Here is a 55961-nt window from a genome sequence, read left to right on the forward strand (position 1 = left end):
TCAAACTCTCCGATAAAAGTTTGAATAGCTCTTTTTTGTAACGATATTCGTTACGGTAAATCTAGAATTAACGTTGACGTATTGTCTTGTTTTGTTCAGTTTTCAAGGTTCAATTTGTTGAGCGCTCCGTCCGAAGCGACTTTATTAATTTATCACATCTCATTGTGTGAAGTCAACTGTTTTTTTGAAATTATTTTTCAGTGCGTTTTCGAGAAACTCGATAGCGCAACAGCGACGTTTAATAATATATCAAGATTCTTTTACGGGGTCAATACATTTTTGAAAAAATTATTACAAAATAATAAGTCCACTACATTTGAAAGCGGCTTTAGAGGGAACCGGCTTCTACAATGACAAGCCTGTCCGTCTAAAGACCGCTAAGGATCATTCATACTTTTCTTTTTTATCATTGCTGTTCTTCATATACTTGAGGCATTCTTTATGACTCGCAAATCTTCGGAATAAAGAAAAAAGGATTTTATAACGCTCATTCATGGCCCGCTTTACAATCTGATCGATCCGGGCATCCTTCAGGTCGAAAAGGATTTCATCCATTTCCCTTTTCAACAGATATTCTAATTCTTCTCTTTCTCTGTCATCAATCAATAACCCCAGCAAGTAAGTCACCCCTTTATGTTGTTACTTGTAGTTTTTTCCATACGAGGGTTTTTATAATCACTTTTTTTCTAAAGTTAGATATTTTTTCTGGGGACATGCATATCTTTAACAGAGATAACTCTTTACGGAGGGATTGTGTAATGAATGGTTTTTATACCGTAAATGCGAAAAGTTTGAAGCAGATCAGCCTGGTTATCGTCATCTCGTTCTTCACTGCTCTATTCGTCTACAGCAGTACACTCTCTTCCGTTCCGGCATTCGGGACGAAGGACGGCCCCAAAGCGATTTATAAAGGTGAAAAAGGAATCGCCTTGACCTTCAATATCGGATGGGGGGATGAAAAAGCAGAGCCGATCATAGATGAGTTGGAGAAGCTCAACGTTCAAGCCGCTACCTTCTTCATTTCAGGTTCCTGGGCAGAGCGCCATCCTGATCTGGTTGATAAAATCGTGAAGGCAGGCTTTGAGATCGGGAATCTTGGCTATGCCTATTCAGACTACACAGATATGGAGCCAGAAAAAATCAGACAGGATATCCTGAAAGCCGATACGGTTTTCAAAAAGCTTAACGTTAAGGACGTCAAGTTACTCCGCGTCCCGACAGGCCACTTTAACAAAGAAACGATCAAGGTGGCAGATAAACTTGGATTGACTGTTGTGCACTGGAGCGTTGATTCAAAGGATTGGACAAATCCCGGTACCGATCAGATCCTCATGAATGTGAAAGATGCGAAAAAAGGGGATATCATCCTCCTTCATGCATCCGATTCTGCCAAGCAGACAAAGAAAGCCTTGCCTGGAATCATCAAAAGCCTGCAGGGCAAAGGCAATTTCGTCTCGGTGTCGGATATGATATCAAATGGAGATGCCAAGTCAACGTTAATACAATGATCCCCGAAACGACAAAGCAATCGGATTCCCAACCAGGAAATTCAGTCAACAACAAGAGCGACATATAAGAAAAGAGCCCTGCAGGCATCAGCTTCTGCAGGGCTCTTTCTATTACTGCTGTTTAGTTTGTCTTTCTGCTTGAGATTGCTCGATGTATTTTGGAAGCCTCAATAGCTGGTACGCATTACATACTAATAAAGCAATCAGCATCAGATAAAGCCATTTAATCGAGTTGACCAACAGGACCGGCAGCCACTCCAATGTAGTGACAACGACCATGAAGAACAACGCCGAAATGAATGTGTTGACCCTCGAGTCCGATTGCTTGTTCTTAACGTACGCAACGAGCATCCCTACCAAAAGGATGCCGATTCCGAGAAGAATGTAAGGTGTGTACGAAGCATCTTCTTCAGCGAAAGCACGGAAACGGAAATAAATAAGGTCGAATAGTACAAATCCGATCAACACGATCTGTACTGAGTTCCAAAAAGTCTTGAACATCCCGAGACCGAATTGATGGATCGTCAAATAGGCAAAGTACCCCATTTGACTGATGACACTGAATGTAAAACCGACGAATAGAAACCATAAAAGGCTTGATAAGATGCCAATGACATTTCCATCTTGAATATATGGGCTGTATTGATCCCATCTTATGAAAAGTGAGGCGATCGCCGTAATAACCCCACCAATAGTTAACGTATGTACAAAAAAACGAATCCAATTCCGGATGGTCACTTCAATTTTCCTCCATATAGAAAAAATATGCACTCTTTTGATTGTACCAACGCTACTTTAAAAAATCTAGGTACCAGTTCCCGATGTGCATAATTTTTTCACAATTTCTCATATTAAAGGTAAGGGAATTTGTATGGAAGGAGCCTACCCATGAAAAAATATTCCTTTGTTCTTTTACTGTCCATTCTCCTGTTAACCGCTTGTGGCGGAGGCGGGGACACTGGCAGCAGTAAAATGGATTATGAAGAAACCAAGAAAATGGTTGTCGATATATTAAAAACCGATGATGGAAAAAAAGCCATTCAAGAAGTGATGTCTGATGAAAAAATGAAGGCAGAACTTATTATGGATCAAAAGGTAGTAACGGATACCATCTCCAAAACACTTACGTCCGATAAAGGGACCGAGTTCTGGAAAAAGTCATTCGAAGATCCGAAATTTGCCGAATCCATGGCCAAAAGCATGAAGGAAGGCAATGAAAAATTACTGAAGGATTTAATGAAAGACCCAGAATATCAAGGAATGATGATGGATATCATGAAAGATCCGGAATTCAAAAAGGAACTTACCGAGGCACTTAAGAGCAAAGAGTACCGTGAACACCTTCAGAAAGTCATCCTCGAGACAGTCGATAGCCCATTATTCAAAACCAAGATCCAGGACATCCTCCTTAAAGCAGCCGAAGAAGCTGGCAGCGGAAAAGGCGGAGAGGGCGGAGAACAAGGTGGGGAAAGCGGACAAACCGGCGGGGGCCCTAATCAATCCTCTGGTGATGGCGGGGGCGGAAGCTGATCCATTGAAGTCGAAGCAAGTAAAAAAGGACAAAAGGCGGGAATATCTCCCAGACCTTTTGTCCTTTATCTTTATGACAATTTCTCAATCACCTTATGTGCGATTTCCCCGTAAATGCCACCGAGTCTGTGGTCCTCCGCATAGATGGAAGGAGCGAAATCCTCTTCATTCCAATCCGGCTGCTGAAGTGGAAGTTTGCCAAGAAGATCTGTACGCAGCTCTTCAGTCAACTTCTCCCCGCCTCCTTGTCCGAATACGAATTCCTTCTCACCCGTCAATTTACTTTCAAAGTAAGACATATTCTCTACGACACCGAGGATATCATGATCAGTCTGAAGTGCCATCGCTCCAGCGCGCGCCGCAACAAACGCCGCTGTCGGATGAGGCGTCGTCACGATGATTTCCTTACAGTGCGGAAGCATCGTGTGCACGTCAAGGGCAACATCCCCTGTACCCGGAGGCAGATCAAGAAGAAGATAATCCAAGTCTCCCCATTCCACTTCCGAGAAGAAGTTATTCAGCATTTTGCCGAGCATCGGCCCTCTCCAAATGACTGGTGCATTATCTTCCACAAAGAAGCCCATTGAAATGACCTTCACGCCAAAACGTTCTACTGGGATAATTCTTTCGCCTCTGACAACCGGACGTTTGACGATGCCCATCATGTCAGGGACACTGAATCCATAAATATCCGCATCAATCAGCCCGACCTTCTTCCCTTGACGGGCAAGCGCGACGGCCAGGTTGACGGATACCGTCGATTTGCCGACACCGCCTTTTCCGCTGGCAATGGCGATGAAAGTCGTTTTACTTGCAGGTGATAAAAGGTCCGTCCCTTCGCCACCGGATCCCCTATGCTTTTCAAGCTCTTCCTGGGGAAGTTCCGTGAACCGGATCCCAACAGATTCCGCTCCATTGTCCTTCAATAATTGGACAACCTGCTGCTGGAATTGCAATTGTTCGCCAGATCCTGTTTTAGCGAGTGCGATTTTCACACTGACATGCTGCTTTTCTTCTTTCACACTAACTTCGACAACACCATTGGTTTCTTTTAATGTCTTATGTAAAAAAGGATCCTTTAAATCAGATAAAAGATCGCGAGTCTGTTGTTCTGTTAACATGAATCATCACCCTTTTTTATGTATTCGTTTACAACTATCTTCAGTATAACATATCGTTGTCTGAAATAACTGTAAAAAGGGCTGGATTACTTTTCTTGAATATTATTCCTTTTGAACTGGGATGGAATAAAGGTGGATCGCCATAGGAAAGTAGTCGCCGATGGCATCCCCCTAATGAGGGCTGACTTCCATATAGAGGGGATTTCTGGTCGGCTAGGATTCATGCGTAAATCTACTGCAAGTCACATTCCCTCTTCTACAAAGAAAAAAGCCGCCCCCTTAAAGTCGGGAGTAGCTTTTTGATCAATCTTTTTCGGTAAGATAGTTCAGCACACCTTGATAAACGGAGGCAGCGACTTTCTCCTGATAATCCTTCTTCAACAGATTGGCACGCTCTCCTGGGTTTGAGAGGAAGCCAATCTCTACCAGGGCACCCGTCTTTTTCGCATGCTTCAGGATATACACACTTTGAAGCCCCTTGGCTTCCCTGCTTGTATTCTCGAGATTTCGCGTAATTTCCTTTTGGATGGCTTTTGAAAGAGCCTTGTTTTCCTCAAACTTCGGATTATAGAAGGTTTGTGCCCCGCTCCACTTTTGTGAAGGGATGGAATTCAAGTGGATACTCAAGTAAAGATCGGCCTCTGAGTCATTGATCAGCTTCAGCCTCTTGTGCAGATCCTCCACTTTTCGCCGGCTGTATCCTTTCGTACTCTCATCCGCAAGATCCTTATCCTCTTCACGGGTCATTAAAACAAGCGCACCCTGCTCCTGGAGATAGTCCCTGATCATCAAGGAAACATTCAGGGCAATATCCTTTTCCAATGCTTCTTCATCACCAGCTCCCCCATCCGGTCCTCCGTGGCCGGGATCGAGATAGATGATTTTACCCGACAAAGGAAGATTCCATGAATCCCACGTGTCCTTATCGATGATTTTATATTGGATGATAAAAAATAAGATCCCGAGGGCAGCGATAATCCCTGCAAGTTTCAACTTCTGCTTCATGTCTCTCCCCCTATTTTCAGCAGGCTCACTCCGCACGTTGTAGAGAATGGACCCTCGACACCTGCGAATTAACGAACCTTATAGAAAACAGCTTCTCAGTCAACCTGAACCGTTGCTGCTCTTTACTAAAAAATATGGGACAAGAAACATTTTTAGAACAGAAAAAATTAATGTAAACGGAGCTTCAACCGCTTGATCCCTTTCTCATATCCCTCCGACCACCATGTTTCCACGAAGTGTTCGCAGCTGAAATAGATGGATTCATCTATTTGGTTGGAAACCCCCATCTTGGACCAATACAGCCAAAAGTTATAAAGTGTATCAATGAAATGCTTCATTTCTTCCTTACATCGCTTCTTCACCGATTCAATGTCTTCCCCTGAGTGTCCAAATTTACTTACTTTCCCCCCAAGAAGATAGGCTTCAATGGCAACGTCGAAACAGGCTTCGTCGAATCCTTGCTGCATGAATACCCCACCCTGGATTTTTATATATCCGAAATGCTTCCTTACGCTTTCCTGGAGCATTTTGATCGAAATTTCTTTAAGCAGTCTTCGTTCGGTTTTAATTTGCTTTTCTCTTCTCTTTGTATTGAAGGTTGTAATAACGTTCAATGTAGATCCACCCCTTTGAACGTATTTTCCTTCTTAAGAGATGTCTTCATTCGAGTAACTGTTACCAATTTTCATGGCTGGGGAGGATCCGGATTTTTTTCTCGTACGTTTATGTTGGTGCTGTTATGAATGTCTGGTGTAATCGTTGACGGTAATCATCCGTAGGTTTCGTTAAATGGAATGATGAACGACGAATGGATCTATTCTAAGTCACTGGGAGGTGCGAATTGTACCGAAATGAAGGAATCTTTCGGTTTTGGTGAATAATCTTCGAGTTTGATTCAATAATCTTTTACTTTTACCCAATAATCTTTTAATTTGCCGCTTTTATCTTTCGTTTTCGCAGATCATTCCACCACTTGGAAAAATAAGGGTGGAAGTCGGACTGTTTCTCCTTTTTGATTGGCTGAAGCCAGTTCGATGAGGGGATCTCCCGGTCTCAAGCCCGGACCTGTCTGGTCATGGATCTTGAGTCCACCATCTGAACTTTCTTCTCAACATCATTTCGTAAAATACCACTTTCACAGCGAAATTCCGATGATGGTGAGGAATGTTATGAAACCGTAGAGCCAGATGGAGAGCATTTCGTTTACGAACATCTACTGTCATCCTTTCCCTTGATTTAGGTTGTATACTTTTTGAAGATGTGGTTGCTTTTCTTTTAAGATCGGCGCAAACACTGTAATCACTGCTATGCCGATGAAGGTTGAAACGGCACCCGCTGCCATGGTGCTCGGCACGATTCCTCCAAAATAAAGGATGAGATAGGAAAGGAGCCCAACCACCATGGAAAGTTCCGCTGCCCGGGCGGATGCTTTTCTCCGGCCATACACTGCGTGTAAAATCGGCCCCATCGTTCCAGCCGCGATTCCGGAAATGCCGATCCACATGATATCCCCCATATACGCCGGTGGCTTCAAGACAATCAAGTACGCAAAGAGCCCGATGACCGGCACGGATAGACGGCTGATCTGCAACGCTATCTTCTCTGCCTTCGAGTCGTTCACCTTCACGATCCCTCTTTTCACGAATACTTTCAGAAAGATATCATTGGCAAACACGGTCGAGATCGAAACGAACAAACCATCCGTAGTCGACATCGCTGCAGCAAGGACCACAACCCCCAGAAGTGCAACGATGACCGCGGGAAATGCATAGACGGCATATTCCATCAGTGCCAGATCAGGAGCAGCGATGTTATCTCCCAGCGCTGCCCTGCTATAGATCCCTCCGAATAACACCAGTACTGACAACGCAGCAGTAATCACATAGGTCAAAATCATTTTCCCCAAATCTTTTTCACTCTTGAGTCCCAGCACTTTGTTGAACAAATGAGGTGCAGAGGCAAATGCCCACTGAATCACAATCGCCCCTGTCACTAAGCTCAAAGAAGAAAAATGAGCGGAATCCGGATTGAATGCAGAAATCAGATTTCCATCCTGGGCCGCCAATTTTCCACTAATATCGTTGAAGGTCGATGAGATGCTCCCCTTCCAGAAGACGACGATTCCTGAAATAAAAATAAATACACCGGCCGCAGCCATCATCACTGCCTGGACAGCATCGGTATAAATATCCGCGAACGCCCCACCGCCAAAGACGTAAAGCACAACGATCACCGCGATAAAAATCAACCCGCCTTGATAAGACATGCCAAGGAGATATTCAAAGATACGGGCACCCGCCACAAACTGGGCGGCAATATAGAAGATGTTGAACAAAAGAATCAACCCTGTACCGACCCGGAGAAGATCGCTGTTATAAAAATCCCCAAGCCAGTCGGGAAGGGACAGCGACTTTTGTCCATTATTGAGGCTCCGGACTTTCTTGGCTACCATCAATACGCCGATCGGTCCTCCACCAATCATCGCCAGGAACAGCCAAAGATTCGAAAGTCCCCAATCGTGCGACCAGCCTGGATAACCGAGGAATGTGGCTGCACTTAAATATGTCGCGGCGAAGGAAAGCCCCAGGACGTACGGCCCAAGATTCCCCCCGCCTATCGCAAAATCACTGACACTTTTGGTCTTTTTCATACTGATGAAACCCAAGGCAAACATCGCTGCAAGAAATACGGCAAATCCGATCCAAGTGTATACCGCTATTTGGTTCATTTTCTTCTCCCTTCTTTACCAAACGTTTTATGAATGAACGGGTGTAAGCTTTTTGGCAGGATGAGTATCATCCAAGTGTTTCCGACCTCTGCCAAACATGTTTTCACGGAGGGTCGACCCTTCATATTCCGTCCGGTAAATCCCCCGCTTCTGCAGTTCAGGGACAACATGGTCGACAAACTCGGTGAATGTACCCGGTGAATACGTCTGGGCGATATTGAATCCGTCGGCGTCCCCTTCCTCAGCCCACCTCTCGATTTCATCCGCAATCTGCTCCGGAGTACCGATGAATTTGACCGTCCCATTTCCAAGGCCATGGTTCTTGATCGCTTCGCGGAGCGTCCACTGTTTATTCGGATCTTTGCCGTACATATCGAGATTCCCCTGCATGGCATCCGTTTCGATGTCCTCGATATACTGATCGGGGTCGAATTGTGAAAAGTCTATCCCTGTGTGACCAGATAAAAGGGAAGCGGTGCCTTCGTAGCTGACGTGGTTCGTAAGTTCATCATACTTTGCGTAGGCTTCTTCCTCCGTTGAACCGATGATTGGCAGGATCATTGGGAAGATCAGCAGCTCCGCCGGATTTCTTCCCTGATCTTCAGCACGTTTTCGGATATCCGATGTATACAGCTTCAATCCGTCGAGCGAGTGATTTTTTGTAAAGACTGCTTCTGCATGTTTAGCCGCGAAATCCCTTCCTTTCGGGGAAGATCCCGCCTGGAACAAAACAGGTGTACGCTGCGGGCTCGGCTCGACCAGATGGGGACCCGGCACACTGAAGAATTCACCTTCATGGTTGATGGAATGCACTTTGTTAGGTTCCGCGAAGGTATCCTTCTCTTTGTCATAAACAACCGCATCACTTTCCCAGCTGTGTTCCCATAATTTATACACCACTTGGAGAAACTCATCCGCACGGTCATATCGCAGTTCCTTCGGTAGCCTGCCCGCCAGTCCCAGATTGACAGCCTCGCTTTCGAGGTATGAAGTCACGACATTCCATGCAATCCTGCCATCGGTTAAATGGTCCAGGGTCGACAGCTGACGCGCCAGCGAATAAGGTTGTGCGTATGTCGTAGAAATGGTAGGCGCAAAACCGAGATGCTTCGTGACAGCCGCCATCGCAGAGATCGGGATGAGCGGATCGTGAGCAGGAAGCTGGACCGCTCCCCTGACCGCCGCATCATGACTGTTTTCATAAACACTGTACGTTCCAAGCACATCCGCAATGAACATCGCATCAAATAGCCCTCGCTCCAGCGTCTGTGCCGTTTCAATCCAGTATGATAAGCGATTGTGCGAAGTACCTTGGTCTTTTTCATGCTTCCACAAACCAGTTGAATGAGGGGAAGGCGAGTGTTGAATGAAACCGTTGAGATGAATTTGTTTTTTCATGGGACAGGACTCCTTTTTTAAACAGTTTGGTTGGCCGTGACTTGGAGTGATTGAGCGATTGTGTGATGGGAGTAGGTTTGGGTTGCTGTCAGTACGTATGATGTGATGGGAGTATTCTTATCGTTATACTCGGTTTAGTAGCAACAACTACCCAATCTTCATTAAAAAAACCTCTCCCGATGAGGAAGAGGTTCATTTTCTATACCATCCTCTCATCTTTCAAGCATCTGCTTGCTGGAATTAGCACCTTGTTACAAGTAACGGTTGCTGCGGGATCACGGGACCAGGTTCCTCCCCCGACTCTTGATAAGGAATTATTCGATTTTGTTTGTGTGAATTTTCACTATCATAACGGAGTCGGAATAGTCTGTCAAATCATTATGTGAGTTGGAAGTGTGAGGATGGTCACGGAATTGGTTTAGAAGCGTTTTCCTTTATTCCGAGAGTTTTATTGTCAAATACCGGGGCTTCAATCTTAACTAAGAGATTCTCCTTTACTTATAAGGAATAATGACCTATATTGGCTGGGAAAATCTAGTCATATATGATCTTTTTACTTTTTTACGGGGGATGAGCATTAGTGGAGTGTATCCACACTTAATCGAGCTGCAGAAAACAAATGATTGTAAAGAACGACGGCTGCATTCGAGATTTCGGGTCAGAATCACGATCTGACCAACTGCAGATGGTGGAATGGGCCGCCGAATGCTCATTTTTACGTGTAATGCCATAGTAAATTAAGAAGGAGTTGAGGGAATCTTTTAGTTTTGCTGTAAAATCTTCGAGTTTTAAACGATAATCTTTTACTTTTGACCAATAATCTTTTAGTTTCACACTTTTATCTTTCGATTTTCAGGATTATTCCGTCACTTGGGAAAATAAGGATATAACCCACGCTATCAGCCACTCAAAATGCCATCCCTTGCAGTAACAAGGCCCCATTCTTAAAGAAACGAAAGTGCGGACCACACGACCTAAGTGGGGAACTCTGAATTTAAGTGCGAAACCCCAAATATAAGTGCGCACTACCGCATCCTCATCAAATGCCCAATCCCCTATACACTCACCCAAATAAAAAAGACCCCCAACCAAAATGGTTGAGAGTCTTTGTAAGCAGTAATTAACGCTTAGAGAATTGTGGTGCACGACGAGCGCCTTTAAGACCGTATTTTTTACGTTCTTTCATACGAGCGTCACGAGTTAACAATCCAGCGCGTTTTAGAGTACCGCGGTACTCAGGATCAGCTTGAAGTAAAGCACGAGCGATACCGTGACGGATCGCACCAGCTTGACCAGCGTAACCTCCACCGTGTACGTTTACTAAAACGTCATAGTTACCAAGAGTTTCAGTTGCAACTAGTGGTTGCTTGATTACTTCTCTTAGTGCTGCGAATGGGATATATACTTCTACTTCACGATCATTGATAACAATGTTACCGTTACCTGGTACTAAACGTACGCGAGCTACTGAGCTCTTACGACGACCAGTTCCGTAATATTGAACTTGAGCCAAGATAATAACCTCCTCTTTTTAATTATCCACGAAGTTCGTAAACTTCTGGTTGTTGTGCTTGGTGTGGATGCTCAGATCCAGAGTATACATGTAGTTTCTTGATCATTTGACGACCTAGAGAACCTTTTGGAAGCATACCTTTAATAGTAAGCTCTAACATTTTCTCTGAATAGTTTGTACGCATTTCTAATGCAGTACGTTGCTTCAAACCACCAGGGTGGTTACTGTGACGGTAGTAGATCTTATCAGTAAGCTTTTTACCAGTCAATTCGATTTTTGAAGCATTAAGAATGATTACGTGATCACCAGTGTCAACATGTGGTGTGAAAGTTGGTTTGTGTTTACCGCGTAGAACTGAAGCTACTTCACTAGCCAGACGACCAAGAGTCTTGCCTTCAGCATCTACAACGTACCATTTACGATCGATTTCGTTGGCTTTTGCCATATACGTAGTACGCATGAGTTTACCTCCTATTAAATGAATCCGTAGTATTTATTTTCTAATCACAATAAGTTTCCGGGGCTTATCGTGGGGTTAATAACATACCATATGCTATATTATCTTGTTCCCAGATGATTGTCAAGGGGATGTTACACCTGGATTAGTTGTTTTAGCAGAAAAATAATTTTCCATCTTAAAATCTCTCGTTAACACTTGTGCCGGATTCCGTGCAAAACATCATGTTCCGGAGGCGAGGGCAGCGTGCATTTCTCGCAGATACCTTCGTCGTACACTTCAATCCATCAAGCCACGGCAACTTCCTATCGATCCCCATACTCCACCTTCCAAAGATACAACCCATGCGGCGGAGCGGTCTTCCCTGCCCGGTTTCGATCCTTTGCCTGAAGGATCTCCTTCATGTCCTCACTTCGTAGATTCCCCGAACCTACCTCGAGAAGGGTGCCGACAAGGATCCTCACCATGTTGTAGAGAAATCCATTCCCGATAAAGGAGAAGATGATCTCGCCTTCTTGTTCGGTAATGGTGATACGGTCTAAATTCCTTACTTTGTCTTCCACTTCCGTTTTGGCAGAGCAAAAGCTGGTAAAATCATGCTCCCCCATTAAATCCTGCGCCGCCTTTTTCATCTCGTCTACCGAGATCGCAAATGGATAGTGGAGGGCAAAGTCACGTTGGAAGGGGCTGCGGGAAGGAGCCGTATAGACCCTGTACCGGTATTCCTTCCTCTCCACTGAAAATCTGGCATGAAAGTCATCTGATACATATTCAGCATTCTTGATGACCACTTCGTCTGGGAGACGCGTGTTCAGGACGACTGGCCACTTTTCCTCAGGAATGGAAAGCGGGGTGTCAAAGTGGAACACTTGCCCTTCTGCATGGACGCCTGCATCGGTCCGGCCCGAAGCGGTGACACGTATGCGCTCTCCCTTGTGGATGCTACCGAGCGTCTCCTCAAGGAGTCCCTGGACCGTCCGTTGCCCCGGCTGTACCTGATACCCGCTGAAATGGGTGCCATCATAGGAAATCGTACATTTTACACGTTTCATCGGTTCACTCCCCTTATCCTCTGAAGAATAGCAATAAAGCGGTCAGGATGCACAGTACAGCCAGTGCGCCTGTATCTCTCTTATGCCAGGAAAGAAGCCTGTACTTCGTTCTTCCTTCGCCGCCTCTGTAGCCCCGTGCTTCCATGGCGGTGGCCAGGTCCTCCGCACGCTTGAATGCTGATACAAACAATGGGATAAGCAAAGGAATGATCGCTTTGATCCGGTCTTTGATCGGACCCGAGGAGAACTCGGCTCCCCTTGCGACCTGTGCTTTCATGATCTTATCCGTTTCCTCCATCAATGTCGGGATGAACCTGAGGGAGATCGACATCATCAAGGCAAGCTCATGGACGGGGAATTTTACCTTCCGCAACGGATTCAATAATGTTTCCAGCCCATCAGTGATCGTGATCGGAGACGTCGTGAGCGTCAATAATGAAGTGATCAAGATCAGGTAAAAGAAGCGAAGGGAGATGAAGATCCCTTGACGCAATCCTTCTTCATGGACTTTCAGGAATCCAAGATCAAGGATGACCCCGCCTTCCTTCGTAAAGAACACATGAAGGAAAAATGTAAACAGGATCAGCCATAGAATCGGCTTTAGTCCTCCGATGATAAAACGGATGGACAGATTCGAGAATATGAGTGCAGTAAGCGTGAATGCCCCTAATATGGCATAAGTGATCGCATTATTGGCTAAGAATACGACGCAAATGAAACCGAAAATAAAAAGAAGCTTCGACCTTGGATCCATGCTGTGAAGGATGGAATTTGACGGTACGTACCGGCCGAATATCATTTTTTCCATCATCGGGAAGCACCTCCCTCTTCAAAGGAGTGGATGGCTTCTACGAGTTCTTCAATCGTCAAACAGGTGACACCAAGCTTCCTTCCGATTCTCTCTTCAAGCATGAATTGGAAGCGGACCACATCCGGTACGTCGAGACCCATTTCGAATAATTCCTCGGGGTTTGAGAAAATGGCTTGTGGTGACCCTTTTCTCTTCAGGCGCCCCTTCTGCATGATGACGATCTCATCAGCATAATGGGCGGCATCCTCCATGCTGTGTGTAACAAGGATCGTCGTGAGCCCTTTCTCTTTATGAAGATCGTAAAACATATCCATGATTTCACGCTGTCCGCGTGGATCAAGACCTGCTGTCGGCTCGTCCAATACGATGACTTCAGGATCCATGGCAAGGACACCCGCGATGGCGACCCTTCTCATTTGACCACCAGAGAGATCGAATGGGGATTTGTCGAGGATTTCCTCCGATAACCCAACCTTCACAATCAGTTCCTTCGCTCGTTCCTTCGCTACTTCTTCCGGTACCCCGAAATTCATCGGTCCATAGCAAATATCCTTCAGGACGGTTTCCTCGAACAGCTGATGTTCAGGGAATTGAAAGACAATGCCGACTTTTTGCCTGATCGGCTTTAGGCTCTTCAGCTTTTTATCGGGCGTGATTTCAACGTCCCCTACATTCACCTGACCGGAAGTCGGCTTGAGTAAGGCATTAAGATGCTGAAGCAGCGTCGACTTTCCGGATCCTGTATGTCCGATCACGGCCAGGAATTGACCGGACGGGATGCGGAGATTGATATCATCAAGGGCCAATTTTTCAAATGGGGTTTTATAAGAATAACGATATTCTACTTGTTGAAATGAGATTTGCATAACTCGTCCACCAACTCTTCTTCTGTAAAATATGTTCCGGGTAACGATATACCCGCATTCTTCAATGCACCTGAAACCTTGACGGTAAAAGGTGAATCGAGCCCCAATCGCTTCAATTCGTCCTCGAGGAGAAAGATCTCTTCCGGTGTTCCCTCTTTATAGACCTGTCCTCTGTTCAGCACAATGATTCGGTCAGCCTTAGCTGCTTCTTCAAGATCATGGGTAATCGATATTACCGTCAGATTCTCTTTCTCTTTAAGATCCCTGACCGTTTCCAGAACCTCTTTCTTTCCTTTCGGATCAAGCATCGATGTGGACTCATCCAGGATGATGATATCCGGCTGCAATGCCACCACCCCTGCAATGGCCACGCGCTGCTTCTGTCCACCTGACAAATGGTGTGGCTCTTGATCAAGAAAATCTTCCATATGGACTCGCTTTAGAGCGTCAGTCACTCGTTGTACCATTGCATCATGAGGGACTCCATGGTTTTCTAACCCAAAAGCCACATCATCTTCGACTGTAGCGCCGACGAACTGATTATCGGGATTCTGAAAAACCATCCCTATTTTCGACCTGATCTCCCAGATTGTTTCTTCCTTCAGTGGAACCCCGTCCACTGTGACGTCTCCCTTTTCCGGAAAATGAAGCCCATTCAGCATCTTCGCAAGCGTCGATTTACCGGAACCATTATGTCCGACAATCGCAAGCCACTCACCCTGCTCAACATGAAGACTGATCCCTTCAAGGGCGTATCGACCCTGATCCGGATAACGGAAATATACATCTTTGACACGAATCATCTCTCGCACAACACAAACCTCCTCTATGCTCATCAATACTCAGCTGAACATCTCTCAACTCTTATGCTAGACCTTCAAATGATAAAATTCTGTGTATGTTGATCGTTCCTTTTCACTGTAGACATTTGGTTTCCGCTTCAATCCACTCTTGAACTATTATAATTCCAATGCTCTTATTGAAACAGAAAGTGTGATTAATTTTTCAGTGTAGTAAAGCGAAAAGTAAGTCATTTAACATGTTGGTCAATAACAACTTGTTTATCGAATGATGAATTTACTTCTTCATTCGATTCGTTACAGCTATTGATTGGAGTGGAAGGCGAAGACTCCTGCGGGAAAAGTAGCGTATTCGAAAAGCGGAAGGGCTTTGAAGAGAAGCGTGTGGCATTAGACGAATCGGCCTGGAAGATGTTCTTTGCCTTCTTCTTGGTCGGTTTGGCTTATGACATGTGCTTCTAAGCCCTGCAGCTAGACAGCTCCACTCCACGTCAAGGGGGGTCATCGGCCGCATGCGGAAAGCGAAGCCTTCCACGGAAATCAATAGCGGTATTCAAAATGTATAATAGCCCTATATCATAAATAAATAATAGCAAAAATCCATATAAATAAAAAAAAGCCTGCACCCCGACCAAAGAAAAGAGAGTCTTTTCTTGTTCATCCATTGAACAGCTTCTATTGAAATAGAAGTTGGAAGGGGCGCACGAGCTAGACGAGACAGCTGCGCTGCTCATCGTAACGCTCTGCTTTTCATCACATGCACTTATACAAAAAGGGCAAAGAAGCAGTTAAGGAATAACTGTCCCGCCCTTAATGTTAGTAGTCACGAATTATTAAACTAATTCGATGATTGCCATTGGAGCACCGTCACCACGGCGAGGACCAACCTTCATAATGCGAGTATATCCGCCTTGACGCTCGTTGTAACGAGGAGCGATGTCAGAGAATAACTTTTGAAGAGCATCTTGGTTGTTTTCAGCGTTTGCAACTTCTTTACGAATGAATGCAGCAGCTTGACGACGTGCGTGAACATCACCACGTTTACCTAATGTGATCATCTTTTCCACAACTGAACGAAGTTCTTTCGCACGAGTTTCAGTTGTTTCAATACGCTCATTAATGATTAGGTCAGTAGCTAAATCACGTAGCATTGCTTTACGTTGAGCACTAGTACGTCCTAACTTTCTGTAAGCCATTAAGGGTTCCCTCCTTTGTTGAAACTATCTATCTAAAATGATTATCAATCGTCTTTACGCAATCCTAGTCCAAGGTCTTCAAGTTTAACTTTAACCTCTTCAAGTGATTTACGTCCTAGGTTACGCACTTTCATCATATCTTCTTCAGTCTTGTTGGCAAGTTCCTGAACAGTGTTGATTCCAGCACGCTTCAGGCAGTTGTAAGAACGAACAGAAAGATCCAATTCTTCGATGGTCATCTCAAGAACTTTTTCTTTTTGATCTTCTTCTTTTTCTACCATGATTTCAGCATTCTGCGCTTCATCTGTAAGGCCGACGAAAATATTCAAGTGTTCTGTCAGAATCTTGGCACCTAGAGAAATCGCTTCTTTCGGTCCAATACTTCCATCAGTCCAAACATCAAGTGAAAGTTTATCATAGTTAGTCATTTGACCAACACGAGTGTTTTCAACTTGATAATTAACGCGTGAAACTGGAGTGTAAATAGAATCGATTGGGATCACACCGATTGGAAGATCCTCACGTTTGTTTTGGTCAGCAGGTCTGTATCCACGTCCGCGGGATGCGCTTAAACGCACACGGAAGTGACCACTTTTAGATAATGTGGCGATGTGCAAATCAGGATTTAACACTTCCACATCACTATCATGAGTAATATCAGCAGCTGTTACGACTCCTTCACCCTGTACATCAATTTCAAGCGTCTTCTCTTCATCAGAGTAAATCTTCAACGCTAGTTTTTTGATATTCAAAATGATGGATGTGACATCCTCTACGACGCCTTCAATTGTTGAAAACTCATGCAGTACTCCATCTATTTGAATAGATGTGACAGCGGCACCTGGGAGTGACGATAGTAGGATACGACGTAAGGAGTTACCCAAAGTTGTACCATATCCACGCTCAAGTGGTTCTACGACGAACTTTCCATATGTGGCATCATCGCTGATCTCAACCGTTTCAATTTTTGGTTTTTCAATTTCGATCATTAATATTTACCCTCCTTCAAAACGTCGAAACTCCGGGCTAAATATGAAGTCCGAAATTCCCCATGTTTACGTTCCCTATTGTGCACCAACAACTGGTTACCTTTTCTGAACGTATTCCGTATCATATCCCATTATAGACAACGATACGAAATTTATACAGAAAAATTAAACGCGGCGACGTTTTGGCGGACGGCATCCATTATGAGGAACTGGAGTAACGTCTCTGATTGCAGTAACTTCAAGGCCAGCAGCTTGAAGAGCACGGATGGCAGCTTCACGTCCTGCACCTGGTCCTTTAACTGTTACTTCAAGAGTTTTTAAACCGTGTTCCTGAGAAGCTTTTGCTGCAGTTTCAGCAGCCATTTGAGCTGCGAATGGAGTTGATTTACGAGAACCTTTGAACCCAAGAGAACCCGCACTTGACCATGCAACAGCGTTTCCGTGAACATCAGTGATAGTTACGATTGTGTTATTGAATGTAGAACGAATGTGTGCAATACCGGATTCGATATTCTTTTTCACACGACGTTTACGAGTGTTTGTTTTACGTGCCATGTTAAGAAGTAACCTCCTTTACCTATTATTTTTTCTTGTTTGCTACAGTCTTACGAGGACCTTTACGTGTACGAGCGTTGTTCTTCGTATGTTGTCCACGAACTGGAAGTCCACGACGGTGACGAAGACCGCGGTAAGATCCGATTTCCATAAGACGTTTGATGTTTAGTGAGATCTCACGACGTAGATCACCTTCAACCTTTAATTTATCAACGATATCACGAATCTTTCCTAGTTCGTCTTCAGTTAAATCACGAACGCGAGTATCTTCTGAGACACCAGCTTCTGAAAGAATTTGTTGAGCTGTATTTTTACCAATACCGTAGATGTATGTTAATGAAATGACAACACGTTTGTCACGTGGAATGTCTACACCAGCAATACGTGCCATAGTGATAGCGCACCTCCTTTAAGTTTAGCCTTGTTTTTGTTTGTGTTTAGGGTTTTCACAGATAACCATGACTTTACCTTTTCTGCGGATTACTTTACATTTTTCGCAGATTGGTTTAACAGATGGTCTAACTTTCATCTTATTCTAACCTCCTTAATAGTACGGAGTGCAATGAATTATTTATAACGATACGTGATTCTACCACGAGTCAAGTCATACGGTGATAGTTCAACTGTCACCTTGTCACCAGGCAGGATACGGATGAAGTGCATGCGGATCTTCCCTGAAACATGTGCAAGAACTGTATGACCATTTTCTAATTCTACCTTAAACATCGCGTTAGGCAAAGTCTCTGCGACTGTACCTTCCACTTCAATTACATCATCTTTAGCCATCGAACATGTCTCCCTTCTTCTCATCGATTAATACTTCGTTTACAAACTTTGAAACAGCATAACGCAGTTTACCGTTCGTCACTTTACCTGTTTCGATAATACTGTTCTGAACTTCTGGTGAAACATAGTCAAACAGTTGAAGATGTGAGATATTCTTTCGCTTGGCGCGATCGAACTTCCGTTTATCTCCGTCTGCTATGAGTACAAAACGTTCATCCAATTGCTGAACAACGACCGAATATGTTCCAGCTTCCCTTCCCTTTAGAGGAAGGACGATCTGGCCGATACTCGGGATCGTCGAATCTGACTCGATCAATCCAATCACCTTCACTTAGGCTTTCGTCAATATCTCATAGCCTTCTTCAGTAATTGCAATGGTGTGTTCAAAGTGCGCACACATTTTATCATCAACTGTCACGACTGTCCAGTTATCTGATAACGTTCTAACATATCGACTTCCTGCATTAACCATTGGTTCAATAGCCAGTACCATGCCAGGCTTTAAGCGAGGACCTTTGTTGGGAGGTCCATAATGAGGAATCTGAGGGTCCTCATGTAAGTCTTGACCAACTCCGTGTCCTACATACTCTCGAACGATAGAAAAGCCATTTGCCTCAACAAAAGTTTGAATACTATGAGAGATATTCGACAGACGTTCGCCTGGTTTAGCTTCTTTGAGCCCCAGATATAGAGATTCCTCTGTTACATCCAGAAGCTTCTGGGTTTCATCATCAATCGTGCCGACCGGATACGTCCAGGCCGAGTCTCCGTGATAGCCGTTATACTTCGCACCGATGTCGATGCTGATAATGTCGCCATCCTTCAATACCCGATCTCCCGGAATACCATGGACCAGCTCGTTGTTGACGGAAGCACAGATGCTGCCACGAAACCCATTATACCCTTTAAAAGATGGAATTGCATCATGTTTACGAATGAATTTCTCAGCAATTGCATCCAATTCCTTCGTCGATATTCCCGGAGAAATATGCTTCTGCAATTCCGCATGAGTCAGTGCCACGATTTTTCCAGCGTGACGCATGATCTCAATCTCTCGCGGAGTTTTACAAATGATCATACTGAAAGGCCTCCAAGTAGTACATCAATGTCAGCAAACACTTTATCGATGTCTTGTTGACCGTCAATGTTTTTGAGATAGCCTTTATCTTCGTAGTAAGCCAAAAGTGGTTGAGTTTGCTTGATGTTGACGTCAAGACGGTTTTGAACAGTCTCTTCGTTATCATCTGCACGCTGATAAAGTTCTCCTCCGCAGCGATCACAAACGCCTTCTTCTTTTGGTGGATTAAAGACAAGATGATAAGTAGCGCCGCACTCTTTACAGATCCTGCGACCTGTCAAGCGCTCCATCAGAATGTCTTTATCTACATCTATATTAATGACATAATTCATCTTTTTACCAAGATCAGCGAGAATGTTTTCAAGTGCTTCTGCCTGAGCTACCGTTCTTGGAAACCCATCTAGTAAGAAGCCTTTGCCACAGTCCTCTTTGCTTAATCGTTCACGAACAATGCCGATTGTCACTTCATCAGGGACAAGATCACCGTTATCCATGAATGATTTAGCTTTCAAGCCAAGCTCAGTGCCATCTTTGATTGCAGCACGGAACATGTCACCAGTCGAAATATGAGGGATACCATATTTTTCAACGATTTTCTCAGCTTGAGTGCCTTTTCCTGCGCCTGGTAAGCCCATAAGAACGATATTCACTCGAACTCCCCCTCAAATGTCTATAGGATGGCTTCAGGAACTGAACGTTCCCGAAAACCCTCTTATTTAATGAACCCTTTGTAGTGACGTTTCACTAACTGTGCTTCCAATTGTTTCATTGTCTCAAGGGCTACCCCGACGACGATCAAGAGAGATGTTCCCCCGATTTGAGCCGCAGGCGGAAGGCCAGCGAAGTTAATGAAAAGCATTGGAAGAATGGAGATCACAGATAAGAATATAGCCCCTACAAATGTTAGGCGATACAGAACGCGAGTGAGGTACTCCTGAGTAGTCTTACCTGGACGGATACCAGGGATATAACCACCTTGCTTCTTCAAGTTTTCCGCCATTTGTTCCGGATTCACTTGAATGAAGGCATAGAAGTACGTAAAGGCGATGATCAATGCAACATAAATGATCATACCGATTGGCTTCGTGTAATCAAAAATGTACTGAATCGTACTTGTCACATCATTATCACCAAAGAAAGTGGAAATGGTTTGTGGAGTGATGATAAAAGAAATCGCGAAGATTACTGGAATAACACCCGCAGCATTTACTTTCAATGGAAGATGCGTTGATTGTCCACCAACAGGACTGCGCCCCACTAAGCGTTTTGCATATTGAATCGGAATTTTACGAAGTGCTTGTTGAATAAACACTGTTCCAACCACGATTGCAATAACAGCCAATACGATAAGTGCAAGAACCACAATGCGAAGGAAAAGTTGTTCACCTGCTCCTTCGATTTGCTGAGCATAAATTTGGTTTACAGTGTTAGGGATTGCAGCCACGATACCTGCAAAGATCAGGATCGAAATCCCGTTCCCGACACCTTTAGCCGTGATTTGTTCACCCAACCACATAAGAAAAGCCGTACCGGCTGTCAATACCAAGGCGATTAACAGGTACGTGCTTATTCCAGGGTTTTGGATAAGCATTCCACCATAGATTCGGTTAAATCCATATGACATACCTAATGCCTGGATGAACCCGAGTACGATTGTGAAATAACGAGTGAACTGAGCTAGTTTACGGCGGCCGACCTCACCTTGTTTCGACCATTCAGTGAACTTAGGAACAACGTCCATCTGAAGCAACTGAACAATGATCGAAGCCGTGATGTATGGCATGATCCCCATCGCAAAGATAGAGAAATTCTGCAGCGCGCCACCACCAAATGTATTCAGGAATCCAAGGATCCCCGCCTGGTCTTGCATCTTTAGTACATTTGCGTCCACGTTTGGCACCGGGATGAAGGTACCAAGACGGAAGACGACTAACATTAAAAGGGTGAAGATAATTTTATTTCTTATATCACCCACGCGCATAAAATTGGAGATAGTTTGGAACATTAGATCACCTCAGATGTACCGCCAGCAGCTTCAATAGCTTCTTTAGCAGTCGTTGAGAATTTGTGTGCTTTTACTGTAAGCTTTTTCTCGATTGAACCTTTTCCAAGGATCTTGATTCCTGCTTTTTCGTTACTTACTAATCCAGTTTCAACTAGAAGAGCTGGAGTAACTTCTGTACCATCTTCGAAGCGATTCAATGCGTCAAGATTGACGATTGCATATTCTTTACGGTTGATGTTAGTGAAACCACGTTTCGGTAAACGTTGGAATAAAGGAGTTTGACCACCCTCGAAACCTGGGCGAGTTCCTCCGCCTGAACGAGCGTTTTGTCCTTTATGACCTTTACCAGCAGTTTTACCATTACCAGAACCAATTCCACGTCCTACACGATTGCGGACTTTACGAGAACCTTCTGCAGGTTGTAACTCATGTAATTTCATGTCGGCACCTCCTTGTTATCGAAACGAATCGATTATTTTTCTGTTACCGTCACAAGGTGAGAAACCTTGTTGATCATTCCACGGATAGCAGCGTTATCTTGTTGCTCAACTGTTTGATGCATTTTGCGAAGTCCAAGAGCTTCAACGGTTTTACGTTGATCTTGAGGACGACCGATCACACTACGAGTGAGGGTAATTTCTAGTTTGTTAGCCATCGTTATCCCTCCCTTATCCTAGTAGTTCTTCTACTGACTTACCACGTAACTTAGCTACGTCTTCAGCACGCTTTAATTGTTTTAAACCTTCGATTGTTGCACGAACCATGTTAATTGGAGTGTTGGATCCTAGTGATTTAGAAAGGATATCTTGTACCCCTGCTAATTCTAGTACCGCACGAACAGGTCCACCAGCAATAATTCCCGTACCCGCAGAAGCAGGCTTGATAAGAATTTGACCAGCACCAAATCGTCCAGTTACTACGTGAGGAGTTGTACCTCCTACCATAGGAACTTCAACAAGATTCTTTTTCGCATCTTCAATCGCTTTACGGATTGCATCAGGTACCTCTTGGGCTTTACCCGTTCCGAAACCGACGTGACCGTTTTTATCGCCTACTACTACAAGAGCAGCGAAACGGAAACGACGTCCACCTTTAACAACTTTCGCAACACGATTGACTGTAACTACGCGTTCTTCAAATTCTAGTTTGCTTGGATCAATACGACGCATCTGGATTGTCCCTCCTTTTTAATTAAAATTCTAAGCCGTTTTCACGAGCTGATTCAGCTAGAGCTTTGATACGGCCATGATATAAATATCCACCACGGTCAAATACTACGGATTTAACACCTTTTTCTGCCGCACGTTTCGCAACTAGTTCTCCAACTTTAGCAGCTGCTTCAACAGTTGCAGTGGATTCTAATCCGAAATCTTTATCTTTTGAAGATGCACTTGCAAGAGTAACACCGTTCATATCATCGATAATTTGAGCATAGATGTTCTTGTTAGAACGGAAAACGTTCAGACGAGGACGAGTTTCAGTTCCAGTAATTTTTGAACGTACACGAGCGTGTCTTTTCTTACGTGTTTTGTTCTTATCTGGCTTAGTAATCACCTACGGTCACTCCTTTCTTTTGCCTACGCGGCATTATTTACCTGTTTTACCTTCTTTACGACGAACATATTCACCTTCGTAGCGAATACCTTTTCCTTTGTAAGGCTCAGGAGAGCGTACTGCACGAATGTTAGCTGCTAATGCACCAACACGTTCTTTGTCGATCCCTTTGATGGAGATCTTAGTGTTTGATGGTACTTCGATCTCGATTCCTGTTTCAGGCTCGATTTCCACTGGGTGAGAGTACCCAACGTTAAGCACAAGCTTAGTACCTTGTTTTTGAGCACGGTAACCTACACCGACAAGCTCAAGATTTCTTTCGAATCCTTTAGATACACCTTCAACCATGTTCGCGATTAGGGCACGAGTTGTACCGTGTAACGCGCGGTGTTCTTTTGCATCAGAAGGACGCGTAACTGTTACTGTGTTACCTTCTAATTCAACTTTAATATCAGAACTGAATGTACGAGAAAGTTCACCTTTAGGTCCTTTTACAGTTACTAGGTTGTCTTCACCTACTGTAAGAGTAACGTCAGATGGCATTTCGATAGGCTGTTTTCCTACACGTGACATCCTGTTGCACCTCCATTCATTTAAAAAATATTACCAAACGTAAGCTAATACTTCTCCGCCCACTTGTTGTGCACGAGCTTCTTTATCAGTTAAAACACCTTGAGAAGTGGAAACAAGTGCGATACCTAATCCGTTAAGGACTTTAGGTACTTCTGTAGATTTTGCATATACACGTAAACCTGGTTTAGAGATACGCTTTAATCCAGTGATTACGCGCTCGTTGTTTGCTCCATATTTCAAGAAAATGCGGATAACACCTTGTTTGTTATCTTCAACATATTCTACGTCACGTACGAAACCTTCACGTTTGAGGATTTCAGCGATCTCTTTCTTGATGTTAGAAGCAGGAACTTCTAGTCTTTCGTGACGAACCATGTTCGCATTACGGATGCGAGTAAGCAAATCTGCAATTGGATCTGTCATTGTCATAATAATTTACCTCCTTCCCAATATAGGGTATTACCAACTAGCTTTCTTAACGCCAGGAATCTGACCCTTGTATGCAAGTTCACGGAAACAAATACGGCAAAGCTTGAATTTACGGATTACTGAATGAGGACGTCCGCAACGTTCACAACGTGTGTACGCTTGAACATTATGCTTTGGCGTGCGTTTTTGCTTCGCAATCATTGATTTTTTAGCCACATTTTCGCCTCCCTTATATAGCGATTACTTTTGGAATGGCATTCCGATTTGAGTCAATAACTCACGAGCTTCTTCGTCTGTCTTAGCAGTAGTTACGATAACGATATCCATACCACGTACTTTTGACACTTTATCATAATCAATCTCAGGGAAAATCAATTGCTCTTTAACACCAAGAGTGTAGTTACCGCGACCGTCGAATGCTTTTTTAGAAACACCACGGAAGTCACGTACACGTGGAAGTGATACAGAGATTAATTTATCTAAGAATTGGTACATACGCTCTCCGCGAAGAGTAACTTTTGCACCGATCGGCATACCTTCACGAAGACGGAAGCCTGCGATAGATTTTTTAGCTTTCGTTACAACTGGTTTTTGACCAGTGATTTGAGTCAATTCGTCAACTGCTACATCAAGAGCCTTTGAGTTTTGAACTGCATCACCGATACCCATGTTGACAACGATCTTTTCAACTTTAGGTACTTCCATTACTGATTTGTAGTTGAATTTGCTCACTAGAGCTGGGCTGATTTCACTTTGGAATTTTTCTTTTAGGCGGTTCATTCAGAATACCTCCCTTCTTAATCGTACTATTTATCTAGAACTTCACCTGATTTTTTTGCTACACGTACTTTTTTACCGTTATCCGTTTTGTAACCTACACGAGTTGCCTCGTTAGATTTCGGATCTAGAAGCATAACGTTTGATACGTGGATAGATGCTTCCTGGCTGATGATTCCGCCTTGCGGGTTCATCTGTGAAGGCTTAGCGTGTTTTTTCACAACGTTGATTCCTTCAACAAGCACTCGGTCTTTCTTAGGGAACGCAGCAAGAACAGTTCCTGTCTTACCTTTGTCTTTCCCAGTGATGACCACTACTTTGTCGCCTTTTTTCACATGCATTTCATCGCACCTCCTTGATTGGCCAATGCTAATCTATTAAAGAACTTCTGGAGCTAAAGATACAATTTTCATAAAGTTGCTGTCACGTAATTCACGAGCAACAGGTCCGAAGATACGAGTACCACGTGGGCCTTTATCGTCACGGATGATTACACATGCATTCTCGTCGAATTTGATGTAAGTACCGTCTTGACGGCGTACACCTGATTTCGTACGAACGACTACAGCTTTGACTACGTCACCTTTTTTAACAACGCCACCTGGTGTTGCTTGTTTTACTGTACATACGATTACATCACCGATATTGGCAGTCTTGCGTCCAGAACCACCAAGGACTTTAATCGTTAATACTTCACGAGCACCAGAGTTGTCAGCAACTTTTAAACGTGATTCTTGTTGAATCATGTAGGTTACCTCCCTTCGGAATAAAACATTATCCGAGCAAATATATTAGATAATAACTGCTTTTTCAACAACTTCTACTAAACGGAAACGTTTCGTAGCAGATAGTGGACGAGTCTCCATGATACGTACGATATCGCCTACTTTTGCTTCGTTGTTCTCATCATGAGTTTTAAACTTCTTAGAGTACTTTACGCGCTTGCCGTATAGAGAATGCTTTTTATAAGTTTCTACCATAACCGTTACTGTTTTATCCATTTTGTCGGAAACAACACGGCCAGTGTAAACCTTACGTTGGTTGCGGTCACTCATTTAAGCAAACCTCCTCTCATTTATCGATTGTTAACCCCGATCTCTCTTTCACGGATTACAGTTTTCATACGAGCGATCCCTTTGCGGACTTCACGGATGCGAGCTGTGTTTTCAAGTTGTCCAGTCGCAAGTTGGAAGCGAAGGTTAAATAACTCTTCTTTCAGAGTTTTGACTTTTTGTTCTATTTCGGCAGTGGTTAGGTCACGAATTTCATTAGTTTTCATTTGATTCACCACCAATTTCTTCTCGTTTTACAAACTTGCATTTAACAGGAAGTTTGTGTGCTGCAAGACGAAGAGCTTCACGAGCAACCTCTTCAGAAACACCAGCTACTTCAAACATGATTTTACCAGGCTTAACTACTGCTACCCAACCTTCTGGAGCCCCTTTACCAGAACCCATTCGCACTTCTAGAGGTTTAGCAGTGTAAGGTTTATGAGGGAAGATTTTAATCCATACTTTACCGCCACGTTTCATGTAACGAGTCATAGCGATACGAGCGGATTCGATTTGACGGTTAGTGATCCAAGAAGCTTCAGTAGCTTGTAAACCGTATTCACCGAACGCAACTTCTTGACCGCCTTTAGCACGCCCACGCATTTTACCACGGTGTTCGCGACGATGTTTAACGCGTTTAGGTAATAACATAATTATTTGCCTCCTTCCTCAGATTTCTTTCTTGTAGGAAGAACTTCTCCACGGTAGATCCATACTTTGACACCAAGCTTACCATAAGTTGTGTCAGCTTCTGCATGAGCATAGTCAATGTCAGCGCGTAGTGTATGAAGTGGAACAGTACCTTCACTGTAGTGTTCAGCACGAGCGATGTCAGCTCCGCCTAGACGACCTGAAACTTGAGTTTTGATTCCTTTTGCACCAGCACGCATCGCACGTTGGATTGCTTGCTTTTGAGCACGACGGAATGAAACACGATTTTCAAGTTGACGAGCGATGTTTTCTGCTACTAGTTTAGCATCAACGTCAGCTCTTTTGATTTCAACGATATTGATGTGTACACGTTTTGAAGTAAGTTCGTTAAGAGCTTTACGAAGAGCTTCAACTTCAGTACCACCTTTACCGATAACCATACCAGGTTTAGCCGTATGAACAGTAATGTTGATACGGTTTGCAGCGCGTTCAATTTCAACTTTAGAAACGGAAGCGTCTACTAAACGTTTTGCAATATATTCACGTACTTTTAAGTCCTCGTGTAGAAGTGTTGCGTAATCTTTATCTGCGTACCATTTAGATTCCCAATCACGAATTACTCCGACACGAAGTCCGACCGGATGTACTTTTTGACCCACGAATTATCCCTCCTTCTTTTCTGATACTACAAGTGTAATGTGACTTGTACGTTTGTTGATTTGACTTGCACGACCCATCGCACGTGGACGGAAACGTTTAAGTGTTGGTCCTTCATTTACATAAGCCTCAGTAACGATCAGGCTGTTAATATCCATGTCATAGTTATGCTCTGCGTTTGCGATAGCAGATTTAAGTACTTTTTCAACGACTGGTGAAGCTGCCTTAGGCGTGTGCTTAAGAATCGCAACTGCTTCTCCAACTTGCTTACCTCGGATTAGATCGATGACTAAACGTACTTTACGAGGAGCAATACGTACTGTTCTAGCAACAGCTTTTGCTTGCATTAGGATACCCTCCTCTCAATTAGCGTCTTGTTTTCTTATCATCACTTGCATGACCTTTGTAAGTACGAGATGGTGCGAATTCACCAAGCTTGTGACCTACCATGTCTTCAGTGACGTATACAGGTACATGTTTACGACCATCGTAAACTGCGATAGTGTGACCGATGAATGCTGGGAAGATCGTTGAACGACGAGACCAAGTCTTAACAACTTGTTTGCCTTCAGTTTCGTTCAATTTCTCGATCTTATTCATTAAATGATCATCAACAAAAGGTCCTTTTTTTAAGCTACGACCCATGTTTGAACCTCCCTTCGTGATTGTGCTACGGCTCTGGAAGCGAACCGTAGTTCAACCCCGTTATTTTTTGCGACGACGCACAATAAATTTATCTGATTTGTTGTTCTTCTTACGTGTCTTGAATCCAAGAGTAGGTTTGCCCCATGGAGACATTGGTGATTTACGTCCGATTGGCGCACGTCCTTCACCACCACCGTGTGGGTGATCGTTAGGGTTCATTACAGAACCACGAACAGTTGGGCGCTTACCTAACCAGCGAGAACGTCCAGCTTTACCAATGTTGATAAGTTCGTGCTGTTCATTTCCAACTTGACCTACAGTAGCGCGGCAAGCAGAAAGGATCATACGAGTCTCACCAGAGTTAAGACGAACTAGAACGTATTTACCTTCTTTACCAAGTACTTGAGCAGATGTACCAGCAGAACGTACTAGCTGACCACCTTTACCTGGTTTAAGTTCGATATTGTGTACTACTGTACCAACAGGGATGTTGATAAGTGGTAACGCATTACCTACTTTGATATCTGCTTCTGGACCAGACATTACTTCCATACCTACTTCGATTGACTTAGGTGCAAGGATGTAACGCTTTTCTCCATCAGCGTAGTTGATTAGTGCAATGTTTGCAGAGCGGTTTGGATCGTATTCGACCGTAGCAACGCGTCCAGGTATACCATCTTTATCACGTTTGAAATCGATGATACGGTATTGACGCTTATGACCGCCGCCTTGATGACGAACTGTTAACTTACCTTGGTTGTTACGGCCACCCTTTTTGTGCAGGGGTGCTAAAAGTGACTTTTCCGGAGAATCCGTCGTGATTTCAGCGAAATCAGATGAAGTCATACCGCGACGACCATTAGAGGTAGGTTTGTACTTTTTAATCGCCATGTTTTTCCCTCCTCTTCTTAATTAAGTGAATTATACTTCAAAGAATTCGATTTCTTTACTGTCAGCAGTAAGCTTTACGATCGCTTTACGACGCTTGTTAGTGTAACCAGCGTGGCGACCCATGCGCTTGAATTTGCCTTTGTAGTTCATGATGTTAACTTTTTCGACTTTTACGTCAAAGATTTCTTCAACAGCGTCTTTAACTTGAGTTTTGTTCGCTCTAGTATCAACTTCGAACGTATACTTTTTCTCAGACATAAGATCTGTAGAAGCTTCTGTAATTACGGGGCGCTTAATGATTTCACGTACATCCATTATGCAAGCACCTCCTCTACTTTTTCAACAGCTGATTTAGTCATCACTAGTTTGTCGTGTCCTAATACATCAAGAACGCTGATTCCATCTGCAGGAACAACAGTCACACCAGGGATGTTACGAGCTGAAAGTGCTACGTTTTCGTCCACTCCATCAGTAACGACTAATGTTTTAGCGTTAAGTGAAAGACCTTTAAGAACGTTAGCAAATTCTTTTGTTTTAGGAGCATCGAATGATAATGCTTCCAGTACTAAGATGTTCTCTTCTACTACTTTAGAAGAAAGAGCAGATTTGATCGCTAAGCGACGAACTTTCTTAGGTAATTTGTAGCTGTAGCTGCGTGGAACTGGTCCAAATACAGTACCACCACCGCGCCATTGTGGAGAACGGATTGACCCTTGACGAGCACGACCTGTTCCCTTTTGACGCCAAGGCTTACGCCCACCGCCACGTACTTCAGAACGATTTTTTACTTTATGAGTTCCTTGACGTAAAGAAGCTCTTTGCATTAATACTGCTTCAAACAGTACATGTTTGTTTGGTTCAATACCAAATACAGAATCATTAAGTTCGATATCACCGACTTTAGAACCTGTTTGGTTAAATAATGCTACTTTCGGCATTCTTATTTCCTCCTTTCTTGAAAAGTTCTATTATTTAGCTGCTTTGACAGCCGTTTTTACTTTGATAAGTTGTTTCTTAGGTCCAGGTACATTACCTTTAACTAAGATCAGGTTGCGTTCTGCATCCACTTTTACGATTTCAAGGTTTTGAATCGTAATTTGTTCTCCACCCATGCGTCCAGGTAGTAATTTACCTTTGAATACGCGGTTCGGATCGACAGGACCCATTGAACCAGGACGACGGTGATAACGAGAACCGTGAGACATAGGTCCGCGAGATTGGTTATGACGCTTGATCGCACCTTGGAAACCTTTCCCTTTTGAAACTCCTGTTACATCTACTACATCGCCTGCAGCGAAAATATCAACTTTGACTTCTTGACCAACTTCGTACTCTTCTACGTTTACACCGCGGATTTCACGGATGAAGCGCTTAGGAGCAGTTTCAGCTTTAGCAACGTGGCCTTTCTCTGGCTTGTTAGAAAGCTTGTCGCGTTTGTCTTCAAAACCTACTTGGATTGCATCATAGCCATCAACATCAGTAGTTTTCTTTTGAAGGACAACGTTTTGAGCAGCTTCGATAACTGTTACAGGGATAAGATCACCGTTTTCAGCGAAAACTTGAGTCATACCGATCTTTCTTCCTAAGATTCCTTTGGTCATAAGTCACACCTCCTGTTAATTGTGGTTTTATAAATTAAAGTTTAATTTCGATATCTACACCAGATGGTAAGTCTAAACGCATAAGCGCATCAACTGTTTGTGGTGTCGGGTTCACAATGTCGATTAAGCGTTTGTGTGTACGCATTTCGAATTGTTCACGAGAATCTTTGTACTTGTGCACAGCACGCAAGATTGTGTAAACAGACTTCTCAGTTGGAAGTGGGATCGGTCCAGAAACCGCCGCACCAGAACGTTTTGCTGTTTCTACAATTTTCTCAGCTGATTGATCAAGAATCCTGTGATCATAAGCCTTCAAACGGATACGAATCTTTTGTTTTGCCATTATTTTCCCTCCTTTATCGCCTATTTTCAATAGACATTCTCCATGGAAATTTCCCACACACTCGCCATGGCAAAGCGGCCGGGTGTGTCAGCAACCTTCCATTTCATCGCAGTCAAAGACCAACATTGTCTATTATAACTAAAACACCTAGAAGATGCAAGGGTTTCTTACAAAATCTATATGTTTCGCACACTTTCTCTATTATACAAAGTGCACGTGTGTTTATCAAGTGGGTGAGGAGTTTTCACAATATTTAATAATGGGTTGGTTAGTCGTTGATTGTGTGGTTTATATATATGGTTTATATATATAGAAGAAAGTCGGTTTGTGGTTGAGATTTTGGGTTGGTTTTCTTGGATCGAGTGGCGTTTTATTTGGTTGGATTGAAGTTTGGTTAGTGAATTAGTGTTTAGGTTAGATGGGTATGGAGTTTTGGTTACGAGTGTGAGTTTGTGGATCGGAGCTGATGTTAGAGATTTGGATAAGGTATTCTGGGTTTGGAGCATATATTCTGAGTTTGGAGCACAAAACCGGGATTAGGAGCTTATATCCTGAGTTTGGAGCATAAATCCGATATTTGGAGCATATTTTCTGAGTTTGGAGCATAAAACCGGTAATGGGAGCATATATCCTGAGTTTGGAGCATAAATCCGATATTTCGAGCATATATCTCCATTTTGGAGCTTATCCCCCCCGGATTAGCAGCAAACAATCCGAGTTTTTAACTTATATCCGTTATTAATACCCAATACTTGGTTAAGGAGCATAAATTCGATATTAGGAGCATATATTCCAGATTAGGAGCATATATCCGATATTAAGAGCATATATCCCGGAATAGGAGCATAAATCTAATATTAAGAGCATATATTCCGGATCAGCAGCCTAAGCCTCGAGTTTAGAGCATATATACGACATCAAGAGCATATATCCCAACTTTTGATCATATAAACAACTAAAAACACATTCTCCAACCCAAACTACAGGCCATGCAATCCCCCATCACCGCCAAACCTTCCGAAAAAACTCAATCGAACATACAGCGTCTCGCTCATTAGCTAAAAACAGACAAGCCTACACTACACCAGCATAATGCTTAACCGAAAAACTCAGAGGCACCAATACATAAAAAAACAGGCGGACAAGATGTCCACCTGTTTTTTGAATAATCGAGATTATTCTTGGATAGTTGCAACTACTCCAGCACCTACAGTACGTCCACCCTCACGGATAGAGAACTTAGTACCTTCTTCGATTGCGATTGGAGCGATAAGCTCAACAGTCATTTCGATGTTATCGCCAGGCATAACCATTTCTACACCTTCAGGAAGGTTACAGATACCAGTTACGTCAGTTGTACGGAAGTAGAACTGAGGGCGGTAGTTAGTGAAGAATGGAGTGTGACGTCCACCTTCTTCTTTAGAAAGAACATAAACTTCTGCTTTGAACTTTGTGTGTGGAGTGATTGTACCTGGTTTAGCAAGTACTTGACCACGTTGGATATCGTCACGGGATACACCACGAAGTAGCGCACCGATGTTGTCTCCAGCTTCAGCATAGTCAAGAAGCTTACGGAACATTTCTACACCTGTAACAGTAGTCTTTTTAGACTCTTCGTTGATACCGATGATTTCGATTTCGTCACCGACTTTAACTTGTCCACGCTCAACACGTCCAGTAGCAACTGTACCACGACCAGTGATTGAGAATACGTCCTCAACTGGCATCATGAATGGCTTTTCAGTGTCACGCTCTGGAGTTGGGATGTAGCTATCTACAGCTTCCATAAGTTCGAAGATTTTCGCTTCCCACTCAGGATCTCCTTCTAGAGCTTTAAGAGCAGAACCTTTGATTACTGGTACGTCATCACCAGGGAAATCGTACTCAGAAAGAAGGTCACGTACTTCCATTTCTACTAGTTCAAGTAGCTCTTCGTCGTCTACCATGTCACATTTGTTCATGAATACAACTAGGTAAGGTACACCTACTTGACGAGAAAGAAGGATGTGCTCACGAGTTTGTGGCATTGGACCATCAGCAGCAGATACTACTAGGATTCCACCGTCCATTTGCGCAGCACCAGTGATCATGTTTTTAACATAGTCAGCGTGTCCTGGGCAGTCAACGTGTGCATAGTGACGAGTGTCAGTTTCGTACTCAACGTGTGCAGTAGAGATTGTGATTCCACGCTCTCTTTCTTCTGGAGCACCATCGATTTGGTCATAAGCCATTGCAGTTCCACGACCATACTTCTTGTGAAGTGTAGTTGTGATTGCAGCTGTTAGAGTTGTTTTACCGTGGTCAACGTGACCGATTGTACCGATATTCGCATGTTGCTTGGAACGATCAAATTTTTCCTTACCCATTTGAAAATCCTCCTTTGAATTTAAAAGAAATAAGTATATTGTTAGGTTATTTTCAGAAGCGGATTGCTCCACTCCTGAAAATGTTCAAGCTTACAATAGTAGTTATACTTTATAAGGATGAATAAATCAATTATTCACCTTTATTTTTTTTGATGATTTCTTCAGAAATCGACTTAGGTACTTCTTCGTAGTGGTCGAAGTGCATGGAGTACGTTCCACGTCCTTGTGTGTTAGAACGAAGAGACGTTGCATATCCAAACATTTCTGATAGAGGTACGAACGCTTTAACGACTTGAGCGTTACCGCGTGCTTCCATACCTTCTACGCGTCCACGACGGGAAGTTACGTCACCCATGATATCTCCAAGGTATTCCTCAGGGATAACAACCTCTACCTTCATCATTGGCTCAAGGATTACCGGCTTACATTTAGAAGCAGCATTCTTAAGTGCCATTGAAGCAGCGATCTTAAACGCCATTTCAGAGGAGTCAACATCATGGTATGAACCATCGAATAATTTTGCTTTAACATCAACAAGTGGGAATCCTGCTAATACACCATTATCTAGTGCATCTTCAAGACCAGCTTGTACTGCAGGGATGTATTCACGAGGAACAACCCCACCGACGATTGCGTTTTCGAATTCGAAACCTTTACCTTCTTCGTTTGGAGCGAACTCGATCCAAACGTGTCCGAATTGTCCACGTCCACCAGATTGACGAGCAAATTTACCTTCAACTCTTGCCGTGTCACGGAATGTTTCACGGTAAGATACTTGAGGAGCACCAACGTTAGCTTCTACTTTGAATTCACGTTTCATACGGTCAACGATGATATCTAAGTGAAGCTCACCCATACCCGCGATGATAACCTGTCCAGTTTCCTGGTCAGTGTGAGCGCGGAATGTAGGATCTTCCTCTTGAAGTTTTTGAAGCGCTGTAGTCATCTTATCTTGGTCGGCCTTAGACTTAGGCTCAACAGATAGTGAGATAACTGGCTCTGGGAACACCATTGATTCAAGAATAACAAGATTCTTTTCATCACATAGAGTATCACCAGTACCTGTGTCTTTAAGACCAACTGCCGCTGCGATATCTCCAGCATAAACGCTAGAGATCTCTTCACGGGAGTTCGCGTGCATTTGTAGGATACGTCCTACACGCTCACGCTTGCCTTTTGAAGAGTTTCTTACGTATGAACCTGACTCTAAGATACCAGAGTACACACGGAAGAATGTCAACTTACCAACATAAGGGTCAGTTGCAACTTTGAACGCTAATGCAGAGAATGGCGCGTCGTCTGAAGATGGACGAGTTACTTCTTCTTCTGTATCAGGAACAAAACCTTTGATATCTTCAACATCTGTTGGTGCTGGAAGATAATCAATAACAGAGTCAATTAGTAATTGAACACCTTTGTTTTTGAAAGCAGATCCACAAACTACTGGGTAGAACTCAACAGTTAGTGTAGCCGCACGGATTGCAGCTTTGATCTCTTCATTAGAAAGCTCTTCACCTTCTAGGTATTTCATCATTAACTCTTCATCAAGTTCAGAAACCGCTTCGATTAGTTTTCCACGGTATTCCTCAGCTTGATCTTTGTACTCATCAGGGATGTCACGAGCTTCAGCACGAGTTCCAAGATCATCTTCATAGTAGTAAGCTTTCATTTCTACTAGGTCGATGATACCTTCGAACTCATCTTCAGCACCGATAGGAAGCTGAATTGGGTGTGCATTTGCTTGTAAACGCTCATGAAGAGTTTTTACAGAGTAAAGGAAGTCAGCACCGATTTTGTCCATTTTGTTAACGAACACTACACGAGGAACCCCGTATGTTGTAGCTTGGCGCCAAACTGTTTCTGTTTGAGGCTCAACACCAGATTGAGCATCAAGCACTGCTACCGCACCATCAAGTACACGAAGTGAACGTTCAACTTCAACAGTGAAGTCTACGTGTCCTGGTGTATCGATGATGTTGATACGATGGCCTTTCCATTGAGCTGTTGTCGCAGCAGATGTGATCGTGATTCCACGCTCTTGCTCCTGCTCCATCCAGTCCATTTGAGAAGCACCTTCGTGAGTTTCTCCAATCTTATGGATACGACCAGTATAGAATAGGATACGCTCAGTTGCAGTTGTTTTACCGGCATCGATGTGAGCCATGATACCGATATTACGAGTGTTTTCTAAGGAGAACTCTCTTGGCATGTGGTCTTTCTCCTTCCTTATATGAGTATGATTTGTTTGTTGAACAAAAGATTACCAACGATAGTGAGCAAACGCTTTGTTCGCTTCAGCCATCTTGTGTGTATCTTCACGCTTCTTAACAGAAGCACCAGTGTTGTTAGCTGCATCTAGGATTTCGTTAGCTAAACGCTCTTCCATAGTCTTCTCACCGCGAAGACGAGAGTAGTTTACTAACCAACGAAGACCTAAAGTCGTACGACGCTCAGGGCGAACCTCAACAGGTACTTGGTAGTTTGAACCACCAACACGACGAGCTTTAACTTCTAATACCGGCATGATATTTTTCAAAGCTGCATCGAATACTTCCATTGCATCTTTCCCAGAACGCTCGCTGATGATATCAAACGCAGCGTATAATTTCTTTTGAGCTTTACCTCTTTTACCGTCAATCATGATTTTGTTGATTAAACGAGTAACTAATTTAGAATTGTACATTGGATCAGGTAAAACGTCTCTTTTTGCTACAGGACCTTTACGTGGCATGTGATTTCCTCCTTTCAACGAGAAATGAATTTATTGTTGTTTTATTATTTTTTAGCTGCTTTAGGGCGCTTCGTTCCGTATTTAGAACGTCCTTGCATACGGCCTTCAACTCCAGCTGTATCAAGCGCACCACGTACGATATGATAACGTACCCCTGGTAAATCTTTTACACGTCCTCCACGGATAAGCACGACACTGTGCTCTTGAAGGTTGTGCCCGATACCAGGAATGTAAGCAGTAACCTCGATTCCATTAGTCAAACGAACACGAGCATATTTACGTAGCGCCGAGTTCGGTTTCTTTGGAGTCATTGTACCTACACGAGTACATACACCACGTTTTTGTGGAGAAGACAAGTTCGTGTGCACTTTCTTAAAGCTGTTGTAACCTTTGTTAAGTGCTGGTGACTTAGACTTAGTAGATTTTGACTGACGAGGCTTGCGAACTAATTGGTTAATAGTTGGCATTTTGTTTTCCTCCCTTCTTACTTGGTAAGCCCACACATCCAGGTGGATCATTTTTGGGTAAAAGTAAAGTTTTTGCAGATATAGTCTACAAAAACTATTTTACTGTATAATCGCAACAGCTGCCGCACCTACATCGATCCCGCACGATTTACCAAGCTTCTTCATCGAATCCACTTTGTTAACCGGTATATCGGAATCTTTAGCGGTCTGCACCACTCTGGCTATTACCTTGGGATCAGCATCTTCCGCGATAACAACTTCCAGTACATGACCATTCTTCAATGCTTTCACTGCTTGCTTTGTCCCTACAATAATTTCTTTCGCCTGTGATACTTTTTCATAAGACATTTCATATCCTCCAAAGTAGCAGGTTATTAATAGGAGCAACCTTGAATATATTATCATCTTAAAATTTCTATGTCAACATCGAAATAAAAGATTTATAAAAGCTAACTCTTAGATGGCATTCACCAAACTAAGAGTTAGCCATATTTGATTACTCCACTGTCACTGTTTCTTCGCTTGATTCTTCAGCTAGAACAGGTTCAGCCTTGCGGTAACGCTGCATTCCTGTACCAGCAGGAACAAGTTTACCAATGATGACATTTTCTTTCAAGCCTAGTAATTCGTCACGTTTTCCTTTGATCGCAGCATCCGTCAACACGCGAGTTGTTTCTTGGAATGAAGCTGCTGATAGGAAGGAATCCGTTTCAAGGGAAGCTTTAGTGATTCCAAGCAGTACAGGTCTACCTGTAGCTGGAATGCTTCCGTTGAGCAATGCGTTCTCGTTCGCATCTCTGAACTGGTGGATATCCATAAGTGTTCCTGGGAGCACTTCTGTTTCACCGGCATCGATGACACGGACTTTACGAAGCATTTGACGTACCATGACCTCTACGTGTTTATCACCGATTTCAACCCCTTGCATACGGTATACTTTTTGTACTTCTCGCAGCAAGTATTCTTGAACGGCGGACACGTCACGGACTTTAAGAAGTTCTTTCGGATCGATCGAACCTTCTGTAAGCTCTTGTCCTCGGGCAACTTTGTCGTTGACTGCGAACTTCAGACGAGCCGTGTAAGGAGCTGTGTAACTTCTAGTTTCCACATCACCTTGGACCGTGATTTCATATTGACGGTCTTTTCCTTCACCGATGGAAGTGATGACACCGTCAATTTCCGAGATGACAGCCTGACCTTTAGGATTACGCGCTTCGAAGATCTCTTGGATACGCGGTAAACCTTGGGTGATATCGTCTCCGGCAACCCCACCGGTATGGAATGTACGCATCGTTAACTGTGTACCTGGCTCCCCGATTGATTGCGCAGCGATGATACCGACTGCTTCCCCAACTTCTACCTTTTGACCAGTAGCAAGGTTGGTTCCATAACATTTCTCACAGACACCATGACGCGTGTTACATGTGAACGCAGAACGGATTGAAACGTGTTCAACACCCGCATCTACGATGACTTTCGCTAAGTCTTCATTGATCAACTGATTTTCATCGACAAGGATTTCATCTGTCTCTGGGTGGCGTAATGTCTTACGTGAGTATCGACCAAGCAGACGCTCTTCAAGAGGCTCGATGATTTCGGTTCCCTCTTTGATGGATCCGACCAATAGGCCGCGATCTGTTCCACAGTCTTCTTCACGTACGATGACATCCTGCGCTACATCGACAAGACGACGAGTCAAGTAACCTGAGTCAGCTGTCTTAAGTGCCGTATCGGCAAGACCTTTACGGGCACCGTGTGTAGAGATGAAGTACTCAAGTACCGTCAGACCTTCACGGAAACTTGATTTGATCGGTAACTCAATGATACGACCAGCCGGGTTGGCCATCAGACCACGCATACCAGCAAGCTGAGTGAAGTTAGATGCGTTACCACGGGCACCGGAATCACTCATCATGAAGATCGGGTTGCGCTTGTCAAGGGTCGCCATCAGCTTACCTTGGATTGTATCTTTGGCTGCACTCCAGATGGAGATGACACGATCGTATCTCTCATCTTCAGTAATCAGACCACGTTTGAATTGCTTCATTACGTTGTCCACTTTACTTTGTGCTTCCACTAGGATTTCTTCTTTTTCTGCTAGTACCACGATATCGGCGATACCGACTGTGATACCGGCTTTAGAAGAATATTTGAAACCTAGGTCTTTCATTTTATCGAGCATTCGGGAAGTTTCCGTAATGGCGAACTTCTTGAATACTTCAGCAATGATGTTTCCTAAGAAACCTTTTTTGAACGGATTGATCAACTCACGGTTTTTGATCTCTTCTTTAATGTCCACGCCTGCATCGACAAAGTATTTCTCAGGAGTTGCTTCTTCCAGGTTCGACTTAGTCGGTTCGTTAATGAACGGGAAGGAGTCTGGTAAGATTTCATTGAAGATCACTTTACCAACCGTCGTTAATAGAATTTGACTGTTCTGTTTTTCAGTGAACGTTTTATTTTGAAGTGTTCCTGCATGAATTCCGATACGGGTATGCAAGTGCGCATATCCATTTTGGTATGCAAGCAATACTTCATCAGCATCAGCGAAGACCATGCCTTCCCCTACTGCGTTTTCACGTTCAAGAGTCAGGTAATAGTTACCTAATACCATATCCTGTGATGGTGTAACGACTGGTTTACCATCTTTAGGGTTCAGGATGTTTTGAGCCGCAAGCATCAGCATACGCGCTTCAGCTTGTGCTTCGGATGATAGAGGTACGTGAACCGCCATTTGGTCACCGTCAAAGTCCGCATTGTATGCTGTACATACAAGTGGGTGAAGACGGATCGCACGGCCTTCTACAAGCGTTGGTTCAAATGCTTGAATACCAAGTCTGTGAAGGGTAGGTGCACGGTTCAATAGAACAGGATGCTCTTTGATTACCTCTTCAAGTACATCCCATACTTCCGGCTGTACGCGTTCAATCTTGCGTTTTGCACTCTTGATGTTGTGTGCCAATCCTTTTTCAACGAGTTCCTTCATGACGAATGGCTTGAATAGTTCAAGTGCCATTTCTTTTGGAAGTCCACATTGATACATCTTCAGATTAGGTCCAACAACGATTACAGAACGTCCAGAATAGTCAACACGCTTACCAAGAAGGTTCTGACGGAAACGACCTTGTTTCCCTTTAAGCATGTGAGAAAGAGATTTCAACGGGCGGTTACCAGGTCCTGTTACAGGACGGCCACGACGACCATTGTCAATCAAAGCGTCTACAGCTTCTTGAAGCATACGCTTCTCATTCTGCACGATGATGCTTGGAGCACCAAGATCCAATAAACGTTTTAAACGGTTGTTACGGTTGATTACACGACGATATAGATCGTTCAAGTCGGATGTCGCGAAACGTCCTCCATCCAGCTGAACCATCGGACGAAGTTCAGGTGGGATGACAGGAAGAACATCAAGGATCATCCAATCAGGATCATTTCCTGAGTTTCTGAATGACTCGACAACTTCCAAGCGCTTGATTGCACGGGTACGGCGTTGTCCTTGAGCAGTTTTTAGCTCTTCTTTCAAGAAGTCAGCTTCCTTGTCAAGATCGATATCCTGCAGAAGTTTTTTGATCGCTTCTGCACCCATTGCAGCTTGGAACTTGACTCCATATTTTTCACGGTAAGCACGGTATTCCTTCTCTGAAAGCAGTTGCTTTCTTTCAAGAGCCGTATCACCAGGTTCTGTTACAACATAGGAAGCGAAGTAGATGACTTCTTCCAACGCACGAGGGGACATGTCCAAGACAAGTCCCATACGGCTTGGGATTCCTTTGAAGTACCAGATGTGAGAGACAGGAGCGGCAAGCTCGATGTGACCCATACGTTCACGGCGAACCTTTGCTTTCGTCACTTCAACTCCACAGCGGTCACAAACGACACCTTTATAGCGTACACGCTTGTATTTACCACAGTGACATTCCCAGTCCTTCGTAGGACCGAAGATACGTTCACAGAACAAACCATCTTTTTCTGGTTTTAATGTACGATAGTTAATCGTTTCGGGCTTTTTAACTTCCCCGAAAGACCATGAACGGATCTTATCGGGGGAAGCTAAACCAATTTTCATATACTCAAAATTATTTACATCTAGCAAGGGGCCTACCTCCCTTTTAATCTACAGGCTCTAACCCTATTTGCTCTAAATTTATTCTTTTGACCCTACTGTCTCGGATTCTTGTGCATTAGATTCAGAGATATTTAGCGTGTCTGCTTGTTGTACTTCTTCTTCATCTTCCAAGTCACGCATTTCGATTTCTTCTTCCGTGCTTGAAAGGATTTTCACATCCATACCTAAACTTTGAAGCTCTTTGATCAGAACCTTGAAGGATTCCGGAACTCCCGGCTCAGGTACGTTTTCACCTTTGACGATGGCTTCGTATGTTTTCACACGGCCGACAACGTCATCGGATTTAACCGTAAGGATTTCTTGCAGTGTATATGCGGCACCATATGCTTCAAGTGCCCATACCTCCATCTCACCGAAACGCTGACCACCGAATTGGGCTTTACCTCCAAGCGGCTGTTGCGTAACAAGTGAGTAAGGACCAGTGGAACGTGCGTGAAGCTTGTCATCAACCATGTGGGCAAGTTTGATCATGTACATGATCCCCACCGATACACGGTTATCAAACGGTTCACCTGTTCTACCATCGTAAAGAACGGTCTTGGCATCGCGTGCCATGCCAGCTTCTTCGATTGTAGACCAAACATCTTCCTCGCGCGCACCATCGAATACCGGTGAAGCAACGTGGATACCGAGATATCTAGCTGCCATACCCAAGTGAAGCTCAAGCACCTGACCGATGTTCATACGTGATGGTACCCCTAGTGGGTTAAGCATGATATCGATCGGTGTACCGTCTGGTAGATACGGCATGTCTTCTTCAGGTAAGATCTTCGAGATAACACCCTTGTTACCATGTCGACCGGCCATCTTATCCCCTTCAGAAATCTTACGTTTCTGAACGATGTAGACGCGTACCAACTGGTTGACACCTGGTGGTAACTCGTCGCCATCTTCACGGTTGAAGACTTTCACATCTAGGATGATTCCGCCGCCGCCATGCGGTACGCGAAGGGACGTATCCCTTACTTCGCGGGCTTTCTCACCGAAGATTGCATGTAATAAGCGTTCTTCAGCAGTTAGCTCCGTTACACCTTTAGGCGTTACTTTACCGACGAGCAAGTCGCCGTCTTTCACTTCTGCACCGATGCGGATGATTCCACGTTCGTCAAGATTGCGCAGTGCATCTTCACCGACGTTTGGAATATCACGAGTGATTTCTTCAGGTCCAAGCTTTGTATCGCGGGACTCTGACTCGTATTCTTCAATATGGATTGAAGTGTATACATCGTCTTTCACAAGACGTTCACTCATGATGATCGCATCTTCATAGTTGTAACCGTCCCAAGTCATGAAACCGACCATTACGTTACGACCTAAGGCAAGTTCACCTTTTTCCATGGAAGGACCATCAGCAAGGATTTCACCTTTTACCACACGGTCGCCTTCACTTACGATCGGACGCTGGTTGTAACATGTACCTTGGTTAGAACGGATGAATTTTTGCATACGATATTTATCGAGGTCACCTTTTACTTCCTGACCATCGATTTCTTTCACACGACGTACCCAAACTTGTTTCGCTTCAACCTTTTCCACAATACCTTCATGCTTACAGATGACCGCAGCTCCTGAGTCTTTCGCTGATACGTGTTCCATACCAGTTCCGACAATCGGGGACTCTGGGTTCATAAGAGGGACTGCTTGACGTTGCATGTTCGCTCCCATCAGGGCACGGTTGGAGTCATCGTTTTCCAAGAAAGGAATACATGCTGTCGCAGCTGATACTACTTGTTTAGGTGATACGTCCATGTAGTCAAGGCGCTCACGTTTGATGGCTGTGTTCTCACCACGGAAACGTGCGATGACTTCTTCATCAAGGAATGAACCATCGTCTCCTAGGCGCGCATTCGCCTGAGCCACTACATAGTTGTCTTCTTCGTCCGCCGTCAAGTAATCGATACGATCGGTTACTTTACCTGTATCAGGATCAACGCGACGATAAGGTGTTTCAATGAATCCAAATTTATTCACTTTCGCAAAGGAAGAAAGTGAGTTGATCAGTCCGATGTTCGGACCCTCTGGTGTTTCGATCGGACACATACGACCATAGTGGGAATAGTGAACGTCACGTACTTCGAAGCCGGCACGTTCACGAGTCAGACCACCAGGCCCAAGTGCGGATAGACGACGTTTGTGCGTCAATTCCGCTAATGGATTCGTTTGGTCCATGAATTGAGAAAGCTGTGAGCTTCCGAAGAATTCTTTGATTGATGCGATAACCGGACGGATATTGATCAGCTGTTGAGGCGTGATTGTGTTGGTATCCTGGATGGACATCCTTTCACGTACAACACGCTCCATACGGGATAGACCGATACGGAACTGATTCTGAAGCAATTCGCCAACCGAACGTAAACGACGGTTACCCAAGTGGTCGATATCGTCAGTGAATCCTACTCCATGTAATAAATTGAAGAAATAAGAGATAGAAGAAATGATATCAGCAGGCGTGATGTATTTAACTTCTTCTTCTACATACGCATTGCTGATCACATTGATCTCGTGCTCCCCTTCTTCATTAGGAGAGTAAATCTTGATAGATTGGAGAGTGACATCTTCCTCCAATACACCGCCGGATTGTTGGTATGACTTGAAACCGATACCCTCTTCTAAATATGGGATGATCTTATCAAGTGCACGGCGGTCAAGAACCGTACCTTTCTCTGCTAGAATCTCTCCCGTTTCCGGATCTGCTAGAGTTTCTGCTAGAGTCTGGCCGAATAATCGGTTCTTAATGTGAAGCTTTTTATTCATCTTATAACGTCCAACGTTTGCCAAGTCATAACGCTTTGGATCAAAGAAACGTGAAACGAGTAAACTTTTAGCATTTTCTACTGTAGGAGGTTCTCCCGGACGCAGACGCTCGTAAATCTCGAGCAATGCCTTGTCGATACCTTCCGTGTTGTCTTTCTCGAGCGTGTTACGAATGTACTCATTGTCACCGATCAGATCGATGATTTCTTGATCAGAGCCAAACCCAAGGGCACGTAAAAGAACCGTTACCGGCAGTTTGCGAGTTCGATCAATTCGCACATAAACAACATCTTTAGCATCTGTTTCATACTCAAGCCAAGCTCCGCGGTTTGGTATAACGGTAGCAGTAAACCCTTTCTTTCCGTTCTTATCTACTTTTCCGCTGAAGTACACACTAGGTGAACGTACAAGCTGAGAAACGATTACACGTTCAGCTCCGTTAATGACAAATGTACCTGTATCTGTCATAAGCGGGAAGTCACCCATAAATACGTCTTGATCTTTCACTTCTCCAGTTTCCTTATTCACAAGACGGACTTTCACCCTAAGCGGCGCAGAGTAAGTTACATCTCTTTCCTTTGATTCTTCCACCGAGTACTTTGGCTCTCCCAGACTATAATCAATAAATTCTAAAGAGAGATTACCAGTGAAGTCCTCAATCGGAGAAATGTCACGGAACATTTCTCTTAACCCCTCATCAAGAAACCATTGATACGAGGAAGTTTGAATTTCGATTAAATTCGGCAATTCTAAAACTTCACTGATACGCGCAAAACTTCTGCGTTGGCGGTGTCGTCCATACTGAACTAGTTGACCTGTCAACTGATTCACCCCTCAAATCAAGCGTTTTGGTTGTGTCTATATGTCTATAGTAGAGTTTACCACTCTACACAAGACAAAAAGAAAAAGGGTTTTAATGATAAAACCTCATTTTCATATGACGAACTATTATTTTATAATCTTTTCCAATTTATCCAATATGTATACATATGGACACAATACCGGAAAATAATATTTTTGCATTTTATAATGTTATCATAGCCCCATAGCTACGTCAACGGATTTATTTTATCGATTTCAGGATGTAGTAGCCTTTTTTCTTCGCAACGACTTCCACATTTGAAAACAATTCTTCCATTTTATCCATGGCGGATGGAGCGCCTTGTTTCTTTTGGATAACGACCCATAGTTCACCATTTTCAGCCAAGTGGTCATAGCTCCCAGATAGGATGGAGTGGACAATTTCCTTACCCGCCCTGATCGGAGGGTTCGTCAAGATTGCCGCAAAACTCTTTTCGCTTACATTTGCGTAGCGATCGCTTTGATAAATACGAACATTATCAATCCGATTCACCTTTGCGTTTTCACCCGCAAGGTCAAGCGCCCTTTCGTTCACATCGATCATATGGATCGTCCGATCTTTAAAATCTTTCGCCAAAGACAGGCCGATCGGGCCATAACCACATCCGACATCCAATATGCTACCTTCTGTTTGTGGCAACTCGAACGTTTCAATCAATGTCCTCGAACCGAAATCCACTTCCCTTTTCGAAAAGACACCCTGGTCCGTTTTGAACTGAAGGGAATGCCCGCGCAATTCAAATCGGATCGTCTGAGGATTACTCTCCACTTCCGGCTTGCTGGAATAATAGTGATTAGTCATTATTACACCTCCATCTTTTACATGGCTTAAAAGCTATAACCAAAAGAAGAAAAAAGCCCGCTTATAAAGCGAGCTTTTCTTCTATGCAATTATTACTTAACTTCTACGCCAGCTCCAACTTCTTCAAGTTTAGCTTTAAGTTCTTCAGCTTCCTCTTTAGAAACGCCTTCTTTAAGTGGTTTTGGAGTGTTGTCAACAAGTTCTTTCGCTTCTTTAAGGCCAAGACCTGTGATTTCGCGAACAACTTTGATAACTTTGATCTTTTGAGAACCAGCGCTCTCAAGAACAACGTCAAATTCAGTTTTTTCAGCAGCAGCTTCTGCTCCGCCACCAGCTACAGCTACAGGTGCAGCAGCAGTTACTCCGAATTCTTCTTCGATAGCTTTTACTAGATCGTTCAATTCAAGAACGGACATTTCTTTAATCGCATCAATGATTTGCTCTTTACTCATTTTATATTTCCTCCTTAGTATGTTGGTTCATTAAAATTTAAATTAAGCGACTCTGTTTAACTTACGCGCCTTGTTCTTCTTTTTGGTCTGCAACGGCTTTTGTAGCCAATGCGAAGTTGCGCATTGGAGCTTGAAGCACGCTGAGTAGCATAGAAAGAAGTCCTTCGCGGCTTGGAAGTTCAGCGATAGCTTTAACATCTTCAACAGATGTGATTGTTCCTTCGATAACACCAGCTTTGATTTCAAGTGCTTCGTGTTCTTTAGCGAAGTTATTAAGGATCTTGGCAGGAGCTACAACTTCTTCTGAACTGAACGCGATTGCGTTTGGACCAGTTAAGAATTCGTTCAACCCTTCAAGACCAGCTTCCTCAGCAGCACGACGAGTCATAGTGTTTTTGTACACTTTGAAGTCGATGCCAGCTTCACGAAGTTGTTTACGAAGCTCAGTTACTTCAGAAACATCTAGGCCACGGTAATCTACAATGATTGTAGATACACTGTTCTTTAGCTTGTCAGAGATTTCTCCAACGATGTGTTGCTTTTGTTCTAGAATGCTGCTCATCATTACACCTCCTGTAGATTTACTGATGAACATTTATACCGTCATCCAATAAAAAATGCCCTTATATCAAGGTAGACATAAGGGCATCGCTAATACGCTCTTCACGTATTTTTATCGCAATTACCTCGGCAGGGAATTAAGCTCCGGGGAGCACCTGCTGTCTACGGTACAAATGTATTCGTTTATTAACAACAGAACTAATTATAATGATTAGTCCCTAGTAAGTCAATACCAAATTATGCCTTAACAGCGAAAGTTGAAGGATCAACTTTGACACCAGGACCCATAGTAGAAGTAACAGCGATGTTCTTCATGTAAGTTCCTTTAGCTGCAGAAGGTTTAGCTTTAAGCATTGTATCGTACATAGTTGTTAAGTTATCAACTAATTTTTCGTTGTCGAAAGAGATCTTTCCAACAGGTACGTGTACGTTACCAGCTTTGTCAGCACGGTATTCTACTTTACCAGCTTTGATTTCGTTAACAGCTTTTTCAACGTCGAACGTTACTGTTCCAGTTTTAGGGTTTGGCATTAAGCCTTTAGGTCCCAATACGCGACCAAGCTTACCAACTTCACCCATCATGTCCGGAGTCGCAACGATTACGTCGAACTCGAACCAACCTTGGTTGATTTTGTTGATAAGGTCTGCATCACCAACGAAGTCAGCGCCAGCAGCTTCTGCTTCTTTCGCCTTTTCGCCTTTAGCGAATACAAGAACTTTTTGAGTTTTACCAGTACCGTGTGGTAATACAACCGCACCACGGATTTGCTGGTCGTTCTTACGAGTATCTACACCTAAGCGGAACGCTACTTCTACAGTTGCGTCGAACTTAGCGATGTTTGTTTTCTTTACTAATTCGATTGCTTCTTCCACTGAATAAGCTGTAGTACGATCTACAAGCTTTTGAGCTTCAAGAAACTTTTTACCTTTTTTAGCCATTATTAATATTTCCTCCTCGATGTGGTTTTAGCGGAATAACCTCCCACGAAATAAGGTTGCGAGAGTGAAACAGTACATTTCATCATCGCAACCTCGTTCAACAGGAACATTCAAATGAGCGAAGCTGGATTAGTCTTCGATGACGATACCCATGCTGCGCGCAGTTCCTTCTACCATGCGCATAGCTGATTCAACGCTAGCTGCATTTAAGTCAGGCATTTTTGTTTCAGCAATTTCACGTACTTTATCGCGTTTAAGTGTTGCCACTTTTTTGCTGTTAGGTTCGCCTGAACCAGACTCGATACCAGCAGCTTTCTTAAGAAGAACAGCAGCAGGTGGAGTTTTTGTGATGAATGTAAATGAACGGTCTTCAAATACCGTAATTTCAACAGGAATGATTAAGCCAGCTTGATCTGCTGTACGAGCATTGAATTCCTTACAGAATCCCATGATGTTAACACCTGCTTGACCTAGTGCAGGACCAACTGGTGGAGCTGGGTTAGCTTTACCTGCAGGAATCTGCAATTTAACCATTTTGATAACTTTTTTAGCCACGAGACACACCTCCTTAAGTCCGTGATGTGGTTATTGGGCTTTTCACCCTCCCACTCAAATGTAAAAAATGTCTTTATCAACATAAAGAACGTTTATTAGTTTCAGTATCTCTTGTCGAGACGGACTGACTTATGAAATAGTATCACTTTTTTTAAGTGATTTCAAGTTCTTTTCCATTATAATTTATCAATTTGAGAGAAATCAAGCTCTACCGGGGTATCTCTTCCGAACATATTTACATGGACTTTGACTTTCGCTTTGGCAGAATCGATCTCTTCGATCGTGCCTGTGAAGTTAGCAAACGGACCTTCGTTCACTTTCACGGTCTCGCCCAATTCGAAGTCCACTTCGATCTTCTTGTCCGACATACCCATTTGCTTAAGAAGATACGTCACTTCCTCAGGAAGAAGCGGCGTTGGCTTAGAACCCGAACCTGTCGAACCGACGAAGCCCGTCACTCCCGGTGTATTTCGCACTACATACCATGAGTCATCCGTCATGACGATCTCAACGATTACGTAACCTGGGAATACTTTCTTCTTTACCACTTTCTTCTTACCGTTCTTTATATCTGTCTCTTCTTCTTCAGGAACGAGCACGCGGAAAATCTTGTCTTGCATCCCCATCGATTCAACACGCTTTTCAAGGTTTGCCTTTACCTTATTCTCATATCCTGAATAAGTATGGACCACATACCAATTCTTCTCCATTTGATAGGACTTAGCGTCCTTCCCTCCTCGCTATTTAAGAATTCCACTTCCTCTTTTTTCCCAAATGAAAAAACCCGTAAAAGTGAACGGGCTTAAAGGTCATGTACTCTATTAATGTTCATTATACCATGCTTTGGCATGTTATATACAACTAATTCTATCTTTCTCTTACTTAGTGCCGATGATGAATCGCATCAATTCGGAAATACCCAGATCGATGACTGCAAAGAAAACTGCAACAAATATAACTGTCGTGATAACAGTGATCGTGTAGCGCGTTAACTCTTTACGTTTTGGCCAGCTGACCTTTCTCATCTCTGATGCAACATTGCGAAAGAAATTAACCATCCTCTTGTAACCTCCAACTTAAATCAATACACAAGACTTATTACTCAATTACTTCGTTTCTTTGTGTAGGGTGTGAGCATTGCATGTATTACAGAATTTCTTCAATTCCAGCCTCTCCGATTGATTGCGATTACCAGGGATACTGTAATTTCTCGAACCGCACACCGAACAAGCCAGTACTATTTTAGCCATATTATTCACCTGTACTGTATATAGTAAGTCCTATCAAAAATAACACGGTCACCAATTTGTGTCAATAAACACTTACATCGTGATTTCCCGGACTTCAAGATACCTTTCAAGCTTCCGCTTCACCCTTTGTAAAGCGTTATCAATGGATTTGACATGGCGGTTCAATTCTTCCGATATCTCCTGATAGGATTGTCCATCCAGATAAAGTGCCAGGACTTTCCTCTCCAGGTCACTCAGCAGCTGGGCCATCTTATCTTCCATATTATCAAATTCTTCCCGGTTGATGATCAGTTCTTCCGGGTCCATCACCTTCGCTCCCGAAATCACATCGAGGAGCGTCCTGTCAGATTCGTCATCATAAATGGGCTTATCCAATGAAACATATGAATTGAGCGGTATATGCTTCTGTCTGGTCGCTGTCTTGATCGCCGTGATGATCTGCCTTGTGATGCAGAGCTCGGCAAATGCCTTAAAGGAGGTAAGCTTGTCCTCCTTGTAATCACGTATCGCTTTATAAAGACCAATCATGCCTTCTTGCACAATATCCTCTTTATCCGCCCCGATCAAGAAATAAGAGCGCGCTTTCGCTCTCACAAAATTCCGATATTTCTTAATCAGGAAGTCCAGCGCTTCGCTGTTGCCAAGATGGACGGCTTCTATGATTCCTTCATCATCCATGCCTTCGAATCGACTGATAAATGCATCCTTCTTGATGAAATTGCTCACACACATCCCCCCGCGCAAAACAATAGATAGAAATATTATACATTACAGAAAATTCAATCGTCAACCGTTCATCGTTCCCCACGGCGCCATTTTTCGAAAATTTCAGCAACTTCATCGGATAATTGAATCTTGGAAGAAGGCTTATTATCAGTGGATCTCCGCACTTTCTTCTCGATTTTTCTTTCGATCACATTTATTTCGGTAAGAAGCTCCCGCGCAGACTTACGGAGAGCCCCCTGACCGAAAATCGCCCACTGTTCGGTGAAATCGGATGTCGCGACATGGACCTGGGTTTTGATGTTGCTTAACTCGATGGCCAGCCTTTCGATCCGTTCATCCGCTGTTTCGTTTTCCCGAGTGAATAATACTTCCACTTTATAATTATTGTACTTCCGCGCGATCCCCTGGACGTAGTAAGCATCAAAGACCACGATTACCCGGTAGCCGGTATAGCCCTGATATTCGGCCATCTGCTCGACAAGCCGGTCGCGGGCCGCCGCCAAATCTTTCTTCTTTAACTCATTCAGTTCCGGCCAGGCACCTATGATGTTGTAGCCATCCACAAGGAGAATATCCATTGCTCCCTATTCCCCCAGCGGGTGGCGATTCCGGTAAACCTCATACATTAAGATACTGGCCGCCACCGAAGCATTCAACGATGTGACATGACCCGTCATCGGAAGCTGAACGAGAAAATCACACTTATCCCGAAGGATCCTGCTCATTCCCTTTCCTTCACTGCCGATGATAAGACCGATCGGAAGTGTCCCATCTAGCTGACGGTAATCCTGCTTGCCTTTCGCATCAGTCCCGGCAACCCACACACCGCGGTCTTTGAGCTCGTCCACCGCTCGTGAAAGGTTCGTGACACGCGCGACCGGGATGTGCTCGATTGCCCCCGTCGAAGCCTTCGCTACGGTGGAAGTCAACCCTACTGCCCTTCTTTTCGGAATGATGATTCCATGAGCACCGGTCGCATCCGCTGTCCTCATGATCGATCCGAGGTTATGAGGATCCTCAAGCTCGTCCAGGATCAGGACGAACGGATCCTCGCCTTTCTGTGCCGCTTTGTCGAATATGTCATCGATTTCAGCATATTGATAAGCAGCGACCGAAGCGACGACACCTTGGTGATTTTCGGCAACCATCTGTTCAATTTTCTTCTTAGGTACATACTGGACCATGACATTCGAATCTTTCGCAAGACCGAGTATTTGCTGGATCGAGCCCTTCTGGGAACCTTCCGCGATCCAGATCTTATTGATTTCCCTGCCTGACTTCAACGCTTCAATGACAGGGTTCCTTCCTCCTATGAAATCTTTGCTCATGCTCTATTCCTCCTTCCCGTGACTGTCAAATATGATCGTTAATAATTCTTCCAGCCGCTCTGTCCTGTTCTGTAAAAATAAGTAGCCGATCAACGCTTCAAACGCCGTACTGTGGTTATATGTCTGGACATCCGTATTCTTCGGGACACTTCCTGACTTGGCATTACGGCCACGCTTGACGATCGCGATTTCTTCTTCGGTCAATCGGTTGTCATCGAACAATTTCTTCAGCACAGCCGCCTGTGCCTTTGCCGATACATAATTCGTTGCCGCGCGGTGAAGTTGATTGGGCTTGATTTTCCCCTTGGTCAGAAGGAGCTGCCGTACATATGTTTCATAGACGGCATCCCCCATATACGCAAGGGCCAGTGCATTTATTTGCTTCGCATCGATTTTTTCATTGGTTTCGTAGATCATCAGGAACCTCTTTTCCAACGGGTGCCCTGAGGTGTATCTTCCAAAATGATATTCATGTCCTTCAACGTGTCGCGAATCTCATCCGCCAGCTGGAAATTCCGGTCCTTTCTAGCCTGGATCCGCTTTTCAATCAACTCTTCGACTTCTTCATCAAGGAGCTCTTCTTCCTTTTTCAAGCTAAGGCCGAGCACTTCGAAGAAATCTTCAAACTGATGGAGGAATGCATCGATGACTTCGACGGACGTATTCTTTTCCATCAAATAATAATTCGCTTGCTTCGATAGCTCAAACAGGACCGAAATCCCGTTGGCTGTATTGAAATCATCATCCATTTCCGAGATGAACTGATCTTTCAGGCCACTTACCTTATCAAGCCATTCCTGATTATCCTCACTTAGGTTTGTGCTTGATTCTTTTCGGTGGTTCAGGTTCTCATAAGCGGTTTTGATCCGGTCTAGGGCGGTTCCGGCATTTTGCAGAAGCTCAAGGTTGTAGTTGATCGGATGACGGTAGTGAACCGACAACATGAAGAACCGGAGGACCTGGGGATCCTGTTCCTTGATGATGTCATGGACCAATACGAAATTCCCAAGTGATTTAGACATCTTCTCGTTATCGATATTGATGTACCCGTTATGCATCCAGTACTTGGCGAACGGCTTGCCGGTCAATGCCTCCGACTGGGCGATTTCATTTTCATGGTGAGGGAAGGCAAGATCCTGTCCTCCAGCATGGATATCGATGCTGTCACCCAGATAGCGCTTCGCCATGGCAGAGCACTCGATGTGCCAGCCCGGGCGTCCTTCTCCCCATGGGCTATCCCAGGAAATTTCGCCTTCCTTAGCCGCTTTCCAAAGAACGAAATCAAGGGCATCCTCTTTCTTATCACCCACATCGATGCGGGCACCCGCTTTCAGTTCATCAATCGGCTGATGGGAGAGCTTGCCGTATCCATCGAATTTCCTTGTACGGTAATATACATCACCTTGGGATTCATACGCAAATCCCTTCTTAACAAGTGCCGATATGAACTCGATGATGGTATCGATGTTCTCCGTGACCGTCGGGTGGATATCAGCCCTTTTGCACCCAAGTGCCCCTGTATCCTCAAAATACGCCTCAATGAAACGCTTGGCGATGGTCGGGACTTCTTCTCCCAATTCATTCGCCGCTTTGATCAGCTTATCGTCCACATCTGTAAAATTGGATACATATTGCACATCATATCCCCTGTATTCCAAATAACGTCTTACCGTATCAAACACAATCGGTGGACGAGCGTTTCCGATATGAATGTAATTGTATACGGTCGGACCGCACACATACATTTTCACCTTACCCTCTTCCAGGGGATGAAATTCCTCTTTCTTTCTCGTTAATGTATTGTATAAACGAATCGTCACAATGATCGACTCCTTCCCTCATAATCTTTCAGCAATGATTTCAATTCATCAATCTCTTCCTGCATCTGTTTCATGCGATCATAAACCGGATCAGGCAAGTTACTGTGATTCAGGTCTTTCTGGACTTTCACACCGTCCCGTATGACAATCCTGCCCGGGATGCCGACAACGGTTGAATCCGGCGGGACATCCTTCAAGACGACGGATCCTGCGCCGACCTTTGAATTCTCTCCAACTTCGATGGATCCCAACACTTTCGCCCCGGTGGCAATCAGTGCATTATCGCGGATCGTCGGATGGCGCTTCCCCTTCTCCTTACCGGTCCCTCCCAGGGTGACCCCCTGAAAGATCGTCACATTATCACCGATTTCGCACGTCTCCCCGATCACGACACCCATTCCATGATCAATGAAGAAGCGGCGTCCGATCTTGGCACCTGGATGGATTTCAATCCCGGTGAAGAAGCGGCTGATCTGTGAGATGACGCGCGCCAGGAAAAAGAATTTCCGTTTGAATAACGCGTGGGCGATCCGGTGGGACCAGATGGCGTGAAGCCCCGAATAGGTGAGGATCACTTCGATATAACTCCTGGCAGCGGGATCCTGATCAAACACAATATCGATGTCCTCTTTGAACGTTTTAAACATCGTCTCCCCCTCCTTCCTGAAATCTTTCCGAGAAAATAAAAAGCGCCCCTGTCATATATGACAGAGACGCATAGGCAGCGCGGTTCCACTCTGATTGAGAAGGTTCTTCCTTCTCCACCTCGACCTGTTAACGGCAGGGAAACCGCCATTACCTACTATGTTTCAGTAACGGGCTCTGAGGTGCATTTCAGAAAAGGAGAGGCCTGAACCACTTTCAGCCGGTGATGGTTCTCTCTTTTAAGCATCCTTTTCCTACTTCTCCTCATCAACGCGATGATTATGAATTAAATTGGTACTCTTACTATATTACATTTAATCGAAAATGTTAACCTAAAAGGCTTTGAAGGCGATGCTTTACTTTATCTTTCCCTAAAAGCTCAATCGCATTCGGCAATTCAGGCCCGTGCGTCTGACCAGTGACGGCCGCACGAATCGGCATGAACAATTTCTTCCCTTTATGGCCGGTCGATTTCTGGACGGCTTTGATTGATTTTTTGATCTCCGCCGCTTCGTAGTTTTCAAGCGCATCGATCTCTTCAAGAAACGCCTGAAGGACTTCCGGAACCTCTTCTTCATCAAGCACGGCTTTTGCATCCGCGTCGTATTCAAGGTCCGTCTTGAAGAACATTTCAGAAAGCTCGACAATCTCGGCACCATAGCTCATTTGCTCTTGATACAGTGCAATGACACCCTTCGCCCATTCACGCTTTTCATCCGTCATTGGCTCTTCAAGCTTTCCTGCCTTGATCAGATGAGGAAGGGAAAGTTCCACTACTTGATCAAGCTCCAGGTTCTTCATGTATTGATTGTTCATCCATGTCAGCTTCTGGTTGTCGAACAGCGCAGAAGAAGTGGATAAACGCTCAGGATCAAAGATTTCAATGAACTCTTCCCGAGAGAACAACTCTTCCTCTCCTTTAGGGGACCAGCCCAGTAGCGCAATGAAATTAAATAACGCTTCCGGCAGGTAACCAAGGGCTTCGTATTGCTCAATGAATTGGATGATGCTCTCATCGCGCTTGCTCAGCTTTTTACGGCTTTCGTTCACGATCAACGTCATATGACCGTAAACAGGTGCTTCCCATCCAAGCGCTTCAAAAATCATCAGCTGCTTCGGTGTATTCGAAATATGGTCCTCCCCGCGCAGGACGTGAGTGATCTTCATCAAGTAATCATCCACCGCTACCGCGAAGTTATACGTAGGTGTTCCATCTTTCTTAGCGATGACAAAGTCACCGATTCCATCAGATTCGAACGAGACATCTTCTTTTACAATGTCATTGAACGAATACACTTTGCCTGCAGGTACCCTGAATCGAATGCTCGGCTGGCGGCCTTCAGCAGCAAGGCGCTCTTCGTCTTCTTTTGTCAGATTGCGGCATTTGCCGGAATAACGAGGCATCTGACCCGCTTCCGTCTGCGCTTCACGCTCGGCTTCAAGCTCTTCTTCGGTGCAGTAGCACTTGTAAGCTTGTCCGCTTTCAAGCAGTTCGTTCAAATACTGCTCATAAATATGGTTACGCTCGGATTGACGGTATGGTCCGTATTCACCCGGTTTGTCCACACTTTCATCCCAATCGATGCCAAGCCATTGAAGATACTTAAGCTGGCTTTCTTCGCCGCCTTCGATGTTTCTCTTCTTGTCAGTGTCTTCGATTCGAATGATGAACTTACCGTTTACACTGCGGGCAAATAAATAGTTGAATAGGGCTGTTCTTGCATTACCGATATGTAAATGTCCCGTTGGACTCGGGGCATAACGTACACGAACTTCATTTGTCATGTTGGTTTCCTCCTTTAAGTACGAGCTATAAATCCTCTGCTTATTTTAACACCGTTGTGATAGGGAATAAAGCGGATTTTAAGTGGTTATTTCTTTTTGATTAATACGGTCGTCTGTGCGGCGATCCCTTCTCCGCGTCCGGTGAAGCCGAGTTTCTCCGAGGTTGTCGCCTTGACGTTCACCTGGGTGATATCCGCTTCCAGAAGTTCTGCGATACGCGCTCTCATGTCATCGATATACGGTGCCATCTTCGGCTTTTGGGCGATGATCGTACAGTCGATGTTTCCTAGCTCATATCCTTCCTCTTTTACAAGCATCCATACATGATGAAGAAGCTTTGCGGAATCCGCACCCTTGAACTCAGGGTCTGTATCCGGGAAGTGCTTCCCGATATCCCCGGCAGCTATGGCACCTAAGCAGCCATCGGCCACAGCGTGCAGCAGTACGTCCGCATCTGAATGACCCAATAACCCTTTCTCATAGGGAATCGTGATTCCACCCATGATAAGGGGTCTACCTTCTGTTAATTGATGTACATCAAAACCTTGTCCGATTCTAAACATGTCTATTTCCTCCACTCATGTGCTCTTGCTTCTTTATGATCGCTTCAGCAAAATATAAGTCCTCGGGCGTTGTTAGTTTTATATTGTCGTAGTCACTTTCCACGACTGAAACATCGATGTCAAGCCTCTCTACGAGGGAAGCATCGTCCGTCCCAAGGAAACCGCTCGATGCGGCATCACCGTGGGCCTTTTTTAATAATGGAACCTGAAAAGCCTGTGGCGTCTGCACCATCCACAAGCTTGAGCGTTCGATCGTTTCCTCGACCGTTCCGTCCATGACTTTCTTGATGGTATCTTTCACAGGTACTGCGGCAATTGATGCTCCTCTTGACTTTGCCTCTTCCACGAGCTGATGGATTGTCTCCTGTTTGATGAATGGCCTTGCCCCATCATGGACCAGGACGATCTCGTGGTCGACCTCAAGCAGTGCGTTATAGACCGAATGCTGCCTTTCCTCTCCACCGTCGACCAATTTTACAACCTTTTGGATGTTGAAGCCCCGGATCAACTCCAGGAGCGTCTCACGGTCGCCGGGACTGATGGCCAAATAGATGCCCTTGCAATGTGGGTCGCGGTCAAACACCCTCAATGTGTGGATGATGACGGGGCAGTCATTCAGCTCAAGCAGCAATTTATTTTTACCTGCCTTCATTCGC

At 44.2% G+C, this 55961-nt stretch carries 70 protein-coding genes, 1 riboswitch and 2 other annotated features (1 of these 73 running past the window's edge); of the genes, 2 read left to right on the forward strand and 68 right to left on the reverse strand.

Features of this window, described 5'->3' with window-relative positions; all coding sequences use genetic code 11:
• Positions 1-384: 384 nt before the first annotated feature.
• Positions 385-618 carry a hypothetical protein gene (locus tag LCM10_RS19325; RefSeq protein WP_224878037.1) on the reverse strand — a complete coding sequence of 78 codons (234 nt, stop codon included), beginning with the start codon at positions 616-618 and terminating at the stop codon, positions 385-387.
• Positions 619-758: 140 nt separating this feature from the next.
• Between LCM10_RS19325 and pdaB the strand changes: the two genes are divergently transcribed.
• Entirely contained in the window at positions 759-1508 is a 750-nt protein-coding gene (gene pdaB / locus LCM10_RS19330; RefSeq protein ID WP_224878039.1) for a polysaccharide deacetylase family sporulation protein PdaB, read from the forward strand.
• A 111-nt stretch (positions 1509-1619) separates the two neighbouring features.
• Here the strand turns inward: pdaB and LCM10_RS19335 are convergent, their stop codons facing one another.
• Positions 1620-2246: a KinB-signaling pathway activation protein gene (locus LCM10_RS19335; RefSeq protein WP_224878041.1), complete on the reverse strand. Its 627-nt coding sequence runs from the start codon at positions 2244-2246 to the stop codon at positions 1620-1622.
• 150 nt (positions 2247-2396) lie between these two features.
• On the opposite strand from LCM10_RS19335, the gene gerD reads away from it, so the two are divergent.
• Positions 2397-3038 (forward strand): spore germination lipoprotein GerD, encoded by a 642-nt coding sequence (gene gerD, locus LCM10_RS19340; protein WP_224878043.1) that lies wholly within the window; start codon positions 2397-2399, stop codon positions 3036-3038.
• Between the two features lie 71 nt (positions 3039-3109).
• Here the strand turns inward: gerD and LCM10_RS19345 are convergent, their stop codons facing one another.
• The 66 genes from LCM10_RS19345 to ispD all read right to left on the reverse strand — a co-directional run.
• Positions 3110-4159, reverse strand: a complete 1050-nt coding sequence (locus tag LCM10_RS19345) for an Mrp/NBP35 family ATP-binding protein (RefSeq protein ID WP_224878045.1) — start codon at positions 4157-4159, stop codon at positions 3110-3112.
• Positions 4160-4462: 303 nt separating this feature from the next.
• On the reverse strand, positions 4463-5164 hold the full coding sequence (gene cwlD / locus LCM10_RS19350; RefSeq protein ID WP_224878047.1) for an N-acetylmuramoyl-L-alanine amidase CwlD: 702 nt from the start codon (positions 5162-5164) through the stop codon (positions 4463-4465).
• 167 nt (positions 5165-5331) lie between these two features.
• Positions 5332-5778, reverse strand: a complete 447-nt coding sequence (locus tag LCM10_RS19355; RefSeq protein ID WP_224878049.1) for a DUF2521 family protein — start codon at positions 5776-5778, stop codon at positions 5332-5334.
• 605 nt (positions 5779-6383) lie between these two features.
• The gene (locus tag LCM10_RS19360) at positions 6384-7892 is read right to left on the reverse strand and encodes a sodium:solute symporter family protein (protein WP_224878051.1); all 1509 of its coding nucleotides are present in this window, start codon (positions 7890-7892) and stop codon (positions 6384-6386) included.
• Between the two features lie 27 nt (positions 7893-7919).
• Positions 7920-9290, reverse strand: coding sequence for an LLM class flavin-dependent oxidoreductase (locus LCM10_RS19365; RefSeq protein WP_224878053.1), 1371 nt, complete (start codon positions 9288-9290; stop codon positions 7920-7922).
• Positions 9291-9499: 209 nt separating this feature from the next.
• A riboswitch (SAM riboswitch) is annotated at positions 9500-9603 on the reverse strand.
• Between the two features lie 807 nt (positions 9604-10410).
• A complete protein-coding gene (gene rpsI / locus LCM10_RS19370) occupies positions 10411-10803 on the reverse strand; it encodes a 30S ribosomal protein S9 (protein ID WP_172250513.1) in 393 nt (130 codons plus the stop codon).
• A 22-nt stretch (positions 10804-10825) separates the two neighbouring features.
• A complete protein-coding gene (rplM, locus tag LCM10_RS19375; protein WP_032085300.1) occupies positions 10826-11263 on the reverse strand; it encodes a 50S ribosomal protein L13 in 438 nt (145 codons plus the stop codon).
• A gap of 302 nt (positions 11264-11565) precedes the next feature.
• Positions 11566-12312, reverse strand: coding sequence for a tRNA pseudouridine(38-40) synthase TruA (gene truA, locus LCM10_RS19380; protein ID WP_224878055.1), 747 nt, complete (start codon positions 12310-12312; stop codon positions 11566-11568).
• Between the two features lie 13 nt (positions 12313-12325).
• Positions 12326-13123: an energy-coupling factor transporter transmembrane component T family protein gene (locus LCM10_RS19385; RefSeq protein WP_224878057.1), complete on the reverse strand. Its 798-nt coding sequence runs from the start codon at positions 13121-13123 to the stop codon at positions 12326-12328.
• Complete coding sequence (locus LCM10_RS19390) at positions 13120-13989, reverse strand: energy-coupling factor ABC transporter ATP-binding protein (RefSeq protein ID WP_224878059.1); 870 nt, start codon at positions 13987-13989, stop codon at positions 13120-13122. Before LCM10_RS19390 ends, LCM10_RS19385 begins: the two co-directional genes overlap by 4 nt.
• Positions 13965-14792 (reverse strand): energy-coupling factor ABC transporter ATP-binding protein, encoded by an 828-nt coding sequence (locus LCM10_RS19395; protein ID WP_224878149.1) that lies wholly within the window; start codon positions 14790-14792, stop codon positions 13965-13967. Before LCM10_RS19395 ends, LCM10_RS19390 begins: the two co-directional genes overlap by 25 nt.
• Positions 14793-15622: 830 nt before the next feature.
• Positions 15623-15985 carry a 50S ribosomal protein L17 gene (rplQ, locus tag LCM10_RS19400; protein WP_032085296.1) on the reverse strand — a complete coding sequence of 121 codons (363 nt, stop codon included), beginning with the start codon at positions 15983-15985 and terminating at the stop codon, positions 15623-15625.
• A 44-nt stretch (positions 15986-16029) separates the two neighbouring features.
• The gene (locus tag LCM10_RS19405; protein ID WP_032085295.1) at positions 16030-16974 is read right to left on the reverse strand and encodes a DNA-directed RNA polymerase subunit alpha; all 945 of its coding nucleotides are present in this window, start codon (positions 16972-16974) and stop codon (positions 16030-16032) included.
• Between the two features lie 165 nt (positions 16975-17139).
• Positions 17140-17529, reverse strand: coding sequence for a 30S ribosomal protein S11 (rpsK, locus tag LCM10_RS19410; RefSeq protein WP_224878061.1), 390 nt, complete (start codon positions 17527-17529; stop codon positions 17140-17142).
• Between the two features lie 25 nt (positions 17530-17554).
• Entirely contained in the window at positions 17555-17920 is a 366-nt protein-coding gene (gene rpsM, locus LCM10_RS19415; protein WP_224878063.1) for a 30S ribosomal protein S13, read from the reverse strand.
• A gap of 24 nt (positions 17921-17944) precedes the next feature.
• A complete protein-coding gene (gene rpmJ, locus LCM10_RS19420) occupies positions 17945-18058 on the reverse strand; it encodes a 50S ribosomal protein L36 (protein ID WP_003156543.1) in 114 nt (37 codons plus the stop codon).
• A 38-nt stretch (positions 18059-18096) separates the two neighbouring features.
• On the reverse strand, positions 18097-18315 hold the full coding sequence (gene infA, locus LCM10_RS19425; protein ID WP_003217190.1) for a translation initiation factor IF-1: 219 nt from the start codon (positions 18313-18315) through the stop codon (positions 18097-18099).
• Positions 18308-18631, reverse strand: coding sequence for a KOW domain-containing RNA-binding protein (locus LCM10_RS19430; protein WP_224878065.1), 324 nt, complete (start codon positions 18629-18631; stop codon positions 18308-18310). Before LCM10_RS19430 ends, infA begins: the two co-directional genes overlap by 8 nt.
• A 15-nt stretch (positions 18632-18646) precedes the next feature.
• The gene (gene map / locus LCM10_RS19435; RefSeq protein WP_224878067.1) at positions 18647-19393 is read right to left on the reverse strand and encodes a type I methionyl aminopeptidase; all 747 of its coding nucleotides are present in this window, start codon (positions 19391-19393) and stop codon (positions 18647-18649) included.
• Positions 19390-20043, reverse strand: a complete 654-nt coding sequence (locus tag LCM10_RS19440) for an adenylate kinase (RefSeq protein ID WP_224878069.1) — start codon at positions 20041-20043, stop codon at positions 19390-19392. The genes map and LCM10_RS19440 overlap by 4 nt, the downstream gene beginning before the upstream one ends.
• A gap of 62 nt (positions 20044-20105) precedes the next feature.
• The gene (secY, locus tag LCM10_RS19445) at positions 20106-21398 is read right to left on the reverse strand and encodes a preprotein translocase subunit SecY (RefSeq protein WP_224878070.1); all 1293 of its coding nucleotides are present in this window, start codon (positions 21396-21398) and stop codon (positions 20106-20108) included.
• Positions 21398-21838: a 50S ribosomal protein L15 gene (rplO, locus tag LCM10_RS19450; protein ID WP_224878072.1), complete on the reverse strand. Its 441-nt coding sequence runs from the start codon at positions 21836-21838 to the stop codon at positions 21398-21400. Before rplO ends, secY begins: the two co-directional genes overlap by 1 nt.
• Positions 21839-21870: 32 nt before the next feature.
• Positions 21871-22053: a 50S ribosomal protein L30 gene (gene rpmD, locus LCM10_RS19455; protein ID WP_224878074.1), complete on the reverse strand. Its 183-nt coding sequence runs from the start codon at positions 22051-22053 to the stop codon at positions 21871-21873.
• 13 nt (positions 22054-22066) lie between these two features.
• On the reverse strand, positions 22067-22567 hold the full coding sequence (rpsE, locus tag LCM10_RS19460; RefSeq protein WP_224878076.1) for a 30S ribosomal protein S5: 501 nt from the start codon (positions 22565-22567) through the stop codon (positions 22067-22069).
• 22 nt (positions 22568-22589) lie between these two features.
• Positions 22590-22952, reverse strand: coding sequence for a 50S ribosomal protein L18 (rplR, locus tag LCM10_RS19465; RefSeq protein WP_224878078.1), 363 nt, complete (start codon positions 22950-22952; stop codon positions 22590-22592).
• A gap of 33 nt (positions 22953-22985) precedes the next feature.
• Entirely contained in the window at positions 22986-23525 is a 540-nt protein-coding gene (rplF, locus tag LCM10_RS19470) for a 50S ribosomal protein L6 (protein WP_224878080.1), read from the reverse strand.
• Positions 23526-23555: 30 nt separating this feature from the next.
• Positions 23556-23954, reverse strand: coding sequence for a 30S ribosomal protein S8 (gene rpsH, locus LCM10_RS19475; RefSeq protein WP_032085283.1), 399 nt, complete (start codon positions 23952-23954; stop codon positions 23556-23558).
• A gap of 30 nt (positions 23955-23984) precedes the next feature.
• Positions 23985-24170, reverse strand: a complete 186-nt coding sequence (locus tag LCM10_RS19480) for a type Z 30S ribosomal protein S14 (RefSeq protein ID WP_010191505.1) — start codon at positions 24168-24170, stop codon at positions 23985-23987.
• A gap of 24 nt (positions 24171-24194) precedes the next feature.
• Entirely contained in the window at positions 24195-24734 is a 540-nt protein-coding gene (gene rplE / locus LCM10_RS19485; RefSeq protein WP_224878082.1) for a 50S ribosomal protein L5, read from the reverse strand.
• A gap of 26 nt (positions 24735-24760) precedes the next feature.
• Positions 24761-25072: a 50S ribosomal protein L24 gene (gene rplX / locus LCM10_RS19490; protein ID WP_224878084.1), complete on the reverse strand. Its 312-nt coding sequence runs from the start codon at positions 25070-25072 to the stop codon at positions 24761-24763.
• Between the two features lie 36 nt (positions 25073-25108).
• Positions 25109-25477, reverse strand: coding sequence for a 50S ribosomal protein L14 (gene rplN / locus LCM10_RS19495; protein ID WP_032085280.1), 369 nt, complete (start codon positions 25475-25477; stop codon positions 25109-25111).
• 45 nt (positions 25478-25522) lie between these two features.
• On the reverse strand, positions 25523-25786 hold the full coding sequence (rpsQ, locus tag LCM10_RS19500; RefSeq protein WP_032085279.1) for a 30S ribosomal protein S17: 264 nt from the start codon (positions 25784-25786) through the stop codon (positions 25523-25525).
• A 20-nt stretch (positions 25787-25806) separates the two neighbouring features.
• The gene (gene rpmC / locus LCM10_RS19505; RefSeq protein ID WP_032085278.1) at positions 25807-26010 is read right to left on the reverse strand and encodes a 50S ribosomal protein L29; all 204 of its coding nucleotides are present in this window, start codon (positions 26008-26010) and stop codon (positions 25807-25809) included.
• The gene (gene rplP, locus LCM10_RS19510; RefSeq protein WP_032085277.1) at positions 26000-26434 is read right to left on the reverse strand and encodes a 50S ribosomal protein L16; all 435 of its coding nucleotides are present in this window, start codon (positions 26432-26434) and stop codon (positions 26000-26002) included. Before rplP ends, rpmC begins: the two co-directional genes overlap by 11 nt.
• Before the next feature lie 2 nt (positions 26435-26436).
• Complete coding sequence (rpsC, locus tag LCM10_RS19515) at positions 26437-27093, reverse strand: 30S ribosomal protein S3 (protein ID WP_224878086.1); 657 nt, start codon at positions 27091-27093, stop codon at positions 26437-26439.
• Between the two features lie 3 nt (positions 27094-27096).
• Positions 27097-27438, reverse strand: a complete 342-nt coding sequence (gene rplV, locus LCM10_RS19520) for a 50S ribosomal protein L22 (protein ID WP_032085275.1) — start codon at positions 27436-27438, stop codon at positions 27097-27099.
• Positions 27439-27457: 19 nt separating this feature from the next.
• Positions 27458-27736: a 30S ribosomal protein S19 gene (gene rpsS, locus LCM10_RS19525; protein WP_044340526.1), complete on the reverse strand. Its 279-nt coding sequence runs from the start codon at positions 27734-27736 to the stop codon at positions 27458-27460.
• Positions 27737-27796: 60 nt separating this feature from the next.
• Complete coding sequence (gene rplB / locus LCM10_RS19530) at positions 27797-28627, reverse strand: 50S ribosomal protein L2 (RefSeq protein WP_071617120.1); 831 nt, start codon at positions 28625-28627, stop codon at positions 27797-27799.
• 30 nt (positions 28628-28657) lie between these two features.
• Positions 28658-28942, reverse strand: coding sequence for a 50S ribosomal protein L23 (rplW, locus tag LCM10_RS19535; RefSeq protein ID WP_224878088.1), 285 nt, complete (start codon positions 28940-28942; stop codon positions 28658-28660).
• Positions 28942-29565, reverse strand: coding sequence for a 50S ribosomal protein L4 (rplD, locus tag LCM10_RS19540; protein WP_224878090.1), 624 nt, complete (start codon positions 29563-29565; stop codon positions 28942-28944). The genes rplW and rplD overlap by 1 nt, the downstream gene beginning before the upstream one ends.
• A 30-nt stretch (positions 29566-29595) precedes the next feature.
• Positions 29596-30228 carry a 50S ribosomal protein L3 gene (rplC, locus tag LCM10_RS19545; RefSeq protein WP_224878092.1) on the reverse strand — a complete coding sequence of 211 codons (633 nt, stop codon included), beginning with the start codon at positions 30226-30228 and terminating at the stop codon, positions 29596-29598.
• Positions 30229-30262: 34 nt separating this feature from the next.
• Positions 30263-30571, reverse strand: coding sequence for a 30S ribosomal protein S10 (rpsJ, locus tag LCM10_RS19550; RefSeq protein ID WP_007085291.1), 309 nt, complete (start codon positions 30569-30571; stop codon positions 30263-30265).
• A 1175-nt stretch (positions 30572-31746) separates the two neighbouring features.
• The gene (gene tuf, locus LCM10_RS19555; protein WP_224878094.1) at positions 31747-32937 is read right to left on the reverse strand and encodes an elongation factor Tu; all 1191 of its coding nucleotides are present in this window, start codon (positions 32935-32937) and stop codon (positions 31747-31749) included.
• 130 nt (positions 32938-33067) lie between these two features.
• Entirely contained in the window at positions 33068-35146 is a 2079-nt protein-coding gene (gene fusA, locus LCM10_RS19560; protein ID WP_224878096.1) for an elongation factor G, read from the reverse strand.
• 51 nt (positions 35147-35197) lie between these two features.
• Complete coding sequence (gene rpsG / locus LCM10_RS19565) at positions 35198-35668, reverse strand: 30S ribosomal protein S7 (protein ID WP_034765993.1); 471 nt, start codon at positions 35666-35668, stop codon at positions 35198-35200.
• A gap of 44 nt (positions 35669-35712) precedes the next feature.
• Entirely contained in the window at positions 35713-36135 is a 423-nt protein-coding gene (rpsL, locus tag LCM10_RS19570) for a 30S ribosomal protein S12 (protein ID WP_032085266.1), read from the reverse strand.
• Between the two features lie 99 nt (positions 36136-36234).
• On the reverse strand, positions 36235-36483 hold the full coding sequence (locus LCM10_RS19575) for a 50S ribosomal protein L7ae-like protein (RefSeq protein ID WP_224878098.1): 249 nt from the start codon (positions 36481-36483) through the stop codon (positions 36235-36237).
• Positions 36484-36631: 148 nt separating this feature from the next.
• Positions 36632-40231, reverse strand: a complete 3600-nt coding sequence (gene rpoC, locus LCM10_RS19580; protein WP_224878100.1) for a DNA-directed RNA polymerase subunit beta' — start codon at positions 40229-40231, stop codon at positions 36632-36634.
• 51 nt (positions 40232-40282) lie between these two features.
• On the reverse strand, positions 40283-43840 hold the full coding sequence (gene rpoB / locus LCM10_RS19585) for a DNA-directed RNA polymerase subunit beta (RefSeq protein ID WP_224878102.1): 3558 nt from the start codon (positions 43838-43840) through the stop codon (positions 40283-40285).
• Positions 43841-44081: 241 nt separating this feature from the next.
• Complete coding sequence (locus LCM10_RS19590; protein WP_224878105.1) at positions 44082-44681, reverse strand: class I SAM-dependent methyltransferase; 600 nt, start codon at positions 44679-44681, stop codon at positions 44082-44084.
• 92 nt (positions 44682-44773) lie between these two features.
• A complete protein-coding gene (gene rplL / locus LCM10_RS19595; RefSeq protein WP_224878106.1) occupies positions 44774-45133 on the reverse strand; it encodes a 50S ribosomal protein L7/L12 in 360 nt (119 codons plus the stop codon).
• Positions 45134-45194: 61 nt separating this feature from the next.
• Entirely contained in the window at positions 45195-45695 is a 501-nt protein-coding gene (gene rplJ / locus LCM10_RS19600; RefSeq protein ID WP_224878152.1) for a 50S ribosomal protein L10, read from the reverse strand.
• A gap of 41 nt (positions 45696-45736) precedes the next feature.
• Positions 45737-45880 (reverse strand) — a sequence feature (ribosomal protein L10 leader region).
• Positions 45881-45931: 51 nt separating this feature from the next.
• Positions 45932-46633: a 50S ribosomal protein L1 gene (gene rplA, locus LCM10_RS19605; protein ID WP_224878108.1), complete on the reverse strand. Its 702-nt coding sequence runs from the start codon at positions 46631-46633 to the stop codon at positions 45932-45934.
• 129 nt (positions 46634-46762) lie between these two features.
• On the reverse strand, positions 46763-47188 hold the full coding sequence (gene rplK, locus LCM10_RS19610; protein ID WP_032085258.1) for a 50S ribosomal protein L11: 426 nt from the start codon (positions 47186-47188) through the stop codon (positions 46763-46765).
• A gap of 176 nt (positions 47189-47364) precedes the next feature.
• Positions 47365-47898 (reverse strand): transcription termination/antitermination protein NusG, encoded by a 534-nt coding sequence (gene nusG, locus LCM10_RS19615; RefSeq protein ID WP_224878110.1) that lies wholly within the window; start codon positions 47896-47898, stop codon positions 47365-47367.
• Between the two features lie 168 nt (positions 47899-48066).
• Entirely contained in the window at positions 48067-48246 is a 180-nt protein-coding gene (gene secE, locus LCM10_RS19620) for a preprotein translocase subunit SecE (RefSeq protein ID WP_224878112.1), read from the reverse strand.
• A 48-nt stretch (positions 48247-48294) separates the two neighbouring features.
• Entirely contained in the window at positions 48295-48438 is a 144-nt protein-coding gene (gene rpmG, locus LCM10_RS19625) for a 50S ribosomal protein L33 (protein WP_224878114.1), read from the reverse strand.
• Positions 48439-48510: 72 nt separating this feature from the next.
• The gene (gene sigH, locus LCM10_RS19630) at positions 48511-49170 is read right to left on the reverse strand and encodes an RNA polymerase sporulation sigma factor SigH (RefSeq protein ID WP_412103425.1); all 660 of its coding nucleotides are present in this window, start codon (positions 49168-49170) and stop codon (positions 48511-48513) included.
• Positions 49171-49232: 62 nt separating this feature from the next.
• Positions 49233-49742 carry an NYN domain-containing protein gene (locus LCM10_RS19635; protein ID WP_224878117.1) on the reverse strand — a complete coding sequence of 170 codons (510 nt, stop codon included), beginning with the start codon at positions 49740-49742 and terminating at the stop codon, positions 49233-49235.
• A 6-nt stretch (positions 49743-49748) separates the two neighbouring features.
• Positions 49749-50492 carry a 23S rRNA (guanosine(2251)-2'-O)-methyltransferase RlmB gene (gene rlmB, locus LCM10_RS19640; protein WP_224878120.1) on the reverse strand — a complete coding sequence of 248 codons (744 nt, stop codon included), beginning with the start codon at positions 50490-50492 and terminating at the stop codon, positions 49749-49751.
• Positions 50493-50495: 3 nt separating this feature from the next.
• Positions 50496-50909, reverse strand: a complete 414-nt coding sequence (locus LCM10_RS19645) for a Mini-ribonuclease 3 (protein ID WP_224878122.1) — start codon at positions 50907-50909, stop codon at positions 50496-50498.
• Positions 50909-52312, reverse strand: coding sequence for a cysteine--tRNA ligase (gene cysS, locus LCM10_RS19650; RefSeq protein ID WP_224878124.1), 1404 nt, complete (start codon positions 52310-52312; stop codon positions 50909-50911). The genes LCM10_RS19645 and cysS overlap by 1 nt, the downstream gene beginning before the upstream one ends.
• Complete coding sequence (gene cysE, locus LCM10_RS19655) at positions 52309-52959, reverse strand: serine O-acetyltransferase (RefSeq protein WP_224878126.1); 651 nt, start codon at positions 52957-52959, stop codon at positions 52309-52311. The genes cysS and cysE overlap by 4 nt, the downstream gene beginning before the upstream one ends.
• Positions 52960-53018: 59 nt before the next feature.
• Positions 53019-53237, reverse strand: a binding site (T-box leader).
• A gap of 47 nt (positions 53238-53284) precedes the next feature.
• On the reverse strand, positions 53285-54742 hold the full coding sequence (gltX, locus tag LCM10_RS19660) for a glutamate--tRNA ligase (protein WP_224878128.1): 1458 nt from the start codon (positions 54740-54742) through the stop codon (positions 53285-53287).
• Between the two features lie 86 nt (positions 54743-54828).
• Complete coding sequence (gene ispF, locus LCM10_RS19665) at positions 54829-55305, reverse strand: 2-C-methyl-D-erythritol 2,4-cyclodiphosphate synthase (protein WP_224878130.1); 477 nt, start codon at positions 55303-55305, stop codon at positions 54829-54831.
• A protein-coding gene (gene ispD, locus LCM10_RS19670; RefSeq protein ID WP_224878132.1) for a 2-C-methyl-D-erythritol 4-phosphate cytidylyltransferase crosses the window boundary here: on the reverse strand, positions 55298-55961 show its 3' portion. Its footprint extends 41 nt past the window's final position; 664 of the gene's 705 nt are visible here — the last part of the coding sequence; its start codon lies beyond the right edge, outside the window — the gene reads right to left on this strand; its stop codon occupies positions 55298-55300. Before ispD ends, ispF begins: the two co-directional genes overlap by 8 nt.

The sequence above is a fragment of the Rossellomorea aquimaris genome (assembly GCF_020171925.1).
Classification (GTDB): Bacteria; Bacillota; Bacilli; order Bacillales; family Bacillaceae_B; genus Rossellomorea; species Rossellomorea aquimaris_F.

Bases quoted from the DNA above. Each gene is read 5' to 3' on its own strand.
- gerD (WP_224878043.1), top strand. From the start codon at position 2,397: ATGAAAAAATATTCCTTTGTTCTTTTACTGTCCATTCTCCTGTTAACC.
- infA (WP_003217190.1), bottom strand. From the start codon at position 18,315: ATGGCTAAAGATGATGTAATTGAAGTGGAAGGTACAGTCGCAGAGACT.
- rplM (WP_032085300.1), bottom strand. From the start codon at position 11,263: ATGCGTACTACGTATATGGCAAAAGCCAACGAAATCGATCGTAAATGG.
- LCM10_RS19345 (WP_224878045.1), bottom strand. From the start codon at position 4,159: ATGTTAACAGAACAACAGACTCGCGATCTTTTATCTGATTTAAAGGAT.
- rpmD (WP_224878074.1), bottom strand. From the start codon at position 22,053: ATGGCTAACAAACTAGAAATTACCCTCACTCGTAGTGTGATCGGTCGT.
- LCM10_RS19385 (WP_224878057.1), bottom strand. From the start codon at position 13,123: ATGATGGAAAAAATGATATTCGGCCGGTACGTACCGTCAAATTCCATC.
- rpsH (WP_032085283.1), bottom strand. From the start codon at position 23,954: ATGACAATGACAGATCCAATTGCAGATTTGCTTACTCGCATCCGTAAT.
- rplL (WP_224878106.1), bottom strand. From the start codon at position 45,133: ATGAGTAAAGAGCAAATCATTGATGCGATTAAAGAAATGTCCGTTCTT.
- rplP (WP_032085277.1), bottom strand. From the start codon at position 26,434: ATGTTATTACCTAAACGCGTTAAACATCGTCGCGAACACCGTGGTAAA.
- tuf (WP_224878094.1), bottom strand. From the start codon at position 32,937: ATGGGTAAGGAAAAATTTGATCGTTCCAAGCAACATGCGAATATCGGT.
- LCM10_RS19390 (WP_224878059.1), bottom strand. From the start codon at position 13,989: ATGCAAATCTCATTTCAACAAGTAGAATATCGTTATTCTTATAAAACC.
- rpsM (WP_224878063.1), bottom strand. From the start codon at position 17,920: ATGGCACGTATTGCTGGTGTAGACATTCCACGTGACAAACGTGTTGTC.
- rplW (WP_224878088.1), bottom strand. From the start codon at position 28,942: ATGGATGTACGTGAAATCATTAAGCGCCCCGTAATTACAGAAGCTTCT.
- sigH (WP_412103425.1), bottom strand. From the start codon at position 49,170: ATGTGTGTGAGCAATTTCATCAAGAAGGATGCATTTATCAGTCGATTC.
- rplF (WP_224878080.1), bottom strand. From the start codon at position 23,525: ATGTCACGTGTAGGAAAACAGCCTATCGAAATGCCATCTGACGTTACT.
- map (WP_224878067.1), bottom strand. From the start codon at position 19,393: ATGATCATTTGTAAAACTCCGCGAGAGATTGAGATCATGCGTCACGCT.
- rplN (WP_032085280.1), bottom strand. From the start codon at position 25,477: ATGATTCAACAAGAATCACGTTTAAAAGTTGCTGACAACTCTGGTGCT.
- rplD (WP_224878090.1), bottom strand. From the start codon at position 29,565: ATGCCGAAAGTAGCATTATTTAACCAAACAGGTTCTAAAGTCGGTGAT.
- rplC (WP_224878092.1), bottom strand. From the start codon at position 30,228: ATGACCAAAGGAATCTTAGGAAGAAAGATCGGTATGACTCAAGTTTTC.
- pdaB (WP_224878039.1), top strand. From the start codon at position 759: ATGAATGGTTTTTATACCGTAAATGCGAAAAGTTTGAAGCAGATCAGC.
- rpsJ (WP_007085291.1), bottom strand. From the start codon at position 30,571: ATGGCAAAACAAAAGATTCGTATCCGTTTGAAGGCTTATGATCACAGG.
- LCM10_RS19590 (WP_224878105.1), bottom strand. From the start codon at position 44,681: ATGACTAATCACTATTATTCCAGCAAGCCGGAAGTGGAGAGTAATCCT.
- rpsG (WP_034765993.1), bottom strand. From the start codon at position 35,668: ATGCCACGTAAAGGTCCTGTAGCAAAAAGAGACGTTTTACCTGATCCA.
- rplO (WP_224878072.1), bottom strand. From the start codon at position 21,838: ATGAAATTACATGAGTTACAACCTGCAGAAGGTTCTCGTAAAGTCCGC.
- fusA (WP_224878096.1), bottom strand. From the start codon at position 35,146: ATGCCAAGAGAGTTCTCCTTAGAAAACACTCGTAATATCGGTATCATG.
- LCM10_RS19575 (WP_224878098.1), bottom strand. From the start codon at position 36,483: ATGTCTTATGAAAAAGTATCACAGGCGAAAGAAATTATTGTAGGGACA.
- cysE (WP_224878126.1), bottom strand. From the start codon at position 52,959: ATGTTTAAAACGTTCAAAGAGGACATCGATATTGTGTTTGATCAGGAT.
- LCM10_RS19635 (WP_224878117.1), bottom strand. From the start codon at position 49,742: ATGGATATTCTCCTTGTGGATGGCTACAACATCATAGGTGCCTGGCCG.
- rplB (WP_071617120.1), bottom strand. From the start codon at position 28,627: ATGGCGATTAAAAAGTACAAACCTACCTCTAATGGTCGTCGCGGTATG.
- rpmJ (WP_003156543.1), bottom strand. From the start codon at position 18,058: ATGAAAGTTAGACCATCTGTTAAACCAATCTGCGAAAAATGTAAAGTA.
- gltX (WP_224878128.1), bottom strand. From the start codon at position 54,742: ATGACAAATGAAGTTCGTGTACGTTATGCCCCGAGTCCAACGGGACAT.
- rplA (WP_224878108.1), bottom strand. From the start codon at position 46,633: ATGGCTAAAAAAGGTAAAAAGTTTCTTGAAGCTCAAAAGCTTGTAGAT.
- rpsL (WP_032085266.1), bottom strand. From the start codon at position 36,135: ATGCCAACTATTAACCAATTAGTTCGCAAGCCTCGTCAGTCAAAATCT.
- rpsK (WP_224878061.1), bottom strand. From the start codon at position 17,529: ATGGCACGTAAAACAAACACTCGTAAACGTCGTGTGAAAAAGAATATC.
- LCM10_RS19365 (WP_224878053.1), bottom strand. From the start codon at position 9,290: ATGAAAAAACAAATTCATCTCAACGGTTTCATTCAACACTCGCCTTCC.
- rplE (WP_224878082.1), bottom strand. From the start codon at position 24,734: ATGAACCGCCTAAAAGAAAAATTCCAAAGTGAAATCAGCCCAGCTCTA.
- LCM10_RS19405 (WP_032085295.1), bottom strand. From the start codon at position 16,974: ATGATCGAAATTGAAAAACCAAAAATTGAAACGGTTGAGATCAGCGAT.
- rpsQ (WP_032085279.1), bottom strand. From the start codon at position 25,786: ATGAGTGACCGCAACCAACGTAAGGTTTACACTGGCCGTGTTGTTTCC.
- LCM10_RS19360 (WP_224878051.1), bottom strand. From the start codon at position 7,892: ATGAACCAAATAGCGGTATACACTTGGATCGGATTTGCCGTATTTCTT.
- LCM10_RS19645 (WP_224878122.1), bottom strand. From the start codon at position 50,909: ATGATCTACGAAACCAATGAAAAAATCGATGCGAAGCAAATAAATGCA.
- cwlD (WP_224878047.1), bottom strand. From the start codon at position 5,164: ATGAAGCAGAAGTTGAAACTTGCAGGGATTATCGCTGCCCTCGGGATC.
- rlmB (WP_224878120.1), bottom strand. From the start codon at position 50,492: ATGAGCAAAGATTTCATAGGAGGAAGGAACCCTGTCATTGAAGCGTTG.
- truA (WP_224878055.1), bottom strand. From the start codon at position 12,312: ATGAAACGTGTAAAATGTACGATTTCCTATGATGGCACCCATTTCAGC.
- rpsS (WP_044340526.1), bottom strand. From the start codon at position 27,736: ATGGGTCGTAGCTTAAAAAAAGGACCTTTTGTTGATGATCATTTAATG.
- secE (WP_224878112.1), bottom strand. From the start codon at position 48,246: ATGGTTAATTTCTTTCGCAATGTTGCATCAGAGATGAGAAAGGTCAGC.
- rplX (WP_224878084.1), bottom strand. From the start codon at position 25,072: ATGCATGTGAAAAAAGGCGACAAAGTAGTGGTCATCACTGGGAAAGAC.
- ispF (WP_224878130.1), bottom strand. From the start codon at position 55,305: ATGTTTAGAATCGGACAAGGTTTTGATGTACATCAATTAACAGAAGGT.
- rplQ (WP_032085296.1), bottom strand. From the start codon at position 15,985: ATGGCTTACAGAAAGTTAGGACGTACTAGTGCTCAACGTAAAGCAATG.
- rpsE (WP_224878076.1), bottom strand. From the start codon at position 22,567: ATGCGTCGTATTGATCCAAGCAAACTAGAATTTGAAGAACGCGTAGTT.
- secY (WP_224878070.1), bottom strand. From the start codon at position 21,398: ATGTTCCAAACTATCTCCAATTTTATGCGCGTGGGTGATATAAGAAAT.
- rplV (WP_032085275.1), bottom strand. From the start codon at position 27,438: ATGCAAGCAAAAGCTGTTGCTAGAACAGTACGTATTGCTCCTCGTAAA.
- rplJ (WP_224878152.1), bottom strand. From the start codon at position 45,695: ATGAGCAGCATTCTAGAACAAAAGCAACACATCGTTGGAGAAATCTCT.
- nusG (WP_224878110.1), bottom strand. From the start codon at position 47,898: ATGGAGAAGAATTGGTATGTGGTCCATACTTATTCAGGATATGAGAAT.
- rpmC (WP_032085278.1), bottom strand. From the start codon at position 26,010: ATGAAAACTAATGAAATTCGTGACCTAACCACTGCCGAAATAGAACAA.
- rpmG (WP_224878114.1), bottom strand. From the start codon at position 48,438: ATGGCTAAAATAGTACTGGCTTGTTCGGTGTGCGGTTCGAGAAATTAC.
- LCM10_RS19395 (WP_224878149.1), bottom strand. From the start codon at position 14,792: ATGATTCGTGTCAAAGATGTATATTTCCGTTATCCGGATCAGGGTCGA.